The 56,919-nt window shown below is 66.8% G+C and carries 51 protein-coding genes (1 of these 51 only partly in view); 24 read left to right on the top strand and 27 right to left on the bottom strand.

Annotated features, from left to right (window positions below; genetic code table 11):
- From ccmE to BMX16_RS01125, 4 genes are all read right to left on the bottom strand, one after another.
- Nucleotides 1–4, bottom strand: the 5' end (the start) of a protein-coding gene (gene ccmE, locus BMX16_RS01110; RefSeq protein WP_089897811.1) for a cytochrome c maturation protein CcmE. The gene continues 455 nt to the left of window position 1, outside the view; only the first 4 of its 459 coding nucleotides appear in the window; it begins with the start codon at nt 2–4; its stop codon lies beyond the left edge, outside the window.
- A gap of 13 nt (nt 5–17) precedes the next feature.
- Nucleotides 18–1,046, bottom strand: a complete 1,029-nt coding sequence (gene argC, locus BMX16_RS01115; protein ID WP_089897813.1) for an N-acetyl-gamma-glutamyl-phosphate reductase — start codon at nt 1,044–1,046, stop codon at nt 18–20.
- A 64-nt stretch (nt 1,047–1,110) separates the two neighbouring features.
- Complete coding sequence (locus BMX16_RS01120; RefSeq protein WP_089897816.1) at nt 1,111–1,923, bottom strand: glutamate racemase; 813 nt, start codon at nt 1,921–1,923, stop codon at nt 1,111–1,113.
- 165 nt (nt 1,924–2,088) lie between these two features.
- Nucleotides 2,089–5,502, bottom strand: a complete 3,414-nt coding sequence (locus tag BMX16_RS01125; RefSeq protein WP_089897818.1) for an indolepyruvate ferredoxin oxidoreductase family protein — start codon at nt 5,500–5,502, stop codon at nt 2,089–2,091.
- A gap of 161 nt (nt 5,503–5,663) precedes the next feature.
- Between BMX16_RS01125 and BMX16_RS01130 the strand changes: the two genes are divergently transcribed.
- The 4 genes from BMX16_RS01130 (at nt 5,664) to grxD (ending at nt 9,785) form a co-directional block, all read left to right on the top strand.
- The gene (locus tag BMX16_RS01130) at nt 5,664–6,584 is read left to right on the top strand and encodes a LysR family transcriptional regulator (RefSeq protein ID WP_089897820.1); all 921 of its coding nucleotides are present in this window, start codon (nt 5,664–5,666) and stop codon (nt 6,582–6,584) included.
- A 312-nt stretch (nt 6,585–6,896) separates the two neighbouring features.
- A complete protein-coding gene (gene purL, locus BMX16_RS01135) occupies nt 6,897–9,056 on the top strand; it encodes a phosphoribosylformylglycinamidine synthase subunit PurL (protein ID WP_089898303.1) in 2,160 nt (719 codons plus the stop codon).
- A gap of 98 nt (nt 9,057–9,154) precedes the next feature.
- A complete protein-coding gene (locus tag BMX16_RS01140; RefSeq protein ID WP_089897822.1) occupies nt 9,155–9,391 on the top strand; it encodes a BolA/IbaG family iron-sulfur metabolism protein in 237 nt (78 codons plus the stop codon).
- Nucleotides 9,392–9,425: 34 nt separating this feature from the next.
- A complete protein-coding gene (gene grxD / locus BMX16_RS01145) occupies nt 9,426–9,785 on the top strand; it encodes a Grx4 family monothiol glutaredoxin (protein ID WP_089897824.1) in 360 nt (119 codons plus the stop codon).
- A 38-nt stretch (nt 9,786–9,823) separates the two neighbouring features.
- On the opposite strand, the gene BMX16_RS01150 is transcribed toward grxD, so the two are convergent.
- The 3 genes from BMX16_RS01150 to BMX16_RS01160 all read right to left on the bottom strand — a co-directional run bounded on the left by BMX16_RS01150 (nt 9,824) and on the right by BMX16_RS01160 (nt 11,031).
- On the bottom strand, nt 9,824–10,102 hold the full coding sequence (locus BMX16_RS01150) for an MliC family protein (RefSeq protein ID WP_245731199.1): 279 nt from the start codon (nt 10,100–10,102) through the stop codon (nt 9,824–9,826).
- 86 nt (nt 10,103–10,188) lie between these two features.
- Nucleotides 10,189–10,569 (bottom strand): cell division protein ZapA, encoded by a 381-nt coding sequence (locus BMX16_RS01155; protein WP_089897826.1) that lies wholly within the window; start codon nt 10,567–10,569, stop codon nt 10,189–10,191.
- 3 nt (nt 10,570–10,572) lie between these two features.
- Entirely contained in the window at nt 10,573–11,031 is a 459-nt protein-coding gene (locus BMX16_RS01160; protein WP_089897828.1) for a hypothetical protein, read from the bottom strand.
- A gap of 206 nt (nt 11,032–11,237) precedes the next feature.
- Here BMX16_RS01160 and tkt point away from each other — a divergent pair, with 206 nt between their 5' ends.
- Nucleotides 11,238–13,253 (top strand): transketolase, encoded by a 2,016-nt coding sequence (gene tkt, locus BMX16_RS01165; protein WP_089897830.1) that lies wholly within the window; start codon nt 11,238–11,240, stop codon nt 13,251–13,253.
- 48 nt (nt 13,254–13,301) lie between these two features.
- On the opposite strand, the gene BMX16_RS01170 is transcribed toward tkt, so the two are convergent.
- From BMX16_RS01170 to BMX16_RS01180, 3 genes are read right to left on the bottom strand one after another with little or no spacing between them, the layout of a single operon-like run.
- Nucleotides 13,302–14,087: an ion transporter gene (locus BMX16_RS01170; protein ID WP_342707791.1), complete on the bottom strand. Its 786-nt coding sequence runs from the start codon at nt 14,085–14,087 to the stop codon at nt 13,302–13,304.
- On the bottom strand, nt 14,060–14,449 hold the full coding sequence (locus BMX16_RS01175) for a DoxX family protein (RefSeq protein ID WP_089897832.1): 390 nt from the start codon (nt 14,447–14,449) through the stop codon (nt 14,060–14,062). Before BMX16_RS01175 ends, BMX16_RS01170 begins: the two co-directional genes overlap by 28 nt.
- Nucleotides 14,446–15,393, bottom strand: a complete 948-nt coding sequence (locus tag BMX16_RS01180; protein ID WP_089897835.1) for a DUF808 domain-containing protein — start codon at nt 15,391–15,393, stop codon at nt 14,446–14,448. Before BMX16_RS01180 ends, BMX16_RS01175 begins: the two co-directional genes overlap by 4 nt.
- Nucleotides 15,394–15,495: 102 nt before the next feature.
- Here BMX16_RS01180 and BMX16_RS17490 point away from each other — a divergent pair, with 102 nt between their 5' ends.
- The 4 genes from BMX16_RS17490 to BMX16_RS17495 all read left to right on the top strand — a co-directional run bounded on the left by BMX16_RS17490 (nt 15,496) and on the right by BMX16_RS17495 (nt 17,540).
- Nucleotides 15,496–15,639: a hypothetical protein gene (locus tag BMX16_RS17490; protein WP_177174534.1), complete on the top strand. Its 144-nt coding sequence runs from the start codon at nt 15,496–15,498 to the stop codon at nt 15,637–15,639.
- A gap of 89 nt (nt 15,640–15,728) precedes the next feature.
- Nucleotides 15,729–16,730 carry a type I glyceraldehyde-3-phosphate dehydrogenase gene (gene gap / locus BMX16_RS01185; RefSeq protein WP_089897837.1) on the top strand — a complete coding sequence of 334 codons (1,002 nt, stop codon included), beginning with the start codon at nt 15,729–15,731 and terminating at the stop codon, nt 16,728–16,730.
- A gap of 121 nt (nt 16,731–16,851) precedes the next feature.
- Nucleotides 16,852–17,250, top strand: coding sequence for a SpoIIAA family protein (locus BMX16_RS01190; protein WP_089897839.1), 399 nt, complete (start codon nt 16,852–16,854; stop codon nt 17,248–17,250).
- Nucleotides 17,251–17,381: 131 nt separating this feature from the next.
- Nucleotides 17,382–17,540 (top strand): hypothetical protein, encoded by a 159-nt coding sequence (locus BMX16_RS17495; protein ID WP_177174535.1) that lies wholly within the window; start codon nt 17,382–17,384, stop codon nt 17,538–17,540.
- A 32-nt stretch (nt 17,541–17,572) separates the two neighbouring features.
- Here BMX16_RS17495 and coaD read toward each other — a convergent pair whose 3' ends face one another.
- Nucleotides 17,573–18,073, bottom strand: a complete 501-nt coding sequence (gene coaD / locus BMX16_RS01195) for a pantetheine-phosphate adenylyltransferase (RefSeq protein ID WP_089897841.1) — start codon at nt 18,071–18,073, stop codon at nt 17,573–17,575.
- 100 nt (nt 18,074–18,173) lie between these two features.
- Nucleotides 18,174–18,608: a CBS domain-containing protein gene (locus tag BMX16_RS01200; RefSeq protein ID WP_089897843.1), complete on the bottom strand. Its 435-nt coding sequence runs from the start codon at nt 18,606–18,608 to the stop codon at nt 18,174–18,176.
- Between the two features lie 119 nt (nt 18,609–18,727).
- Between BMX16_RS01200 and BMX16_RS01205 the strand changes: the two genes are divergently transcribed.
- Nucleotides 18,728–19,051, top strand: a complete 324-nt coding sequence (locus BMX16_RS01205; protein WP_089897845.1) for a hypothetical protein — start codon at nt 18,728–18,730, stop codon at nt 19,049–19,051.
- On the opposite strand, the gene BMX16_RS01210 is transcribed toward BMX16_RS01205, so the two are convergent.
- The gene (locus BMX16_RS01210; RefSeq protein ID WP_089898309.1) at nt 19,008–19,922 is read right to left on the bottom strand and encodes a LysR family transcriptional regulator; all 915 of its coding nucleotides are present in this window, start codon (nt 19,920–19,922) and stop codon (nt 19,008–19,010) included. The two genes, BMX16_RS01205 and BMX16_RS01210, sit on opposite strands and share 44 nt — an antisense overlap.
- Nucleotides 19,923–20,023: 101 nt before the next feature.
- On the opposite strand from BMX16_RS01210, the gene BMX16_RS01215 reads away from it, so the two are divergent.
- The 4 genes from BMX16_RS01215 to mmsB all read left to right on the top strand — a co-directional run bounded on the left by BMX16_RS01215 (nt 20,024) and on the right by mmsB (nt 24,826).
- Nucleotides 20,024–21,523 (top strand): CoA-acylating methylmalonate-semialdehyde dehydrogenase, encoded by a 1,500-nt coding sequence (locus BMX16_RS01215; protein ID WP_089897847.1) that lies wholly within the window; start codon nt 20,024–20,026, stop codon nt 21,521–21,523.
- Nucleotides 21,524–21,777: 254 nt separating this feature from the next.
- Nucleotides 21,778–22,917 (top strand): acyl-CoA dehydrogenase family protein, encoded by a 1,140-nt coding sequence (locus tag BMX16_RS01220; protein WP_089897848.1) that lies wholly within the window; start codon nt 21,778–21,780, stop codon nt 22,915–22,917.
- On the top strand, nt 22,914–23,957 hold the full coding sequence (locus BMX16_RS01225) for an enoyl-CoA hydratase/isomerase family protein (RefSeq protein WP_089897850.1): 1,044 nt from the start codon (nt 22,914–22,916) through the stop codon (nt 23,955–23,957). The genes BMX16_RS01220 and BMX16_RS01225 overlap by 4 nt, the downstream gene beginning before the upstream one ends.
- Nucleotides 23,954–24,826, top strand: coding sequence for a 3-hydroxyisobutyrate dehydrogenase (gene mmsB, locus BMX16_RS01230; RefSeq protein WP_089897852.1), 873 nt, complete (start codon nt 23,954–23,956; stop codon nt 24,824–24,826). The genes BMX16_RS01225 and mmsB overlap by 4 nt, the downstream gene beginning before the upstream one ends.
- Nucleotides 24,827–24,898: 72 nt before the next feature.
- On the opposite strand, the gene uvrA is transcribed toward mmsB, so the two are convergent.
- Nucleotides 24,899–27,805, bottom strand: coding sequence for an excinuclease ABC subunit UvrA (uvrA, locus tag BMX16_RS01235; protein ID WP_089897854.1), 2,907 nt, complete (start codon nt 27,803–27,805; stop codon nt 24,899–24,901).
- Nucleotides 27,806–28,137: 332 nt separating this feature from the next.
- Here uvrA and BMX16_RS01240 point away from each other — a divergent pair, with 332 nt between their 5' ends.
- Nucleotides 28,138–28,617, top strand: a complete 480-nt coding sequence (locus BMX16_RS01240; RefSeq protein ID WP_089897856.1) for a hypothetical protein — start codon at nt 28,138–28,140, stop codon at nt 28,615–28,617.
- 36 nt (nt 28,618–28,653) lie between these two features.
- Here BMX16_RS01240 and lpdA read toward each other — a convergent pair whose 3' ends face one another.
- The 5 genes from lpdA to BMX16_RS01265 all read right to left on the bottom strand — a co-directional run bounded on the left by lpdA (nt 28,654) and on the right by BMX16_RS01265 (nt 36,515).
- Nucleotides 28,654–30,054: a dihydrolipoyl dehydrogenase gene (lpdA, locus tag BMX16_RS01245; protein WP_089897858.1), complete on the bottom strand. Its 1,401-nt coding sequence runs from the start codon at nt 30,052–30,054 to the stop codon at nt 28,654–28,656.
- A 90-nt stretch (nt 30,055–30,144) separates the two neighbouring features.
- Nucleotides 30,145–30,726, bottom strand: coding sequence for a DUF924 family protein (locus BMX16_RS01250; protein ID WP_089897860.1), 582 nt, complete (start codon nt 30,724–30,726; stop codon nt 30,145–30,147).
- Between the two features lie 67 nt (nt 30,727–30,793).
- On the bottom strand, nt 30,794–32,128 hold the full coding sequence (locus tag BMX16_RS01255) for an MFS transporter (protein ID WP_089897862.1): 1,335 nt from the start codon (nt 32,126–32,128) through the stop codon (nt 30,794–30,796).
- On the bottom strand, nt 32,125–33,186 hold the full coding sequence (queA, locus tag BMX16_RS01260; protein WP_089897864.1) for a tRNA preQ1(34) S-adenosylmethionine ribosyltransferase-isomerase QueA: 1,062 nt from the start codon (nt 33,184–33,186) through the stop codon (nt 32,125–32,127). The genes BMX16_RS01255 and queA overlap by 4 nt, the downstream gene beginning before the upstream one ends.
- A 17-nt stretch (nt 33,187–33,203) precedes the next feature.
- The gene (locus BMX16_RS01265) at nt 33,204–36,515 is read right to left on the bottom strand and encodes a YhdP family protein (RefSeq protein WP_177174536.1); all 3,312 of its coding nucleotides are present in this window, start codon (nt 36,513–36,515) and stop codon (nt 33,204–33,206) included.
- A gap of 92 nt (nt 36,516–36,607) precedes the next feature.
- Here BMX16_RS01265 and bcp point away from each other — a divergent pair, with 92 nt between their 5' ends.
- The 4 genes from bcp (at nt 36,608) to BMX16_RS01285 (ending at nt 40,959) form a co-directional block, all read left to right on the top strand.
- Nucleotides 36,608–37,090, top strand: a complete 483-nt coding sequence (gene bcp, locus BMX16_RS01270) for a thioredoxin-dependent thiol peroxidase (RefSeq protein ID WP_089897869.1) — start codon at nt 36,608–36,610, stop codon at nt 37,088–37,090.
- Nucleotides 37,091–37,656: 566 nt separating this feature from the next.
- Nucleotides 37,657–38,967, top strand: a complete 1,311-nt coding sequence (locus BMX16_RS01275) for a M23 family metallopeptidase (RefSeq protein ID WP_245731200.1) — start codon at nt 37,657–37,659, stop codon at nt 38,965–38,967.
- Nucleotides 38,957–39,469, top strand: coding sequence for a bactofilin family protein (locus BMX16_RS01280; RefSeq protein WP_089897873.1), 513 nt, complete (start codon nt 38,957–38,959; stop codon nt 39,467–39,469). Before BMX16_RS01275 ends, BMX16_RS01280 begins: the two co-directional genes overlap by 11 nt.
- Before the next feature lie 59 nt (nt 39,470–39,528).
- The gene (locus BMX16_RS01285) at nt 39,529–40,959 is read left to right on the top strand and encodes an MFS transporter (RefSeq protein WP_245731201.1); all 1,431 of its coding nucleotides are present in this window, start codon (nt 39,529–39,531) and stop codon (nt 40,957–40,959) included.
- 6 nt (nt 40,960–40,965) lie between these two features.
- Here BMX16_RS01285 and prfB read toward each other — a convergent pair whose 3' ends face one another.
- Entirely contained in the window at nt 40,966–42,093 is a 1,128-nt protein-coding gene (prfB, locus tag BMX16_RS01290) for a peptide chain release factor 2 (protein ID WP_089897875.1), read from the bottom strand.
- Nucleotides 42,094–42,200: 107 nt separating this feature from the next.
- On the opposite strand from prfB, the gene BMX16_RS17500 reads away from it, so the two are divergent.
- Nucleotides 42,201–42,344, top strand: coding sequence for a hypothetical protein (locus BMX16_RS17500; protein ID WP_177174537.1), 144 nt, complete (start codon nt 42,201–42,203; stop codon nt 42,342–42,344).
- Here the strand turns inward: BMX16_RS17500 and BMX16_RS01295 are convergent.
- From BMX16_RS01295 to BMX16_RS01305, 3 genes are all read right to left on the bottom strand, one after another.
- Complete coding sequence (locus tag BMX16_RS01295) at nt 42,338–44,857, bottom strand: penicillin-binding protein 1A (protein ID WP_089897877.1); 2,520 nt, start codon at nt 44,855–44,857, stop codon at nt 42,338–42,340. The genes BMX16_RS17500 and BMX16_RS01295 overlap by 7 nt on opposite strands.
- 117 nt (nt 44,858–44,974) lie before the next feature.
- Nucleotides 44,975–46,171, bottom strand: a complete 1,197-nt coding sequence (locus tag BMX16_RS01300; RefSeq protein WP_089897879.1) for an N-acetylmuramoyl-L-alanine amidase — start codon at nt 46,169–46,171, stop codon at nt 44,975–44,977.
- Complete coding sequence (locus tag BMX16_RS01305; RefSeq protein ID WP_089897881.1) at nt 46,168–47,310, bottom strand: pyridoxal phosphate-dependent aminotransferase; 1,143 nt, start codon at nt 47,308–47,310, stop codon at nt 46,168–46,170. The genes BMX16_RS01300 and BMX16_RS01305 overlap by 4 nt, the downstream gene beginning before the upstream one ends.
- A gap of 135 nt (nt 47,311–47,445) precedes the next feature.
- Here BMX16_RS01305 and BMX16_RS01310 point away from each other — a divergent pair, with 135 nt between their 5' ends.
- Complete coding sequence (locus BMX16_RS01310; RefSeq protein WP_089897882.1) at nt 47,446–48,171, top strand: DsbA family protein; 726 nt, start codon at nt 47,446–47,448, stop codon at nt 48,169–48,171.
- Nucleotides 48,172–48,187: 16 nt separating this feature from the next.
- Here BMX16_RS01310 and ispG read toward each other — a convergent pair whose 3' ends face one another.
- The 4 genes from ispG to BMX16_RS01330 form a co-directional block, all read right to left on the bottom strand.
- Nucleotides 48,188–49,324 (bottom strand): flavodoxin-dependent (E)-4-hydroxy-3-methylbut-2-enyl-diphosphate synthase, encoded by a 1,137-nt coding sequence (gene ispG, locus BMX16_RS01315; RefSeq protein ID WP_089897884.1) that lies wholly within the window; start codon nt 49,322–49,324, stop codon nt 48,188–48,190.
- 115 nt (nt 49,325–49,439) lie between these two features.
- Nucleotides 49,440–50,729 carry a helix-turn-helix domain-containing protein gene (locus tag BMX16_RS01320; protein WP_089897886.1) on the bottom strand — a complete coding sequence of 430 codons (1,290 nt, stop codon included), beginning with the start codon at nt 50,727–50,729 and terminating at the stop codon, nt 49,440–49,442.
- A 128-nt stretch (nt 50,730–50,857) separates the two neighbouring features.
- Nucleotides 50,858–52,081 (bottom strand): 5-aminolevulinate synthase, encoded by a 1,224-nt coding sequence (gene hemA, locus BMX16_RS01325; RefSeq protein ID WP_089897888.1) that lies wholly within the window; start codon nt 52,079–52,081, stop codon nt 50,858–50,860.
- Between the two features lie 106 nt (nt 52,082–52,187).
- Nucleotides 52,188–52,562, bottom strand: a complete 375-nt coding sequence (locus BMX16_RS01330; RefSeq protein ID WP_089897890.1) for a winged helix-turn-helix transcriptional regulator — start codon at nt 52,560–52,562, stop codon at nt 52,188–52,190.
- A 104-nt stretch (nt 52,563–52,666) separates the two neighbouring features.
- Here BMX16_RS01330 and BMX16_RS01335 point away from each other — a divergent pair, with 104 nt between their 5' ends.
- The 3 genes from BMX16_RS01335 to BMX16_RS01345 all read left to right on the top strand — a co-directional run bounded on the left by BMX16_RS01335 (nt 52,667) and on the right by BMX16_RS01345 (nt 56,794).
- Nucleotides 52,667–53,284, top strand: a complete 618-nt coding sequence (locus tag BMX16_RS01335; RefSeq protein ID WP_089897892.1) for an NAD(P)-dependent oxidoreductase — start codon at nt 52,667–52,669, stop codon at nt 53,282–53,284.
- A gap of 60 nt (nt 53,285–53,344) precedes the next feature.
- The gene (locus tag BMX16_RS01340; RefSeq protein WP_089897894.1) at nt 53,345–54,757 is read left to right on the top strand and encodes a M20/M25/M40 family metallo-hydrolase; all 1,413 of its coding nucleotides are present in this window, start codon (nt 53,345–53,347) and stop codon (nt 54,755–54,757) included.
- A gap of 438 nt (nt 54,758–55,195) precedes the next feature.
- On the top strand, nt 55,196–56,794 hold the full coding sequence (locus BMX16_RS01345) for an SLC13 family permease (RefSeq protein ID WP_089897896.1): 1,599 nt from the start codon (nt 55,196–55,198) through the stop codon (nt 56,792–56,794).
- Nucleotides 56,795–56,919: the final 125 nt, after the last annotated feature.

Below are 56,919 nucleotides of genomic sequence, written 5' to 3' on the forward strand. Positions count from 1 at the left end.
TCACAGCACTTCTCCACTCATGGGAACACGGGTGCCAGCATCAACCCGGCCGTTTCCGGCAGGCCCAGCATCAGGTTGGCGTTCTGGATCGCCTGACCGCTCGATCCCTTGGTCAGGTTATCAAGCGTGGCGATGATCTGACAGCGCCCCGGGATGCGGTCTTTCACCACACCGATGTGGCAGAAATTGCTGGCCCGGATGTGCTTGATCGACGGATGCTGGCCCAGCGGCAGCACCATCAGGAACGGCTCCTCCGCATAGGCGTCCGCCAGCGTGCGGTGCACCACCTCGGCCTCGCCCTTCACATAGACGGTGGCCAGGATGCCGCGGTTCGCAGGGATCAGGTGTGGCGTGAACTGCACCTGCACCGGGCGACCGGCGACAAGGCTGAACTCCTGATCGAACTCGCCCAGATGGCGGTGGGTGCCGCCGGCGGAATAGGCGTGCGCGCCTTCCGACAACTCAGCGTGCAGCAGATTTTCCTTCAACGACCGGCCCGCGCCCGACACGGCGGCCAGCAGGTCGATGATGATGTCATCAAGGTCGATCACCCCCGCCGCAATCAGCGGGCGCAGGGCATACTGCCCCGTCGCCGCGTTGCAGCCGGTGCCGGCGACCAGCCGTGCGCCCCGGATCTCGTCGCGATAGAACTCGGTCAGGCCGTAGACGGCCTCGGCCTGCAGGCCCAACGCGGCATGGGGTTTGCCGTACCACTTTTCGTAATCCGCCCCGTCGCGCAGTCGGAAATCGGCGGACAGATCGACGATCTTCAGATGCCGTGGCAGGTCCTTGATGACCGCCTGCGACGTGGCATGCGGCAGCGCGCAGAACACGAGGTCCACACCGGACAGGTCCATGTCCTCGATCGTGGTCAGGCGCGGCAGATCGAGGTGGCGCAGGTGCGGGAACACGTCCGCCATCGCCATCCCGGCCTTGGAATTGCCGGACAGGCCGGTGATCCGCAGGTCCAGGTGCGTGGCGATCAGCCGGACCAGTTCGGCCCCGGTATAGCCGGAGGCGCCGAGGATGGCGACGTTGTGGGTCATGATGGAACTCTCCCCTTGGGGCGTCATGTAGGCAGGACGTGACCGGGCGGCAACCGCCGCGCCGTCAGGCTGCCGTGAAGGTGATGGGATGCTTGAGGAATTGCGTGGCCCGCGCCGACACCTTCTTGGGATCGCCCGTGGTCAGGAACAGCGACTCAGTCCCGGTGCCCACCATCTCGGGTCGTCGTTCCAGATAATGCGCAAGGCTTTCCGCCACGAGGTTCGCCTGAGAGAACACCTTGACGCCTTCGCCCAGCGCGTCCTGAAACACGTCCGCCATCAGCGGGTAATGCGTGCAGCCCAGCATCGCCGCATCCGGGTCGGGCATCTTGCGCTTCAACGCGTCCACGTGGGACCGCACGAGCGCCTCGGCGAGGATGAAATCGCCATCCTCGATCGCATCGACGACACCGCCGCAGGCCTGCGCCTCCACGTCCACGCCGATGGCGCGGAACGCGAGTTCGCGCTGGAACGCGCGGCTGCGCACGGTGGCGGGCGTGGCGAACAGGGCCACATGCTTTACCGCGACCTCGCGCGGCGGGGAATTGTCGCCCCACTCGCGCTCGGTCAGCGCCTCGATCAGTGGCACGAAGACGCCGAGGACGCGCTTGCCCTTTGGCACCCAGCCTTCCTGCATCCGGCGCAGGGCGGCGGCGCTGGCCGTGTTGCAGGCCAGAATGACCAGATCGCAGCCCGCATCGAACAGGCGCTGCGTGGCCGCCGTCGTCAGCGCATAGATGTCGTCCGCATCGCGCACGCCGTAAGGTGCATTGGCGTTGTCGCCCAGATAGACCAGCGGCAGGTCCGGCAACCGCTTGTGGATCGCCTCATAGACCGTCAGCCCGCCAAGACCGCTATCGAATATTCCGACTGCCACGACACACCCTCATCCCTGCACCGCACGCGGTGTCTTCGCAGGCAGCATAGGTGGCGCGTCGGGAAATATCCATGCCGCTTGGATACCTCCATGCCGCTTGGATACCTCCAAGCCGCTTGGACACCGCCAAACAGCTTGGACGGCTTCGTCCAGGCAGCACCTGCCCTATTCCGCCGCCATCCGTGCCGGACCGCTGCGCAACTCCGCCAGCAACACCGCGCGGCGCGCCGCTGCCTTTTCCGCATTCGTGGCCTTCACCGGACCGAAGCCCCGGATGGTCTCCGGCAAGGCCGCCAGCGCCACGCAGGTTTCTCGGTTGGTGGGCGTCAGACGTTGCAGGACCTCGTCCATGTCGGCCTCGTATTGCGCAATCAAGGCCCGTTCCATCCGCCGCTCCTCGGTCCGGCCGAACGGGTCGAGGGGCGTGCCGCGCAGCACCTTCAAACGCGCCAGCCACGGGAACGCCCGCGCCATGCCAGCGCCGAAGGTCCGCTTCACGGGCCGTCCGTCGGGGCCGGTCCTGGTCAGCATCGGCGGGGCAAGGTGGTAGCTGATCTTGAGATCTCCGTCGAAGGCCGCCCGCGCCTGCGCCGCGCTGTCGCGCAACAGCCGCGCCACCTCGTATTCGTCCTTGTAGGCCAAGAGCTTGTGATACCCCACCGCCACCGCCGCCTTCAGCCCGGGATCGTCGCAGCGCGCGACCAGCGCCAGATAGCGGTTGGACAGGCGCTTGTTCTGATAGGTCGTCAGATGGGCGGCCCGGAACGTCACCTTCTCGGCCAGCGTCGCGGGCAGCTTGACCACGCGCGGCTTGCCCAGATCGGCGGCTGCGGCAGGGTGCAGCACCGCCCAGCGCCCCAGTTCGAACGCGCGCAGGTTGCGGTCCACCGACGCGCCGTTCAGGGTGATCGCCCGCATGATCGCCGCATGGCTCAGCGGGATCGCCCCCATCTGCCATGCGGCACCGAAGATCATCATGTTGGAATAGATGCTGTCGCCCATCGTCGCCTGCGCCAGCTCGGTCGCGTCGAACAGGTGCACCCCGTCCTGCAGACGCGCGGTCAGCGACAGCTTCAGCTCCTCCACCGGCAGGCGGAATTCGGTGTTGCGCGTGAACTCGCCGGTGATGATCTCGTGCGCGTTGACGACGCCACGGGTGCGGCCCGTCTTCATCAGGCCAAGGGTCTTGGCCCCCGCGCTGACCACCAGATCGCCGCCGATCAGGGCATCCGCCTCTCCGGTCGCCACGCGGATGGCGCTGATGTCGCCGGGCGCGTTGGCCAGACGACAGTGGATGTGCACCGCGCCGCCCTTCTGCGCGAGGCCCGCCATTTCCATCATGCCGGCGCCCTTGCCGTCCAGATGCGCCGCCATCGCCAGCACCGCGCCGATGGTGACGACGCCGGTGCCACCCACGCCGGTGATGACCACGTTGTATGTCCCGCGGATCGCGGGCAGCACCGGGTCCGGCATGTCCGGCAGGTCGACCTGTGCCGTGGCTTGCTTGCGGACCTTGGCCCCCTCGACCGTGACGAAGGACGGGCAGAACCCTTTGACGCAGGAGAAGTCCTTGTTGCACGACGACTGGTCGATGGCCCGCTTGCGGCCCAATTCCGTCTCGACCGGCACGATGCTGACACAGTTCGACTGCACCCCGCAGTCGCCGCAGCCTTCGCAGATGTCGGTGTTGATGAACACGCGCTTGTCCGGGTCGGGGAACTGCCCCCGCTTGCGCCTGCGCCGCTTTTCCGCCGCACAGGTCTGGATATAGACCAGCGCGCTGACGCCCTGCACCTTCGCCAGCTCCGCCTGCACGCGCGGCAACTCGGCCCGTTCGGCCATCGGCACGCCGGTGGGAAAACGGGCCGCTGCCACGTCCTCCTTCTCGTCATAGACGACGCGCACGTCGCGCACGCCCATCGCGAGGAGTTCACGCACGATCTGGTCCGCCGTCAGCCCGCCGTCGTTGCCCTGCCCGCCGGTCATGGCGACCGCGTCGTTGAACAGGATCTTGTAGGTGATCGTCGTCCCCGCCATCAGCGCGAACCGGATCGCCTGCACACCCGAATGATTGTAGGTGCCGTCGCCAAGGTTCTGGAACACGTGCCCCGTCTTGCTGAACGGCGCCTCGCCGACCCAGTTGGCCCCCTCGCCGCCCATCTGGGTGAAGCCGACCGTCTCGCGGTCCATCCACTGCACCATGTAGTGGCAGCCGATCCCCGCATAGGCGCGGGACCCTTCTGGCACGCGGGTCGAGGAGTTGTGCGGACAGCCCGAGCAGAAATAGGGCAACCGTGCCGCCAGTTCCGGCACGTTGTCGGCACGGCGCGCGGCGGCCAGCTCCGCCAGCCCCGCGTGCACGCCGTCCGATCCGCAGCCTTCCTCGATCAGGATGCCGCCGATCTTCTCCGCGATCCAGATCGGGTCGAGGGCGTGGCGCGTCGGAAACACCTCCTCGCGCCGCCCTGCGGTATGCTCGTCGCCCTTGTGCCAGCCATAGACGCGGGTGCGGGTGTCGTCGAACAGCGCCTCTTTGACCTGCACCTCGATCAGCTTGCGCTTCTCCTCGACCACGACAACCAGATCGAGGCCGTCAGCCCACGCGTGGAACCCCGCCATGTCCAGCGGCCAGACCTGACCCACCTTGTAGGTGGTGATCCCCAGACGCTCCGCCTCGGCCTCATCCACGCCCAGCAGAGACAGGGCATGCACCAGATCCAGCCAGTTCTTACCCGCCGCGACGAAGCCGATCTTCGCCCCTGGCTTGCCCCACTTGCGCTGGTCCATGCGGTTGGCGCGGGAAAACGCCTCGGCGGCGAAACGCTTGTGGTCGATCATCCGCGCCTCTTGTGCCAGCGGCGTGTCGACCAGACGAATGTTCAACCCACCCTCCGGCAGGGGCAGATCCGGTGTCACGAACTGCAACCTGTGCGGGTCGCCGTCCACGACGGATGTCACCTCGATCGTGTCCTTCATCGTCTTCAGGCCGACCCACACCCCCGCATAGCGCGACAGCGCCCAGGCATAGAGGCCGTAATCCAGCACCTCCTGCACGCCCGCAGGCGAAACGATCGGCATATAGGCGTCGATCATCGCCCAGTCGGACTGGTGCAGGGTCGTCGAACTCTCGCCCGTGTGGTCGTCGCCCATCGCCATGATGACCCCGCCATGGGGGCTGGTGCCGGCCATGTTGGCATGCCGCATCACGTCGCCGGACCGGTCCACGCCCGGCCCCTTGCCATACCACAGGCCGAACACACCGTCGTAACGCCCTTCGCCCCGCAGCTCCGCCTGCTGGCTGCCCCACAGGGCTGTCGCGGCCAGATCCTCGTTCAGGCCGGGCTGGAACGTGACCTGCGCCGCCGTCAGCACCGATGCGGCCTTCGTCATCTGCTGGTCCACCGCCCCCAGCGGCGATCCGCGATAGCCGGTGACGTAGCCTGCGGTATTCAGCCCCACCTGCGCATCGCGGGCGCGCTGCATCAGCATCAGGCGCACCAGCGCCTGCGTGCCGTTCAAAAGCACCACCGAGCAGTCCAGATCAAAGCGGTCGTTGAGGGAAATCTCGTCCCGGCCCATCGTGCACCTCCCATGCGCAATTTGCGGTCATGGGTCAGCATAGGTCACGTTTCCTGACCTACAAAGCGTTTATTCCGCCCGCGACTTCATTGATTTGTGACCACACCATGCCCTAATGGAGGTTAAGTCGCACGACAGACATGCGGCACCGGGGGACGGGGATGGACTGGGACAAGCTGAGGATCTTTCACGCGGTCGCCGACGCGGGGTCGCTGACCCATGCGGGCGACGTGCTGCACCTGTCGCAATCCGCCGTCAGCCGACAGATCCGCGCATTGGAAGAGACGCTGAACACCACCCTGTTCCACCGCCATGCCCGCGGCTTGATCCTGACCGAACAGGGCGAGCTGCTGTTCGACGCGACCAAGTCGATGAACCGCCGCCTCGACGCCGCCAGCGCCCGCATCCGGGACAGCGAGGAGGAGGTGTTCGGCGAGCTCCGCGTCACCACCACCACCGGTTTCGGCACCCTCTGGCTCGCCCCGCGGCTGCCGAAGCTCTACGAGAAATACCCCGACATCAAGATCGACCTCATGCTGGAGGAGCGTGTCCTCGATCTGCCGATGCGCGAGGCGGACGTGGCGATCCGCATGAAGGAACCGTCGCAGGCTGACCTGATCCGCAAGCGCCTGATGAACATCCGCATGCGCCTCTATGCGACGCAGGCCTATCTGGACGCCCGCCCGCCCCTGACCAAGGTCGAGGAGCTGTCGGGCCACCGCCTGATCTGTCAGGCCCTGTCGTCCACGCAGGTCAGCGCCGGATCGACCCTGACGCATCACTTGCTGAGCCACGAGCTGCAGTCGATCTTCACCGTCAACAACTACTTCGGCGTGCTGCAGGGCGTGATCAACAACCTCGGCGTCGGCGTGCTGCCCGATTACGTGATCGAGGATTTCCCCCATCTGGTGCGTTGCCTGCCCGAACTCGAAAGCGGCGAGGTGCCGGTCTTCCTCGCCTACCCCGAGGAATTGCGCCAGTCGCGTCGCATCATGGCGTTCCGCGACTTCGTGCAAGACGAAATCTTTGCGCATCGCAAATCGGTGCGTGACACGATCGCGGCGTTTCCCCAGCGCGGCTAGGCGCCACACTCTGTTGCCATGCAACCGCTGCATGGCGGGCTTGCAAACTCTTTCGGGCATTTTTCTTGATCGCCCAAATAGCAGGCTCTATCTCCAAACCTGAAGCGGCGTGGCGATTGTCTCCCGCTTCACCTCCCTGTTGGACTGCGCCGGGCCTTTGTGCCCGGCTTTTTTTTGGGCGCGGGCGATCTGCGACGCCCCCGCGCGACGCCCCCCATCCCGGCCCTTCCCCTCTGCCCCCGCGTCACCTAAAAGCGGGGCCAGCAGCAGCGCCGGGGGCCCGCCATGACCGACAAGACGACAAACGACCAGATGGGCGATCCGATCATCACGCCCGATCTGATCGCGGCCCACGGCCTGAGCGCCCCCGAATACGACCGCATCCTGCAGATCATCGGCCGCGAGCCGACGTTCACCGAACTCGGCATCTTTTCGGCCATGTGGAACGAACACTGTTCCTACAAGTCGTCCAAGAAATGGCTGCGCACGCTGCACACCACCGGTCCGCAAGTGATCTGCGGTCCGGGCGAGAACGCGGGCGTCGTGGACATTGGCGACGGTCAGGCGGTGGTGTTCAAGATGGAAAGCCACAATCACCCCTCCTACATCGAACCCTATCAGGGGGCCGCGACGGGCGTGGGCGGCATCCTGCGCGACGTGTTCACCATGGGCGCCCGCCCCATCGCCGCGATGAACGCCCTGTCCTTCGGCACCGCCGACCACCCCAAGACGCGCCAGCTCGTCAACGGCGTCGTGGCCGGTGTCGGCGGCTACGGCAACGCCTTCGGCGTCCCCACGGTCGGCGGCGAAGTGCGCTTTCACGCGGCCTACAACGGCAACTGCCTCGTCAATGCCTTTGCGGCGGGCCTCGCGGATGCGGACAAGATCTTCTATTCCACCGCGTCGGGCATCGGGATGCCCGTGGTCTATCTGGGTGCCAAGACGGGGCGCGACGGCGTTGGCGGCGCAACCATGGCCAGCGCGGAGTTCGACGACACGATCGAGGACAAGCGCCCCACCGTGCAGGTCGGCGATCCCTTCACCGAAAAACGTCTGATGGAGGCGACGCTGGAGCTGATGGCGACCGGTGCCGTCATCTCGATCCAGGACATGGGGGCCGCCGGCCTGACCTGTTCTGCGGTGGAAATGGGCGACAAGGGACGCTTGGGCATCCGCCTCGACCTCGACGCGGTGCCGCAGCGAGAGTCGCACATGACGGCGTATGAGATGATGTTGTCGGAAAGTCAGGAACGCATGTTGATGGTCCTGCGGCCAGAGCTGGAGGAGGCCGCCCGCGCCGTCTTCGTGAAATGGGACCTCGACTTCGCCATCGTGGGCGAGACGATCGCCGAGGACCGCTTCGTGATCCATCACGCGGGCCGCATCATGGCGGATCTGCCGCTGTCCACCCTCGCCTCCTCCGCCCCCGAATACGACCGCCCGTGGGAGGAGACGCCCGCCCCCGCCCCGATGGCCGCCGTCCCTGCCATCGACCCCATCGCAGGCCTGCGGTCGCTGATCGGCAGCCCGAACTATGCCAGCAAGGCGTGGGTGCACGAGCAATACGACGCACAGGTGATGGGCGACACGCTGCGCATCCCCGGGGCCGGTGCGGGCATCGTCCGGGTCCATGGCACGCAAAAGGCGCTGGCCTTCACCTCCGACGTGACCCCGCGCTACGTGTTCGCCAACCCCGTCGAGGGCGGCAAGCAGGCGGTGGCCGAAGCCTATCGCAACCTGACCGCCGTGGGCGCGAAGCCCCTTGCGACCACCGACAACATTAACTTCGGCAACCCCGAAAAGCCACGCATCATGGGCCAGTTCGTCGGCGCCATTCAAGGCATCTCGGCGGCGGTCAAGGCGCTCGACATGCCCATCGTGTCCGGCAACGTGTCGCTCTACAACGAAACCGACGGGACCGCCATCCTGCCCACGCCCACCATCGGCGCCGTGGGCCTGATCGCCGACATCGCCCAGATCATCGGCGGCATGCCTGCCGCTGGCCACGTCCTGCTGCAACTCGGCACCACCCACGGCCACATGGGCCAGACGGCCGTGCTGGCCGAACACCTGCACCGTGCCGACGGCGACGCTCCGCCGGTGGACCTTGCGGCAGAGGCCGCGCACGGCGACTTCATCCGCGCGAACGCCGCCCGGATCACTGCCTGCACCGACCTCGCCGATGGCGGCCTCGCACTCGCCGCGTTCGAGATGGCGGCGACCGCGCACCTCGGCCTCACCCTCGACACCGACGACACCGCCCAGCTTTTTGCCGAGGATCAGGCCCGCTACCTCATCGCCGCCACCTTCGATCAGGCCGAGGCGCTCTTCGCCGCCGCCGCACAGGCGGGCCTGCCGCTGGCGCGCGTGGGGCAACTCGGTGGCGAAGCGCTCAGCCTTGGGGCCTCAACCACGCCGCTTGCCCCCCTTGTCGCGCTCTACCGCAGCGCCTTCGCCGATGCGGTGGCCTGACCCATCATCGTGCGCCAAATACTCCCCCCGGAGGGTCCCCCCTTGCCCCTCCGGCACACCGCCCATACCTTGACACCATCCCAGACCGCAGGACCGCCATGCCCATCACCGCCCACGAGATCAAGAGCCTGCTGCGCGAGGCTTTCCCATCCGCGCAGATCACCGTGCAGGGCGACGACGGATCGCACTTCGCAGCCGAGGTCATCGACGCGAGCTTTGCGGGCCAGAACCGCGTGCAGCAGCAGCGCGCCGTCTATGCTGCGCTGAAGGGCAAGATGGACGGCAGCCACGGCGACCTGCATGCGCTGGCGCTGACGACACGCGCGCCGGACTGACCCCATTCCGATCTTACACAACAGGACCAGACTCATGACCGCTTCCGACCAGATCAAGGATACCGTGACCAGCCACGACGTCGTGCTGTTCATGAAGGGCACCAAGACCATGCCGCAGTGCGGCTTCTCCTCCCGCGTGGCGGGTGTGCTGAACTTCATGGGCGTGGACTACACGGACGTGAACGTGCTGGCCGACGACCAGGTCCGTCAGGGGATCAAGGAATTCTCCGACTGGCCGACGATCCCGCAACTCTACGTCAAGGGCGAGTTCGTGGGCGGCTGCGACATCGTCACGGAAATGACCCTGTCGGGCGAGCTGGACACCCTGCTGTCCCAGCACGGCATCGGCTTTGATCAGGCGGCCGCCGACAAGATCCGCGAAGCCAACAGCTGATCACCATGTCGCCCCCGCCGCAGGCGGGGGCGAGATATTCACGCCGGCGCGCAGCCGGTGTAGATCGCCGTTTCCTCGGAGGTCGCACCGTCGCGCCAATACAGCGACGCCTCGCCCTGATGGGTCCACCAGACATAACCAGACCCGTCGTTGGGAAAGCGGTAGCGGACGCCCGATGCGGCCTCGCCCGTGGCCTGCAGGTTGATCATCCGGCCTTCGACCATCAGCACGACGATGGAAAAGTCCGTCCCGTCCTCGGCGTTCACATAGACGACCGGAACGTCCACGCCGCGGTCGCAAGTATAGGTCTGCGCCACGACCACGCCGGCCAGCGCGGGGCCTGATGCCCAGGTCAGGGCCGTGCAGGTGGCAAGACCCGCGACGATGCCGCGACACCCGCGCGTCAGGACCGGCCCTCCAACTGATCTGCCAGCCCTTCGGCCCGCTGTGCGATGTCGGCGAGCGTATCCTGCAACCCTGCCGGCATCACCGGCACCTCGACTCGCTGCGGCACACGCTGGTCGGCGGCATTCAGGGCGGCCTGCAGGCTGGCGATGTCCTGCGCAGCACGGCGCAGCTGATCCTCCAGCCCCGCCGTGCGGTCCGCCAGCATCAGACCCGCCATCAGCAGCATCCGCGCCTCGGTCATGCGGCCGATCTGCGCCGACAAATGCGCCGCCTCCGCATCCAGCGTGGCGGCTGCGGCATGCAGATAAGGCTCTTCGCCCGTCTCGCAGGCCACCTCGAAGGTGCGCCCGCCGATGGTGATGTCGACCTGCGGCATGTCTCAGCCCTCCTTGCGCAACAGGGGTTTCAGATCCGACAGGATCGCCGCGACCTCGGCAGCCTCCGACGACCGCTGCACGGTCAGCCCGTCCACCTCGGCCATCAGGGCGCGGTTCACCAGCGTGGCGTCCGCCACACCGTCCATCGCCGCACGGCGCAGCTCGCCGCACACCACCGTCAGATCGGCATTGGACCCGCGGACCTGCTGCAACTCTGCATCGAGGCTGGCCAGCTGCGCCGCCTGATCCGCGACCCGGGCCTGCAAGGCCGCGATCTGGTCGTCCTGCCGCGCCTTCAGCGTGACGACCCGGTCGGTCAGCGCCGCGTGGGCGTCGCGTTCCGCCTGCAGTTCGGCGGCCAGCGCCTGCGGGTCCGGTGCCCGCGCCTGCTGGTCCAGACCATAGGCGATCCTGTCCAGCGCCGCGGTGATCCGCCCTTCCAGTGTCCTGATCGCGTCCATCCGCCCTGCCCCGCTTCTGTGTCCGTCGCTTGCGCGATGCCGCAAGCCTTGCACGAATCGTAAACCGTTGCGTCACGTTAGGCCATCCGGTCCCACCATTCAAACCGCGGCCCCCGCCTTTGGCCTCCGGCAGCACGCTTGAACTCCGGTCCTGCCCTGTTATGAACCTGCAAACGCTGCCACACGCCGATAGAGGACGCTGCCCCATGGATCTTGCTGCCCTGCGCACCGCGCACCCCGACCACTGGATGATGGCCTCCGCCATCCGCGCGCTGACGCTGGATGCGGTCGCAGCCGCGAATTCGGGCCATTCGGGGATGCCGATGGGCATGGCCGACGTGGCGACCGTCCTGTTCACCAACCACCTGAACTTCGACCCCGCAGCCCCGCACTGGCCCGACCGGGACCGCTTCATCCTGTCGGCGGGTCACGGGTCCATGCTGCTCTATGCGCTGCTGCACCTGACCGGGTACGAGGATTTTCCGATCCAGCAGATCCGCGATTTCCGCCAGTGGGGCGCGCGCACCGCGGGCCACCCGGAATACGGTCACGGCCGCGGGATCGAGGTCACGACCGGCCCGCTCGGTCAGGGGATCGCCAACTCCGTCGGCTTCGCCATCGCCGAAGAGATCCAGCGCGCAACGTGGGGCGACAAGATCGTCAACCACCACACCTACGTCATGGCCGGTGACGGCTGCCTGATGGAGGGGATCAGCCAGGAGGCGATCGGCCTTGCGGGCATGCAGGAGCTGTCGCACCTGATCGTCTTCTTCGACGACAACGACATCACCATCGACGGCCGCGTCAGCATCGCCGACCGCACCGATCAGGTGGCGCGCTTCGCCGCATCCGGCTGGCATGTGCAGGCCATCGACGGCCACGATCCCGAGGCGATCGACGCGGCCATCGTGGCGGCCAAGGCCGATCCCCGCCCGTCGATGATCGCCTGCAAGACCCACATCGCATTGGGTCACGCCGCACAGGACACGTCCAAGGGCCACGGCGCCCTGACCGACGCCGCCCAGATGCAGGCCGCCAAGGACGCCTACGGCTGGACCGCAGGCCCCTTCGACGTACCCACCGAGATCAAGGCCCAGTGGGAAGCGACCGCCACGCGCGGCAAGGCGGCCCATGCCGCCTGGGCCGAACGCTTCGCCAAGCTGTCGGCCAACAAGCAGGCCGAGTTCCAGCGCGCCTACGATCTGGACGCGCCGAAGAAACTCTCCGCCACCATCCGCGCCTTCAAGAAGCAGGCGAGCGAGGCGGGCAAATCGGTGGCCACCCGCAAGTCGAGCGAGAACGTGCTCGAGGTCATCAATCCCATCATGCCGGAGACCATCGGCGGCTCCGCCGACCTGACCGGATCGAACAACACCAAGACCGCCGACATGGGCACCTTCACCCCGGACGCCCGCACGGGCCGTTACATCCACTATGGCATCCGCGAACACGGCATGGCGGCTGCGATGAATGGCATGGTCCTGCACGGCGGCGCGCGGCCCTATGGCGGCACGTTCATGTGCTTTACCGACTATGCGCGCGGTGCGATGCGCCTGTCCGCGCTGATGCGGGTGCCCGTCGTCTACGTGATGACCCATGACAGCATCGGTCTGGGCGAAGACGGCCCCACCCACCAGCCGGTCGAGCATCTGTCGATGCTGCGCGCCACGCCCAACACCCACGTCTTCCGCCCCGCTGATTCAGTGGAAACGGCAGAGGCATGGGAACTGGCCCTGACGTCGACGGAAACGCCGTCGGTGCTGGCCCTGTCGCGACAGAACCTGCCCACCGTGCGGACCACGCACACCAACCGCAACCTGACCGCGCAGGGCGGCTACGTACTGGCCGAGGCGGAGGGCAAGCGTCAGGTCATCCTGATCGCGACGGGGTCCGAGGTCGAACTGGCGCTGGCCGCCCGCGACGCCCTGCAGGCCGACGGCATCGGCACACGTGTGGTATCCATGCCCTGCATGGAGCTGTTCATGCAGCAGGACGAGGCCACCCGCCGCAAGGTCCTGCCCGCAGGCCCCGTCCGCGTCGCGGTCGAGGCGGGCGTGCGCCAGTCCTGGGACATGATCCTGATGGGCGAGCGTGGCAGTGCCAAGAAGTCCGCCTTCGTCGGCATGGACGGCTTCGGCGCCTCCGCCCCGGCAGAAGTGCTCTATGAAAAGTTCGGCATCACCGCCGCCAAGGTCGCCGAGGCTGCCAAGGCGCTGCTGTAAGCCGACCTGTCCGGGCGCGCCTGCCTGCGCCCGGACACGCCCCCATGGTCAGATCGCGCCTTCGGTGTCGATGTGCATGGGGCCACCGCAATGCTTGCAGTGCACCGCGTCGCTGTCGTGCAGCTGCAACCCGCAGGTCGGGCATTCCTGCCGCACCTTGGGTGGGCGGAACAGCACCTTGAGCAGGTTCAGGAACAGCGACACGCCGACGATCATCACCACGACCGACAGCATCCGCCCACCCGTCGTATCCAGCGTGATGTCGCCGAATCCGGTCGTCGTCAGCGTGGCGACGGTAAAATACAGCGCATCGGCATAGTTGCGGATCTCGGGGTTGATGCGGACCTGCGTGGCATAGATCAGGCCCGTCATGATGAACAGGAACACCATCAGGTTCGTGACGGCAAGGATCAGATCCTCGCGCGCGCGAAACCACGGAAAATCGATGCGCAACCGGCTGAGCAATTCGTAGCTGCGCAGCAGCCTCAGGGTCCGCAGCACCCGCAGGAACCCCAGCGAATACCCCAGCAACGGCGCGAGGAACGAGATTGTCGCCACGATGTCGGCCCATGTGCCGGGCCGTCGCAGCCAGCTGCGCTTGTTCTGCTCCAACACGAAACGGATCGTGAAGTCGATCAGGATGACCAGGCCGATCACCAGATCGACGGCGATGATCGTAGTGCTCAGTGCGAAGAAGGACGTGGCGATGACGAAAACGATCGTCACCAGATCAAAGATCAGCAGGCCATAGCGGAACGCCACCGCCCTATCGGATGGCCCGTGATACAGCTCTCTCAGTCCCGCCATCACGGCCGGTCGGGCCGTACCGCCCACGGCCCGGATCCCGCCACGGCCAGTGCCAGGCATCCCCCAGCAATGGCCCAGTTCTTGCCGAAGATCGTCATCTGCCAGCTGTCGCCGGTGGTCAGGAACACGTCGAGATGGAAGAAGCTGGTGACCGCGCAATAGACCGACGCCGTCACCGCCACGGGCCGCACAGCGATCCCTAGCCACAGCGCCAGCCCCGCCGCCGCATCATAGATCAGCGCGGGCCAGACCAGCGCATAGGGCAGCCCCATGCCTGTCAGCAGGCCGCCCGCATCGTCGGGGCTGAGCGTCTTCTGCATCGCCCCCCCGACCATTAGCGCCCCGATCAGCAGCCGCGCCGTGAGCAGCGCCGCAGCAGCGCCCCTCATGCGGGCCGCACGGCGCTGATGACGGGTTTCAGCACATGCGACACCAGCGGGATGATCAGCAGCCCGAGCGCCAGCCCCAGCACGCCGTCGCAGGCGGCGGTGACGATCCATTGCACAGCACCCGCATAGCCCGCAGGCGCACCAGACGCCGCCGCGACCGCCCAGCCGCGGATCAGATCCTCCGGTCCGTGAAAGCCCAACTGCCCCAGACCGTGCACCACGATCTGCCCGCCGACCCACAGCATCGCCGCCGTGCCGACCCATGTCAGGACGAACAGAAACGTTGGCATCCCCTTGACGATGCCGCGCCCCAGTGTGCGGGTCAGGCCGAGACGACCCTTGTCGGCCATCAGCAGGCCCACATCGTCGGCCTTCACGATCAGGGCGACGGCGCCGTAGACGGCGACGGTGATCGCGATACCCACCACGGCCAGCACGACGGCTTCCAGCCAGATGGTGTCGACGGTGATCGCAGCCAGAGAGATCGCCATGATCTCGGCGGACAGGATGAAGTCGGTCTTCACCGCGCCCTTGATCCGCTGCTCCTCCAGCAGGACGGCGTCGCCCACGACCGTCACGGCGGCGGGTTCGGGGTGGAAGATGTGCAGGATCTTCTCGGCCCCCTCGTAACACAGATAGGCACCGCCGATCATCAGCAGCGGCGGGATCGCCCACGGCGCGAAGGCTGACAGCAGCAGCGCCACCGGCAACAGGATCACCAGCTTGTTGAAGATCGAGCCCCTCGCGATCTTCCACACGATGGGCAGTTCGCGGTCGGCGGCGAAGCCCTGCATGTATTTCGGCGTCACGGCGGCGTCGTCGATCACGGCGCCTGCGGCCTTGGCGCCCGCCTTGGTCGCCTGACCGATCACGTCGTCCACGCTGGCCGCCGCCACCTTGGCAATCGCCGCCACATCGTCCAGCAGTGCCAGCAGTCCGCTCATGCGCGTCATCCCTGTAATCTGTGCGACAATCTAGCTTCTTGCCGCCCCGCAGCAAGGCCACCCGGTCTAGGCAGCAGGCCGCATCCGCACTAGACAGAGCCCATGTCGAACACCGTCGCCCTTGGTCTGATCCTGTGCATCGCAGCCTTCCTTGCGCTCGATCACTATGTCCTGCAGCTGGGTGCGCCACTGTTTCTGGCGCGCAAGTTCACGGACCTGCTGGAATGGGTCGCGTTCTGGCGCTGACACGGCCCACTTGACGTTTGGCCCAAATTGGCAAAGGTCGCGGCGCAAGCGGCCACCGTGCCGCACCACCCGGCACAAGGAATGTCATCATGGCCGTCAAAGTCGCAATCAACGGATTCGGACGCATCGGACGCAACGTGTTGCGCGCGATCATCGAATCGGGCCGCACCGACATCGAGGTCGTGGCCATCAACGACCTCGGCCCGGTGGAAACCAACGCCCACCTTCTGCGCTTCGACAGCGTGCATGGCCGCTTTCCAGGCACCGTGACCACGACACAGGATACGATCGACGCCGGCCGCGGCCCGATCCGCGTGACGGCGATGCGCAACCCCGCCGACCTGCCGTGGGGCGACGTGGACATCGTGATGGAATGCACCGGCATCTTCACCAGCAAGGACGCCTGCCAGGCGCACCTGCAGAACGGATCGAAGCGGGTGCTGATTTCCGCCCCCGGCACCAATGCCGACAAGACCATCGTCTACGGTGTGAACCACGACACGCTGACGGCGGACGATATCATCGTGTCGAACGCATCCTGCACGACGAACTGCCTGTCGCCGGTGGCAAAGGTGCTGCACGACGCGGTCGGCATCACCAAGGGCTTCATGACCACCATCCACAGCTATACCGGCGACCAGCCGACGCTGGACACGATGCACAAGGACCTTTACCGCGCCCGCGCCGCGGCCCTGTCGATGATCCCGACCAGCACAGGTGCCGCCAAGGCCGTGGGCCTCGTGCTGCCCGAACTCGACGGCAAGCTGGACGGCGTGGCGATCCGCGTGCCGACGCCTAACGTCAGCGTCGTCGATCTGGTGTTCGAGGCCAGCCGCGAGACTACCGTTCAAGAGATCAACGACTCGATCCGCGCCGCAGCCGACGGCCCGATGAAGGGTGTCCTCGCCTATACCGACCTGCCGATGGTCAGCACCGACTTCAACCACGACCCGGCCTCGTCCACCTTCCACATGGACCAGACCAAGGTTCTATCCGGCAACATGGTGCGCATCCTGACGTGGTACGACAACGAATGGGGCTTCTCCAACCGCATGAGCGACGTGGCCGTGGCGATGGGCAAGCTGATCTGATCGCCGTCAGGCAGTGACGCATGGGGGGCCGGTCCTGCACAGGGGCCGGCCCCTTTTCATATCCGGGAACCGCTTGATCGGGCGGCGCGTTTTGCGCCATGCATCCTTGAGAGGGCTTCCCATGACATCGCAGCACGGCATCACACCGATCCCCACAGACTTTCCCCACGTCTATGCGTTCGAGATCACCGACAAACTGGACGCGGAAGGCATGCGCCAGATGGGCGACATCCTGAATGCGGCCTTCGACCGCCATCCGGGCAAGATCAACATCCTGCTGCGCTTCAAGGATTTCGAGGCGTCCGATGCCGCCGTGGGTACCAACCTGTCAGCGATGAAAGCGCAATTCGGCAGCCTGACTAACGTCAACCGCTATGCCACCGTGGGCGCGCCCCCCGCCGCCGAAACCATGATCGAGGTGATGAACCACGTCATTCCGGTCGATGCAAAAACCTTTTCGTCCGAGGAGGAACGCGACGCCTGGGCCTTCGTGAACGTGGGGCAAGATCAGGCAACCTGAGGCGCATCCGCCAGCGGCCCTTGCGTCACACGCAAGGGTCCCATTCCAAATGCAGTGGTTGTGCTGCAGTGCAGCATCGCTATCTTCCGTGGGTAAGAGGAGCATTCCAGCCCCCGAAAGGAGCAGAGACCATGACACTGATCGACACCATCCGCCGGACCATCGCGAAACGCGCCCACTACAGCCGGACAAAGCGGGAAATCCGCGCCATGCCCCTCGACGTGGCGCTGGACCTGAACATCGACCGCGCCGACGCGCGACTGATCGCCCGTCAGGCCGTGTACGGCTAATCCAAACCGGTCTGGCGCCGCCGCGTGCGGCGTCAGGCCTTCGGCGCCAGTTTCGACAGCAGCGCCGCTTCGACCACCGGTGTCACGAACTTCGACACGTCGCCGCCCAGCCGCGCGATTTCCTTCACCAGCTTGCTGGCGATCGCCTGATTTTTCGCATCCGCCATCAGGAATACCGTCTCGACCGAGTTGTCGAGGCTGCGGTTCATGCCGACCATCTGGAATTCGTATTCGAAATCCGCCACGGCCCGCAGGCCGCGGATGATGACGCCAGCGCCCACGTCGCGGGCGCAGTGAATCAGCAGATTCTCGAACGGATGCACGATGATCTGCGTGCCCAGCGGTTCGCCCAGCGGCACGACCTCCGACCGGACCATCTCGACCCGTTCGGCCAGATCGAACAACGGCCCCTTGTCGCGATTGATCGCGACGCCGATCACCAGCGTGTCGACCAGCGAACAGGCCCGGCGCACGATGTCGATATGCCCGTGTGTCACGGGATCGAAGGTGCCGGGATAGAGCCCTACGCGCATGGTCGCCTCGCAACAATCTTTCGTCAGCCAAGGCAAAGCCTATTTTGCAGGCGACCGCAAGACCTGCATCCCACGGCATACTGGAAGCGGGCGAAACCCCTCAATGGCCCATGATCATGCCTTCCAGCGCCGATTTCTCCATCGACAGTTCCGACAGGCGCGCCTTTACCACGTCACCGATGGAAATGAGGCCGATCATCGTCCCGTCCTGCAACACCGGCAGGTGGCGAAAGCGCCCTTCGGTCATCATCTCCAGCACGCGATCTGCACTGTCGGTGGGGGTGCATGTCGTCAGGTGCGACGTCATCAGCCGATCCGCCGTCCAGTCGAGACAGGCCGCCCCCGCACGCCCCACCTCGCGCACGATGTCGCGTTCCGACAGGATACCGGCCAAAGCCACGCCGTCGGCGCTGACGATCACCGTGCCGATCCGGTTTTCAGACATCAGACGAGCGGCAGCGGACACGGTGTCCGTCGGCCTGACCCAGACCACGTCCTGTGTGACCTTCGATTTCAAGATCTGTCGAACAAGCATGACACCCTCCCGATTGACAACATTCCCAGCGTTTCAGATGATCTGCTCCACTGTCAATTGTCTTGGCGATGTTGGCAAAGTCGGCATCTGGTCTGCCCCCCATATTGCAGGAGAATGCGATGGCACCTGAAACCACCGTCGTGCTGATCGTGATTGCCTTTGTTGTTTTTGCATATGTGTTCGCCTATCCGATTTTGCGCGTGCGCACGGCCAGCCGGTTGGCGGCATACGACGCCGTTTTGACGCTGGCGCAGATTGGTGTGGTGGGCGCGCTGTTCTGGGGCAGCGGCGTCCGGTTCGACGCGCTCTTGTTTGAAACCAACTGGTTCTGGTTCGCCCTGATCTTGTCGCTCTTGATCGAGGGACCCGTGGCCTATTGGTACAAGCGTCGTCACAACATCAGCTTGTCAGTTGATCTGCCACTGAAGCAGCGCAAAGACTAGCTTCCAGCCGCGCCACCTCGTCCCGCAGCCCCGCCATCAGCGCATCGGCGAACCGCCGTAGACGGTCGGACCGCCTGTCGGCCGTATGCCGCACGAGGTAGAAGGACCGCACCAGCGACAACTGGTCCACCAGCACGCGCCGCACCCCCGGTGCGAACGGCAGCGCAAAGTCATGCGCCACGCCGATCCCCGCCCCCGCCCGCAGCATCTGCAACTGGACGCTGACCGAATTGCTGGCCATCTGCACCCCGTCCGCCGCCAGCGGACCGAGGTAATCGAGGGCGCTGTCGAAGATCATGTCGGGGATGTAGCCCACCACCGCCCGCCCCTTCAGGTCCGCCAGCGACGCAGGTGTGGGCAGGGCTTCGGCCTGCGCCAGATGCAGGCGGTAGTCGGTGATCTTCTGCACGGTCAGGCGCCCGGTCTGCGGCGGGCTGACGGTCACGGCCATGTCCGCTTCGCGCCGCGACAGGTTGACGACGCGCGGCAGCGCGAGGATCTGCACCTCCAGATCCGGGTTCGCGGCCTGGATCGCCGCGCACACCTGCGGCAGCAGGAAGTTCGCGCAGCCATCCGGTGCCCCGATGCGGATCTGCCCATTGATGCCGCTGCTCGGGCTTTGCCCCACATCGGCGGCGCGGGTCAGTGCGGTTTCCGCCTGTGCGGCCTGATCCATCATCCGTCCACCCAGATCGGTCAGTGCATAGCCCTGCGGCGATTTCACGAACAGTGCGGCCCCCACTGCCGCCTCCAGCCGCGCGATGCGCCGCGACAGGGTGGCGGGGTCCAGCTTCAGCACCGGGGCCGCCGCCGACAGGCTTTCGGCACGGGCCACGGCCAAAAACACCCGCATGTCGTCCCAGTTCTGCACCACACCCTATCCTTGCATTATTGCAAAATGACTTTGGGATATTGGCGCTGTTACCACGAAAAACGCAAGGCTATGGTGTGCCCAACCCAGTGGAGGATGCCATGCAAGACCTGACCCATTACATCAACGGCGAACACGTCACCGGAACCTCCGGCCGGTTCGCCGACGTCTACAACCCCGCCACCGGGGAGGTGCAGGCCCGCGTGCCGCTGGCCAACGCCGCCGATCTGGATACCGCCGTGCGCGCCGCCGTGGCCGCACAGCCGAAATGGGCCGCCACCAACCCGCAGCGCCGCGCCCGCGTCATGATGCGCTTCGTCGACCTGCTGAACCGCGACATGGACAAACTGTCAGAGGCGCTGAGCCGCGAACACGGCAAGACCCTGCCCGACGCCGCAGGCGACGTGCAGCGCGGGCTGGAGGTCGTTGAATACTGCATCGGCGCGCCGCAACTGCTGAAGGGCGAGTTCACCGACGGCGCAGGTCCGGGCATCGACATGTATTCGATGCGCCAGCCGCTGGGTGTGTCCGCCGGCATCACGCCGTTCAACTTCCCCGCCATGATCCCCATGTGGATGTTCGCGCCCGCAATCGCCTGCGGCAATGCCTTCATCCTGAAGCCGTCAGAGCGTGATCCGTCCGTGCCGCTGATGCTGGCCGAACTGATGGAAGAAGCGGGCCTGCCCAAGGGCATCCTGCAGGTCGTGAACGGCGACAAGGAAGCGGTGGATGCGATCCTCGACCACGAGGTGATCCAGTCCGTAGGCTTCGTCGGATCGACCCCCATCGCGGAATACATCTACGGACGCGGCTGTTCAAACGGCAAGCGGGTCCAGTGCTTTGGCGGCGCCAAGAACCACATGATCATCATGCCGGACGCCGACCTGGACCAAGCCGCAGACGCGCTGATCGGTGCGGGCTACGGTGCGGCTGGCGAACGCTGCATGGCGATCTCGGTCGCCGTCCCCGTGGGTGAAGAGACCGCCAACAAGCTGATCGAAAAGCTGAAGCCCCGCATCGACGCGCTGAAGGTCGGCCCCTACACCGCCGGCCGCGACGTGGACTACGGCCCCGTCGTGACCGCCGCGGCCAAGGCCAACATCATGAAGCTGATCGAGAGCGGCGTGGCGCAGGGCGCCGAGCTGGTCGTCGATGGCCGCGACTTCAGCCTGCAGGGCTACGAGGACGGCTTCTTCGTCGGCCCGCACCTGTTCGACCACGTGACCACCGACATGGACATCTACCAGAAGGAAATCTTCGGCCCGGTCCTCAGCGTCGTGCGCGCCAGCGACTACGAAGAGGCGCTCGGTCTGGCAATGGATCACGAGATGGGCAACGGCACCGCGATCTTCACCCGCGACGGCGATGCGGCGCGCGATTTCGCCAGCCGCGTGAACGTCGGCATGATCGGCATCAATGTGCCGATCCCCGTGCCGCTGGCCTATCACACCTTCGGCGGGTGGAAGAAATCCGTGTTCGGCGACCTGAACCAGCACGGTCCCGACGCGTTCAAATTCTACACCCGGACCAAGACCGTGACCGCCCGCTGGCCGTCGGGGATCAAGGACGGTGCAGCCCTGAATTTCAAGCCGATGGACTGACATGCGTTCGGCGCGGCCCGCGTGTGGTTGCGCCAAATTCGCGGTCAATCTGTCTGACCGCCTGAAACTTTGGCGCAACCGACGCCGTGATTGTGTCAACCAGTCACCCGTGTCGGTTGCCCCCAATGCAGCCGGGGGGCTTGGTCGCCCGCATCCGGCTCCAGACCGGATGCGGGCGTTTCGTTTTGACAATCCCGCACCCGACGGCCATCGTTTAATGAACACCCGTTCATTTCCTTGGGAGGGGGACTGACATGGATTTCGCGCTCAGCGACGAACAGACCGCCATCTTCGACATGGCGCAGGCCTGTGGGGCCGAACACATCGCCCCCTTCGCCCGCCAGTGGGAAAGGGACGGCACCATCCCCAAGGACCTGTGGCCGAAACTGGCCGACCTCGGCTTCGGTGGCCTCTATGTCTCCGAGGACGCGGGCGGCACGGCATTGACCCGCCTCGACGCCACGCTGGTGTTCGAGGCGCTGTCGATGGCCTGCCCGTCCGTCGCGGCCTTTTTGTCGATCCACAACATGTGCGCGCGGATGATCGACCAGTTCGGGTCCGACGCGATGAAGGACCGTCTGCTGCCAGACGCCATCGCGATGCACACCGTCCTGTCCTATTGCCTGACGGAACCCGCAAGCGGGTCCGACGCCGCGGCGTTGAAGACGCGCGCCGTGCGCAGCAACGCGGGCTACGCGCTGACCGGGACCAAGGCCTTCATCTCGGGCGGTGGCTATTCCGACGCCTACATCGTCATGGCCCGCACCAGCGAGGATGGGGCGCGCGGCATCAGCGCCTTCGTCGTGGCGGACGGCACGCCGGGGCTCAGCTTTGGCGGGCTGGAGGACAAGATGGGCTGGCGCAGCCAGCCGACCCGTCAGGTGCAGTTGGACGATTGCAACATTGCAGGTGCCGATCTGCTGGGTGAGGAAGGCAAGGGTTTCACTTATGCGATGAAGGGGCTGGACGGGGGGCGGCTCAACATCGCCGCCTGCTCCTTGGGGGCGGCACAGGCGGCGCTCGACCAGACCCGCAGCTATATGGCAGAGCGAAAGGCCTTCGGGCGGTCCATCGACCAGTTCCAGGCACTGCAGTTCCGGCTTGCCGACATGGAGATCGCCTTGCAATCCGCCCGCACCTTCTTGCGGCAGGCGGCGTGGAAGCTCGACACCGGCGCGCCAGACGCAACCCGCTTTTGCGCGATGGCGAAGAAACTGGTGACCGAAACCGGGTCGGAAGTCGCCGATCAGTGCCTGCAACTGCACGGCGGCTACGGGTATCTTGCCGATTACGGGATCGAGAAGATCGTCCGCGACCTGCGCGTGCACCAGATCCTCGAAGGCACGAACGAGATCATGCGCCTCATCGTTGCCCGCGACCTGATCGCATCATGACCGAGCACCTTCACGTCCGGCAGGACGGCCACGCGGGCCGCATCACGCTGACCCGTGAAGCGGCGCTGAACGCCCTGACCCCCGCCATGGTCCACGGGATCGAGGATGCGCTGACCCGCTGGCGCCATGACCCGGCGGTGGCGCTGGTCATCATCGACGCGGCGGGCCCGAAGGCTTTCTGCGCCGGTGGCGACGTGGCCGCCCTGCACGCAGCGGGGATGGCTGGCGACTACGGCGATGCGCGCCGGTTCTGGCGCGACGAATACCGCGTGAATGCGATGATCGCGGGTTACGGCAAACCCGTCGTCACGCTGATGCAGGGCTTCGTCATGGGCGGCGGCGTAGGACTAGGCTGCCACGCCAGCCACCGCATCGTGGGCGAGACCAGCCGCATTGCCCTGCCCGAATGCGGCATCGGTCTGGTGCCGGACGTGGGATCGACCCTGCTGCTGGCCCGTGCGCCGGGACGGTTGGGCGAATACCTTGGCCTGACCGGCGACCGGATGGATGCGGGCGATGCGATCCACGCGGGCTTTGCCGACAGCTTCGTGCCGCAGGACCGCTGGGCGGGGCTGGTGGACGCGCTGTGCGCGCACGGCGATGTCGGCATGATCGCCACCACGACCCTGCCCGCCCCGCCGTCTAAACTGGCGGCGTGGCAGGCCGAGATCGACACGGCCTTCGCCGCCCCCGACCTCTCTGCCATCGGCGACCGTCCCGACGCAGTGCCACCCGCCCCCATCGCCCACGCCCTCGACCTGATGGGACGCAACGCGCCGCTGTCGATGGCCTGCACGCTGGCCATCGTGCGGGCGGTCCGCGACGACCCCTCGATCCGCACCGCACTGGGACTGGAGTTCCGCTTCACCCACCGGGCGATGGCGGACGCGGATTTCCTCGAAGGGGTCCGCGCCCTGCTGATCGACCGCGACCGCACACCCCGCTGGCGGCACACCGACTGGCAGGTGCCCGCGGCCGAGGTCGCGGCCCTTCTTGCACCACTCGGGCCAGAGGCCCTTCATCCTGAGGATCATCCATGAACATCGCCTTCATCGGGCTGGGCAACATGGGCGCGCCCATGGCCGCCAATCTGGCCCGTGCCGGTCACGCCGTCACCGGCTTTGACACCCACGCCCGGCCCGACGGCCTGACCATGGCCGACAGCGCCGCCGCCGCCGTGGCGGATGCCGACGTGGTCATCACCATGCTGCCCAACGGCGCGATCCTGCGCAGCGTCGCCGCCGACATCCATGCCGCCATGCGCACCGGCGCGGTGCACCTCGACTGTTCCACCGTGGATGTGGAGGCCGCCCGCGCCGTGGCGGAGGCGGCACACGCTGCGGGCCTGACGGCCATCGACGCGCCGGTGTCCGGCGGCATCGGCGGCGCCACCAACGGCACGCTGACGTTCATGGCGGGCGGTCCGGTGGCGGCGTTCGAGACGTGCCGCCCCCTGTTCGAGGTCATGGGACAAAAGGTCGTGCATTGCGGTGACGCTGGCAACGGTCAGGCGGCCAAGATCTGCAACAACATGATCCTCGGCGTCACGATGATCGCCACCTGCGAGGCGTTCAACCTGGCCGACCGGCTGGGGCTGGACCGTCAGGCGATGTTCGACGTGGTCAGCACGTCCTCCGGGTCGAGCTGGTCGATGAACGCCTATTGCCCCGCCCCCGGCGTCGGCCCCACGTCCCCCGCCGACAACGGCTACAAACCCGGTTTCGCCGCCGACCTGATGCTGAAGGACCTCACATTGGCGCAGCAAGCGGCCAAGGCCGCCGATGCGGACACGCCCTTGGGCGAGGCGGCGCGTGCGCTCTATGACCAGTTCGTCAACCGCGAGGATGGTGCCGGGCGCGACTTTTCGGCGATGCTGCCGCGGTTCTCGGAACGGTCGCGCAGAGGGTGAGGCCGGAGGGGGGCCAGCCCCCCGGCTGCGCCGCCCCCCGGGATATTTTCGACCAGAAGAAGGGACTGGCCGCTATTCGGCGGCCACATTGCGTTTGGGTTTCAGCATCGGTTTCAGGTAGCGGCCAGTGTGGCTCGCCTCGACCTCGGCCACCTGCTCCGGCGTGCCTTCGGCCACGATGCGACCACCGCCGTCGCCGCCTTCGGGTCCGATGTCGATCAGGTGGTCGGCAGTCTTGATGACGTCGAGGTTGTGTTCGATCACGACCACCGAGTTGCCTTGATCCACCAGCTCGTGCAGCACCTCAAGCAGTTTGCGCACATCCTCGAAATGCAGGCCCGTCGTGGGTTCGTCGAGGATGTAGAGCGTGCGGCCCGTAGACTGGCGCGCCAGTTCCTTGGACAGTTTCACGCGCTGCGCCTCGCCACCCGACAGGGTCGTGGCCTGCTGGCCGACCTTGATGTAACCCAGACCGACGCGCACCAGCGCGTCCATCTTGGTGCGGATCGACGGGACGGCGGTGAAGAAGGCCTGCGCATCCTCGACCGTCATATCGAGCACGTCGGCGATACTCTTGTTCTTGAACTTCACCTCCAGCGTTTCGCGGTTGTAACGCGCGCCCTTGCAGGTTTCGCACGTCACATAGACGTCCGGCAGGAAGTGCATCTCGATCTTGATGACGCCGTCGCCCTGACACGCCTCGCACCGCCCGCCCTTGACGTTGAACGAAAAGCGGCCGGGCTTGTAACCGCGGGTCTTCGCCTCTGGCAAGCCTGCGAACCAGTCGCGGATCGGTGTGAAGGCACCGGTATAGGTCGCGGGGTTCGACCGGGGCGTGCGCCCAATGGCGCGCTGGTCGATATCGATGACCTTGTCGAGATGCTCGAACCCCTTGATCGTCTCGCAGGGCGCAGGCGCCTGCCGCGCGCCGTTCAGCTTCATCGCCGCGTTCTTGAACAACGTCTCGATGGTCAGTGTGGATTTGCCGCCGCCAGACACGCCGGTGACGCAGACGAACTGGCCCAGCGGGAAATCCGCCGTGACCTCGTGCAGGTTGTTGCCCGTGGCCTTCACCACGGTCAGCTTCTTGCCGTTGCCCTTGCGGCGGGTGACGGGAACCGCGATCTCGCGCTTGCCGGTCAGGTACATGCCGGTGATGGAATTCGGGTCGGCCATGATCTCGGCCGGGGTACCCTTGGCCACGACCTGACCGCCGTGGATGCCCGCACCGGGGCCGATGTCGAAGACGTAGTCGGCCTCACGGATCGCCTCTTCGTCGTGTTCCACGACGATGACCGTATTGCCCTGATCGCGCAGATTTTTCAGCGTCGTGAGCAGGCGGTCGTTGTCGCGCTGGTGCAGGCCGATGCTGGGTTCGTCCAGTACATAGAGCACGCCTGTCAGGCCCGACCCGATCTGGCTGGCGAGCCTGATCCGCTGGGACTCGCCCCCCGACAGGGTGCCCGCATTGCGCGCCATAGTAAGGTAATTCAGGCCCACGTTGTTCAGGAACCCCAGACGTTCGCGGATTTCCTTGAGGATGGCCTTCGCGATCTCGTTCTTCTGCTTGCTCAACTGGTCCGGCACCGCAAGGCACCAGTCATAGGCTTCGGCGATGCTCATCTGCACGATCTGGCCGACGTGCAGGCGTTCGCTGGCGAGGCCGTTCACAGGGCCGATCTTGATCGCCAGCGCCTCTGGCCGCAGGCGATAGCCGCCACAGGTGCCGCAGGGACGGTTGTTCTGATACTGCTCGAACTCTTCGCGGACCCACGCGCTGTCCGTCTCGCGGAAGCGGCGTTCCATGTTGGGAATCACGCCCTCGAACGGGCGCGACACGGTATAGACGCGGCCGCCTTCGTCGTAGCGGAACTTGATTTCCTCGGTGCCAGAGCCGCGCAGGAAAACCTCCTGGAACTTCGGGTCGAGGTCCTTCCAGCGGGCGTTCTTGGGAAAGCCGTAATGCTTGGCGATCGCCTCGATCGTCTGCAGGAAATACGGTGATTTGCCCTTGCGCCACGGCGCCAGCGCACCGTCGGCAATCTTCAGCGTCACGTCCGGCACCACGAGCTGTTCGTCGAAGAATAGTTCCACCCCCAACCCGTCGCAGGATGGGCAGGCACCGACGGGGGCGTTGAAGGAAAACAGGCGCGGTTCGATTTCGGGAATGGTGAAGCCAGAGACCGGGCAGGCAAACTTCTCGGAAAACGTGATCCGCTCCGGCTCCGGCACGTCGCTGCCATCCTCGGGGGTGGAGACCGCCAATTCGAGAATCGTGATTCCATCCGCCAGATCGAGCGCGGTGCGGAAGCTGTCGGCGAGGCGCGTCTCCAGCCCCTCGCGTACGACGATCCGGTCCACCACCACGTCGATGTCGTGGCGGAACTTCTTGTCCAGCACAGGTGGTGTATCGAGTTCATAGAACTCGCCGTCGACCTTGACCCGCTGGAACCCCTGCTTGCGCAGGTCGAGGAATTCCTTGCGGTATTCACCCTTGCGGTCGCGGATGATGGGCGCGAGCAGATAGCCCCGCGTCCCTTCCGGCATCGCCATGACGCGGTCGACCATGTCCTGCACCTGCTGCGCCTCGATCGGAAGTCCCGTAGCGGGGGAATAGGGCGTGCCCGCGCGGGCGAACAACAGGCGCAGGTAGTCGTAGATTTCCGTGATCGTACCGACGGTGGACCGGGGGTTCTTCGATGTGGTCTTCTGCTCGATCGAAATGGCGGGCGACAGGCCGCTGATGTGGTCCACATCGGGCTTTTCCATCATGTCGAGGAACTGACGCGCATAGGCGCTCAGGCTTTCGACGTAGCGCCGCTGCCCTTCCGCATAGATCGTGTCGAAGGCGAGGCTCGACTTGCCGGACCCGGACAGCCCGGTGATGACGACCAGCTGGTCGCGCGGAATGTCCACGTCGATGTTCTTGAGGTTGTGTTCGCGCGCACCGCGCACCTCGATGTTCTTCAGCTCGGCCATGGTGCCCCCTCGGACGTGTCGGTGTTAGACATAGCGATGTGCCGCAGGTCTGCCAGTGGCGATACTGAACGAAGTGTGAACATGCGTCAATTTACCCGGTGACACGGGCAGGATACACCCTCGTCATCCAACCGATCCGACCGACTCTTCCGCCGGTCAGAGGTCAGAAAAGGTTTTGCGCAGCCGGGCTTACGTGCCATGCTTGGCAAAATTGACCGCACCTGATCAGACAAGACTGATTTTCGTAGCAGATGCCTTTCTTGCATGCATCTGCAGCGCGTCCGTGCAGGTTGTCGTTAATCATGAAGTCTGTTTCCGATCGAAGTGTTCCCATGACCGACCTCGACCAGAATTCTCTGTTCCCATACCGCGAGATCGTGCAGTCGATCATCGACCGGATGTCGACCGCACTTCTGAATGACGATGCGGTGCAGTTCGCGTCATGCTTTTCGATGCCCGTCGTGATCCAGACCTTCGACGATCAGCGCGTGATCTCGGGGCTGGAGGAACTGCGCCGCATGTTCGACGACATCCGACTGGTGCTGACGAATTTCGCGGTCACGACCATCGTCCAGCGCTGCAGCGATGCGGCATTGATCGGCAGCACCCGGATCAGCGCCTGTGGCGAAGGGCACATCCTGTCGGATGCCCAAGTTATCCTGCCGCCGTTTCCGATCCTGCTGGGGCTGCACGCCGTCGACGGGATCTGGCGGGTGGATACCGGACAATTCGCGATCATCAGGGGCAAGTGGCTGACGGCCGCCCTAATGGGCACCGTCTCGCTCGACCGGGAACCGCCGGTCGCCCCATAGGACGGCGGCACGCCAGGCCGGGCAGATGCCACCCAATTACATGTGGACGACGCGGCCATAGGCGTCGAGAACGCTTTCGTGCATCATTTCCGACAGGGTTGGGTGCGGGAAGACCGTGTTCATCAAATCCTCTTCCGTCGTCTCCAGCTGACGGCCGATGACATAGCCCTGAATCAGTTCGGTCACTTCTGCGCCCACCATGTGCGCGCCCAGCAGCTCTCCAGTCGCCGCATCGAACACGGTCTTGACGAAGCCTTCCGCCTCTCCCAGCGCGATGGCCTTGCCGTTGCCGATGAACGGGAACTTGCCGACCTTCACGTCATAGCCCAGCTCCTTGGCCTTCGCCTCGGTGTAGCCGACGGACGCGATCTGCGGCGTGCAATAGGTGCAGCCGGCGATGCTTTCGGGTTTCACGGGATGCGGATGCAGGCCCGCGATCAGTTCCGCGACCATGACACCTTCGTGGCTCGCCTTGTGCGCCAGCCACGGTGCGCCCGCGATGTCGCCGATGGCGTAGACCCCGTCGGCACCCGTGCGGCAGTATTCGTCGGTGACGACATGGGTGCGGTCGATCTTCACGCCCAGCTCTTCTAGCCCCAGATCCTCCACGTTGCCGACGATGCCGACCGCGCTGATGACCGTGTCGAAGACGTGCTTCTCGACGCGGCCAGCCACCTCGATATGGGCGGTGACGCGGCCGGCCTTGGGGTCGCGGTCCAGCTGCTTGACCACGGCCTTTTCCATGATCGTCATGCCCTGCTTGACGAACTGCTTGCGGGCAAAGGCCGACACCTCCGCATCCTCGACGGGCAGGATGCGGTCCATCACCTCGACCACGGTGGTCTTGGCACCCATTGTGTTGAAGAAGCTGGCGAATTCGATACCGATGGCACCGGACCCGATGACCAGCAGATCCTTTGGCATCCGTTTGGCGACCAGCGCATCACGATACGCCCAGACCAGATCGCCGTCCGATTCGAGGCCCGGCAGGTTGCGGGCGCGGGCACCGGTGGCAAGGATGATGTTCTTGGCCGTCAACTCCTGCGTGTCCTTGGCGGTCTTGACGCTCACCTGCCCCTTGGCGGTGATCCGGGCGGTGCCCATGATCGTTGTGATCTTGTTCTTCTTCATCAGGTGGCCGATGCCGCTGGACAGCTGGTTGGCCACCCCGCGCGAGCGCTTGATGACGGCGGCCAGATCGAAGGACGGCTTTTCGACCGACAGACCGAACTCCTTCGCGCGGTGCATCAGGTGAAACACTTCGGACGACCGCAGCAGCGCCTTGGTCGGGATGCAGCCCCAGTTCAGGCAGATCCCGCCGAGGTTCTCGCGTTCCACGATCACGACCTTCTGGCCCAACTGGGCGGCGCGGATCGCCGCGACATAGCCGCCGGGACCGGCACCGATCACGATCACGTCGAAGTTCTGTGCGGCCATGGGTCTATCCTGCGCTGGTCGTTGGAAACTGGTTCAATGCTAAACCATCTCCCGCGTGCTGGAAAGACCCCGCCCCCCGGGTGCGTCGGTTCAGGCGTTCGCCGCCATCACCTGCCGCAGCATCGCACCATAACCGCCGTCGCGCAGGAACGACGCCTCTGCCGCGGTCGTCGGCCGGTCGAGGGCATCGTTGCGATAGGGGAAACGGCCAAAGCTGCGGATGATCGCCCGGTGCGCGCGTGCGTGGTCCAGATTGGCGGCCCCCGCATCGGGCATCCGCGTGTGGAACAGCCGCACGGCGCGGTCCTGATCGGCGAGGTTCTCCGAATGCATCAGCGGCAGGTAGAAGAACTGCCGCCCCGGCGCATCGATCCGCAGGTCCCAGTCCCGGTCGATCGCCATCTTGGCCGCCGCCAGCGCCAGCGCATCGGTCGAGAACGCCTCGCCGCTGGCGCGGAACATGTTGCGCGGAAACTGGTCGGTCAGGATGATATAGGCCAGCGTCTCGCTCGGGCAGGTCAGCCACAGGCCCAGATGACCGTCGGCGGCACGCTGCCAGGTGGACAGGAACCGCTCGCGGATCGTGGCGTCGATGGCGTCGTCCTGACGATACCAGTCCGCCTCATTCACCTCGTCGAGCCAGTATCCCAGTACGTCCTCCGCGGTCTGCATGTTGCGCCCTCTCCCCTGCCGACATTGATCTGGCGCAGAAAAGCAGAGCGAATCACTCCTGACAAGGCTAATCGGTGCCCTTCGGCGGGTCCGTGTCGCGGCGTGTCCCGGCGGTCGGACCGCTGCCGTCCGGTCCCGTCCCCGGACCCTCCTGCGCCACGCCCTGCACCACGTCCTGCACCACGTCCTGGGCCATGCGCGCGGCGACGCCCGTCGTCGTCAGCGGCAGGCTGGCAAAGCTGGTCTGGTCGGATGCGATATCGGCCCGGCTGCGCCGCGTCATGCGCCAGATGCCATAGACGGCCACCGCCAGCATCAGCACGGCGATGAACACCCAATAGCCGCGCGGCCCCATGCCATCCAGCATGTAACCCAGCGTGATCGGCCCCAGAATGGCACCCACGCCGTTGACGAACAGCAGCGCCCCAGACGCCGCCGCCATGTCCTCCTTCTCCAGATAATCGTTGGTATAGGCGATCAGCAGCGCATAAAGCGGGTTCGACGTGCCGCCCACGATGGCCCCCGACAGCAGCGCCAACCCATAGGACGCCGGGAACAGCCCCGCCACGATGCTGCCCGCCCCGCCCACCAGTGCGACGATGATGATGACGATACGCCGGTCAAGCCGGTCCGATACCCAGCCGATGGGAAACTGCGCCACCAGTGCCGCCATGTAGATCGCCGACACGAACAGCGAGATTTGCCCGACGCTGAACCCCGCCCGCGCGCCGTAGACCGCCGACATCCCGAACTGCGCGGAAAAAACGCCGCCCAGCAGGAACATGCCGACGGCCGCCAGCGGCGACGTGCGGATCAGCCGCGTCACTTTCATCGGCTGGATGCGTCCGAACGCGGGCACCGGCTTGATCGACAGCAGGATCGGCGCGAAGGCCATCGACACGAGGATCGACGGCACGATGAACAGCACGAAGCCGCCCACGTCGCCGCGCGTGATGATCCACTGCGCGGTGACGATGCCCGCCATCTGCACGATCATGTAGATCGACAGCGCCTGCCCCCGCGTCTCGTTGCTGGATGCGTCGTTCAGCCAGCTTTCCGCGGTGATGTAGACCCCGCAGAAGCAGAACCCGATCACCACGCGGCCCAGCGTCCATGCGATGGGATCGGTCAGCACCGGATACATGATCAGCACGGCCGAGATCGTGGACCCCAGCGCCGCGAAGACACGGACGTGCCCGACGCGGCGGATCATCTCGGGCGCCATCTTGGACGCGAACAGGAAGCCTGCGAAATAGCCCGACATGACGATGGACAGCTCCAGCGTCGAGAATCCTTCCAGCTCTCCGCGCAGGCCCAGCAGGGTGCCCTGCAGGCCGTTGCCGATCATCAGCATGAACATGCCAAGGAACAGCGCCCAGCTGCCGCCCAGCACCTGCCTCATGACGCGTCGCGGTGCGGCAGCAGAAGGGAGGCGTCGCCGTAGGAGAAGAAGCGATACCGTTCCGCGATGGCGTGGTCATAGACGGCGCGGATGCGGTCCTGCCCCATCAGCGCCGAGACGAGCATCATCAGCGTCGACTTCGGCAGATGGAAGTTCGTCATCAGCGCGTCCGCCACGCGGAACCGGAATCCCGGCGTGATGAAGATGTCGGTCGGCCCTTCCCACGCGGCGATGGTGCCAGAGCGCGCCGCCGTCTCGATCAGGCGCAGGGCGGTGGTGCCGACGGGGATGATGCGGCCACCGGCGGCCTTGGTCGCCGCAATCTCGGCGGCCGCCTGCGGCGTGACCTGCCCCCATTCGCTGTGCATCTTGTGCTGCGTGACATCATCGACCTTGACCGGCAGGAAGGTGCCCGCGCCGACATGCAGCGTGACGTGGGTGAAGGTCACACCGCTGCCGGCCAGCGCGGCCAGCAGGTCCGCGTCGAAGTGCAACGACGCGGTGGGTGCCGCGACCGCCCCCGGCGTCCGAGCCCACGCGGTCTGGTAATCGTCGCGGTCCGCATCGTCGGCAGGCCGGAGTGCGGCGATGTAGGGTGGCAGCGGCATCGCACCCACCTGCGCGAGGGCCGCATCGAACGCATCCCCGGTCAGATCGAACGCCAGCTCCGCCTGCCCGTCCGCACGCCCCACGACCCGCGCGCTCAAGGCATCGCCGAACACGATCTCCTCGCCGTCGCGGACCTTCTTCAACGGCTTGACCAGCGCCATCCAGTGACCCGCCGGTGTCGGTTCCAGCAGCGTGACCTCGATCCGGGCCACGGTGTCGCCCGCCTCGCCGCTGCGGTGGCGCACACCGTCAAGGCGCGCGGGGATCACCTTGGTGTCGTTCAGCACCAGCCGGTCGCCCGGGCGCAGCCACAGACCCAGATCGGCGACAGTGGCATCCGTCAGCGTGTCGGGCGTCGCCACCAGCAGCCGTGCGGCGGTGCGGGGCCGTGCGGGGCGGGTGGCGATCAGGCCATCCGGCAGGTCGAAGTCGAAATCGGACAGCTTCATGGCAGCCTCGTCGTGGTTCAGTTGGCCAACACCGGCGGCGGGCGGCGGAAGATATCCCGGAACAGGCCCGGCGTCAGGACCGAGAAGGGGTTGACCCCGACCTGCGGTGCGGCTGGCGTGCCGCCCAGGGTGAAGTTGATCCCGATCAGCCCCTCGCCGGGGCGGGTCAGGACGCTGCCGATCGCGTTCACGAAGTAGAACGGCGACACGACCCCCTGCAGGTCGAACGTCCGGCTGGCCAGCGTGTAGAGGCCATCCACCGAAATGCCAAGGCCCGGCCCCACGGCGCTCGCCTGCGTCACCACGATCCGGTCCGGCGTCAGGCGGAACTGCGCGTCCACCGTGTCGAACGCCAACCCCTGCCCGTCCAGCTGTTGCAACAACCCGATCACGCTGATCGCATCCAGCAGCGCCGCGATGGCCGGCACGTCGCGCACCCGCAACTGCCGCACCGCCACCGTCCCGTCGAAGCTGCCCGCGTCAGGCGCGGGCCTCAGGGTCAGGTCCAGCGTACCGCCGGTGGCACCGGGCAGAAAGTTTCCGGCCCGCAGGACCGCGCCCGCATCGTCGGCCACCACGCGCACGGCGCTGCGGCCATTCACGGGCGACACCGCGCCGCGCACCGGTGCGGCCCCATTGAACAGGCCCTGAAAATCGCCTGCGAAGCCGCCGGTGGTATCGAACGCCCCCTTGAACTGGGTCAGGCGCAGATCGCCTGCGATGCGCAACTCGTCCAGCTGCACGCTGATCGGGATGCCCGCGCCGCCACCGCCCCCGGCCCCGCCCAGATCGGCACGGCTCAGATCGAAGGTGCCGCCGCGCACGATTACCCCCACGCCCTGCCCCGGCCCGCGCCCCTGCAAGGTCACCGGCCCCGCGAACCAGTCGCCCACGGTCACGCTGTCGAACGTCGCGGCCGCCAGCCCGCCACCCGCTGCCAGATCGACGCGACCGCTGGCCGCCAGTCCCGGCGCGCGCAGGCGCAGCCGGTCCACGACCGGGCGCGGGCCAAGGCTGCCCGACACCTCCAGCGCGCCGGTGGCCCCCCGCCCCTTGGCATAGCCGATGGCGGGCACGGACAGGCCAAGCCCGCCCAGATCGCTGGTCAGCGAAAATGTGGGCGGCGCACCGCGCGGCAGGGTCACGGTCAGATCGCCGCCGCCCGCCCCCGACACGGTGCCGGGTGGCAGGGCGATGCCGAACGTGTCCAGCGCCTCTGGCGTCAGGGCGACGCGGCCCGTGACCTGCGGCGGGGCCGCACCGGGGCGGAACCCCTGGGTGAAGGTGCCGGTGACCGGCACGCCGTCCAGCGTGGCATCGCCGCCGACCGACAGCCCTTCGCGGTCCACGGTCACCGCCAGATCGCTACCCGCCAGCGTGCGGCCCGCCACCAGCGTCTCGGACCGCAGGCGGGTCAGCTGCGCGGTGGCGGAAAAGTCCACGTCGTCCGGCGTCATTCGCTGTTTCAGCGGCAGCACGACGCGCGCACTGACCGCCGCGCGTCCGTCCGCCAGCGTCACGGGCAGGTTCGCGCGGCGGAGATAGCCGAAGGGCGGCTGATCCAGCAGCGACAGGGTGGCCGTGATACTGCCCGTGGTCGCCAGATCCAGTTCCAGCGGCGCATTGCGCATCGTCACGTCGGGGATCTGCAGCACCGACCCCGCCACGTCCAGCGCCCCGCCCTGCGGGGCGATCACCTGCCCCGCGTCCAGACGCAGCGCGAAGGCGCCGTCGGCCAGCGTGGCATAACCCGCGCCATCGGTGATGAGGGGCAGGTTGCGCAGATACCGCACCGTCGCCGCCTCATAGGCGAAGCCCGCGGCGATGCGGGCGGGCTGACCGGGGCGCAGCCGCCAGCCCGCCGTCACGGCGCTCAGATCGCCGGCCAGCAGGTTGTTGGCGAACCATGCCCGCGTGCCCGGCCGCAGCCGTTCCGGCCACAGGCGCAGCAAACCGGCGGGGGTCAGCGCGGGACTGGTCAGATCCACGCCCGCATCCCAGCCGTCCGGCGTGGCGGTCAGATGCCCCTTGGCCGCCAGACGCAGCGCCGGGTCGGTCAACGTCACCTGCCCCACGTCCAGACGGAACGGATCCAGCGTCAACCGCAGGTCGATGTCCGCCTGTTCCAGCGTCAGCGGTTCCGGATAGAGGTCGCCGGGCGACAGCGCCACATCGGTCAGCCGGAACTGCCCGACCAGCGCGGTCGGCAAACCTCGCACGAAATCCTGCGCAATGGCCTGACCCTGCGCTACCACACCCCCGGCGGGCGCGCGGATCGCCACGCGCCGGAACGTCAGCCGCTGCCCCACGGGGTCATAGCGCAGGGCCGCATCCACAGCGTCGAACGGCAGCGGCGGCGTGCCCGCCTGCGGCTGCACCGCCCCCGCGCCGATCTGCAGGGTCACATCCAGAGGACCCAGCCGGCCATCCGCATCCAGACCCGTGGCCAGCGTCGCCGACAGCGGCGCGTCGAGAGCGTCCAGAAACCAAAGTGCCGCCGACTGGCTGGCCAGATCGCGCGCCGGCGCATCGTTCACGCGCACCCGCAATTGCGCCGCCTGAGTGGCGCGGTCCGTCGTCAGCGACAGACCCAGCCGCGTCGCCCCGTCGTCGCCCATGACGCGCAACTGCGCCTCTGCCGTCACCGCAGCCCGCGTCAGGGCAAGCGTGAACGCCCCGTCGCCGGTGGTCCAGACCCGCCCTGCGAGGTCGTCGCGAAACGTCAGGTCCAGCCCCGCCAGCGATACCCTCTCCAGCGCGGACAGGGCAGTGCGGTCGCGCAACCCGTTCAACTGCGCCACCAGACCGCCCAGCCCCTCGGCCAGCAGCGCGCCGCCGCCGGTCTCCGGCAGATCGAAGGCCAGCCTGATCCGCCCCTGCACGTCCCGCGTCAGCGCGATGGCGCTGCCACGCAATGCGACCTCCTGCACAAGGGCCGACTGGTCGAACAGCAGGCCGCGCGGACTGATCGTCGCATCCACCTCCGCCACGCGGGCCAGCGGCGCACCATCCGCGTCGCGCAGCAGCGTGTCGGACAGCCTGATGCGCGGGTGCAGGTCTGCCCCGATCCGCAGCGTGATTTCGCCAAAACTGACCCGACCGCCACCCAGCATGGCGCTGGCGCGGCTGGCGACCTCGCGCGTCATCCAGCCCGGGGCGGTGATGTCGCGGTCGAACAGGGCGACGAGGACGATCAGCGCAAAGATCAGCGGCATGCTGAGCAGAGCCGCCAACACGCGCGCCACCTGCCACGTGGGACCCCTTGGCGCGCCCCTGCGGCGGCGGGTGCGGGCGGGCCGTGCGGCAGGCGCTGGGTCAGTCTCGGTCATGCACGGCCCTTGCCTGTCGGATGCGATCATGACCTGTTGCGGGCACGAACGAAACCGCTGTTTCAGCCACACCCCCAGACCGGAGGATCACCATGCCGTCAGACGCCGCCCCCACCCTGCAGCCCGGCGATGCCGCCCCCGACTTTGCCCTGCCCCGCGATGGCGGCGGCACCGTCAGCCTTGGCGATCATGCGGGTCGCAAGGTCGTGCTCTACTTCTATCCCAAGGACGACACCCCCGGCTGCACGATCGAGGCGCTGGATTTCACCGCCGCCGCCGCCGACTTCGACGCGGCAGGCGCAGTCGTTCTGGGCGTGTCCAAGGATACCGTCGCCAAGCACGACAAGTTCACCGCCAAGCACACGCTGGGCATCGCCCTGTTGTCGGATGCGGAGGGCGACGTGTGCGAACGCTATGGCGTCTGGGGTGAAAAGCAGATGTACGGCAAGACGTACCACGGGATCGAGCGGACGACCGTGCTGATCGGACCCGATGGCCGGATCCAGCGCATCTGGCGCAAGGTCAAGGTGCCGGGCCACGTGGCCGAGGTGCTGGAGGCCGTCCGCGCAGGCTGACGCGCGGCCGCGGCATGTCAGCCGTGCGGCGGGGGACGAAACCGGGCCCGCCGCCGCTGAGGCACCGTCAGCATGCATGCGGCGGCGCGGCACCCACTTTCGTGCAGTCATGCGGGCAGGTGTCCGATTCGCCTGCCGTTGCAAACGGATGCAGGCGGGCCGCGGCGAAGGCCCGTTGAACGGCGGTCGGCACGCGTGACCGGGCGCGGTGCCGCCTGACCGATGGGACAGCCCGCTACGGCGGGTGCCGTCCCGATCCGGCGGCATGGCAACAGCCCTTGTTTTCATTGCGCGCCGCCGATGTGCCAGCGATCTGGGCGCAGCATCCGGTGTGGCGCGTGTATGCCAACGGTTGGCCGGTCGCAGGGGATCAGGTGCCCCCGCCGTGTGGAATCAGCAGACCGACCTCGGCATGATCCCGCCCAAACCCCGTCGATATCTCCACAATTTTTCAAAATCGTTGCACCGCTGCGTCAGGCTGGCTAGACGACAGCAAGCGTGCGGCGAGACAAAAGGGTGTGGGACCCTGCCAAACGCAACCGGGACGGACATCAGGGGCACCATCTGTGACATCACGACTGACGCTGGCCATACACACGCGCCTTGAAAAACGATTCCCCGAAAAGCGCCTCTTCATCCGCTCCGACATGGAAACCCGCTTTATCCGCCTGCGGCCGTCGCATCAGCTGCTCGGGTGGACCGCCGCCACCGCCGTCGTCGGCTGGACCATCATCTCCAGCGCAATCCTGATGATGGACAGCATCGGTGCCGGGAACTTCCGCGCACAGGCGCAACGCGACCAGATGATCTACGAGGCCCGCCTGAACGCCCTGTCAGCGGAACGCGACGCCCGCGCCGCCGAGGCGATCGCAGCCCAGAACCGCTTCAGCGCCGCGCTGGCACAGATTTCGACCATGCAGACGAACCTGCTGACCACCGAGGATCAGCGCCGCGAGCTGGAGACGGGCCTTGAGGTCGTGCAGGCGACGCTGCGCGACACCATGCAGGACCGCAAGATCGCGGAAACCGAACTGGCCGCATTGACCACCGACGCCGACGACGGCGCCATGCCCGCCGGGCAGAGTGCCGTGCAGGACGGCACCGTCGACCTGCTGGCGACGGCCCTGGCCGAAACTGCGGCGGAACGCGACCAGATCGCACAGGACGCGCAATTCGCGCTGGACCATGCGACGGAAACCGAAAACGAACTGCGCCAGATCCAAGACCGCAACGACGACATCTTCCGCCAGCTCGAAGATGCGATCACCGTGTCGGTCGAACCGCTGGAAAAGATGTTCCGCGACGCGGGCATGGACCCCGACAACATGGTCAGCCAGGTGCGCCGCGGCTATTCCGGCACCGGCGGGCCGCTGACGCCGCTGTCGTTCTCCTCGATGGGGGGCGGACCCGACCCGGACACGGCCCGCGCCAACGGCATCCTGAACAAGCTGGACGAGATCAACCTGTACCGGATCGCCGCCGATGCAGCACCCTTCGACATGCCGATCAAGGCCAACTTCCGCTTCTCCTCGGGGTTCGGATCGCGCTGGGGCCGCATGCACGAAGGTACCGACTTCTCCGCCCCCATCGGCACACCGGTCTATGCACCTGCCGACGGCGTGGTCATCTACTCCGGCTGGCTGTCCAGCTATGGCCGCCTGATCAAGATCCAGCACGAGTTCGGGATCGAAACGCGCTACGGTCACCTCAACGCTCTCAACGTGAATGTGGGCGATAGGGTATCGCGCGGCGACCATATCGGTGATACGGGAAACTCCGGACGCTCGACCGGACCGCACCTGCACTATGAAGTCCGGGTCGGTGGAAAAGCTGTCAATCCGATGATTTACATACAGGCGGGACAAGATGTTTTCTAAATCCAAGATCAACGAACCCGGCCCCAAGGCCACCGAACCGACACAGGCGCCCGCCCCCATGTCTACCCCCGTGACGGGCGGCGACTACAAGCCGACGACGCCCAAAGCCAAGCCGCCTGCGTCGATCCTGTCCGCCGACCTGCTGGTGACGGGCAACATGAAGACGACGGGCGACATCCAGATCGAAGGCCAGGTCGACGGCGACATCCGCGCCCACCTGCTGACCATCGGCGAAGGCGCCACCGTCAAGGGCGAGGTGATGGCCGACGACGTGGTGATCCACGGTCGCATCATCGGTCGCGTGCGTGGCCTGAAGGTGCGCCTGACCTCGACCGCGCGCGTCGAAGGCGACATCATCCACAAGACGATCGCCATCGAATCGGGCGCCCACTTCGAAGGCTCCGTGCAGCGTCAGGACGATCCGTTGTCCGCATCCGGCGGTCGCGCCAAGATGCCGACCAGCAGCGGCGTGACCCCCGGCACCGAGACACCCAAGAGCTAAGGTTGCACGAGCCGCAACCCAGTCAACGGGCCCCGTCCGATGGGACGCGGCCCGTTTGCGTGCAGGCGTTCTGCACGGACCGGCAGCGCCCGCTGGTGCTGGTGGCGGCCGTGCTCGCCTCCTCGATGGGGTTCATCGACGGCACCGTGGTCAGCATCGCCATCCCCGCCATCCGCGCGTCGCTCGGCGCTAGCCTCGATCAGGCGGCGTGGATCAACAACGCCTATATGGTCACGCTGTCGGCGCTGATCCTGACCGGTGGCGCATTCGGCGACCGGTTCGGTCTGGCCAAGATATTCAGCCTTGGCGTGACGCTGTTCCTGCTGACCTCGCTGGCCTGCGCGCTGGCCCCCACGCCTGATCTGCTCATCGTGGCACGCCTTGCGCAGGGCGCCGGTGCGGCACTGATGATCCCCGGCGCGCTGGCCATGATATCGCGCGCCTATCCACCCGAGATCCGGGGCCGCGCCATCGGGATCTGGGCCGCCGCATCCGGCCTGACCACGGCGGCAGGTCCCATCGTGGGCGGTCTGCTGCTGTCGTCGGGCGACGCCGAGGCGTGGCGGTGGATCTTCGGCATCAACCTGCCGCTGGGGCTGATCGCGCTGGTGATGATCCGCCGCGCCGTCAGCCACGACACCCGCCGTCACGGCGATCCCATCGACGTGGTGGGGGCGCTGCTGGGTGTCACCGGGCTGGGCCTGCTGGCGTGGATGCTGACGCATCTGGAAGCGGCGTCCAACGATCTGCGCATCACGCTGGCCACGGGCGTGGGTGGCGTCGTGGTGCTGACACTGTTCCTGCTGCACGAATGGCGCACGCCGCATGCGATGATGCCGCTGCGCCTGTTCGCCAGTGCCACGTTTTCGGCCGCCAACCTCGCGACGTTCCTGTTGTATTTCGGGATGTCGGCGATCCTGTTCTTTCTGCCCATGCTGACCGTCGCCGGTTGGGGCATGAGCGAGTTCCAGACCATCTTCGCCTTTGCGCCCCTGTCGGGATTCATCGCGCTGCTGTCCACACGTTTCGGCCGGTTGGCCGACCGGCGCGGCTCCGGCCCGGTCGTCGCCGTGGGGGCTGCGGTCGTCACGCTGGGTTACGTCGTGCTGGCACTGGTCGTGGGATCGTCGCAGAACTTCTGGCTGGGCGTACTGCCGGCCATGTCCATCGTCGGCTTCGGCATGAGCATGGTGGTGGCGCCTTTGTCCACCGCCGTGATGGTCGCGGCGGGCGACGGACAGGCCGGTATCGCATCGGGCGTGAACAATGCCATCAGCCGCATCGGCGGCCTGATCGCCGTCGCCGCGATGAGCTCGCTTGCGACCATCGCCTATACGCGGGCGGGCGGCACCGCGACGTTCGGTGAACGCGCAGCAGGCACGGCACATGTGCTGGCAATGGGCGACGCCTTCGCCCTCGTGGCGTGGGTGGCTGCTGGACTGGCCGCCGTGGCGGCCATCGCTGCGGCGCTGGGGATTAGGCGACCCTGACGGGCCTCAATCCTCCAGGTTGGCTTCGGCCCGGCTCTTGCCGCTCACGTCCATCGCCAGCGTGGCCGCCATGAACGCATCCAGATCGCCGTCCAGCACACCGGAGGTGTCGGACGTCTCGTGCCGGGTGCGCAGATCCTTCACCATCTGATAGGGTTGCAGGACGTAGGAGCGGATCTGGTTGCCCCAGCCCGCGTCACCCTTGTTGTCGTGCGCCTCGTTGATGGCGGCGTTCCGGCGGTCCAGCTCCATCTGATACAGGCGCGACTTCAGCGCCTTCATGCAGATGTCGCGGTTCTGGTGCTGCGATTTTTCTGAACTCGTGACCACGATGCCGGTCGGGAAGTGGGTGATCCGCACGGCGGAGTCGGTGGTGTTCACGTGCTGGCCACCGGCACCGGACGACCGGTAGGTGTCGATGCGAATGTCCTTGTCCTGCACGTCGATCTCGATGTTGTCGTCCACCACCGGATAGACCCAGACCGAGCTGAACGACGTGTGCCGCTTGGCCGCCGAATCGTAGGGGCTGATCCGCACGAGGCGGTGCACGCCGGACTCGGATTTCAGCCAGCCGTAGGCGTTGGGGCCGGTGATCTTGTAGGACGCCGACTTGATGCCGACCTCTTCGCCCGCGCTCTCGGACTGCAACTCGACCTTGTAGCCCTTCTTCTCGGCCCAGCGGACATACATGCGTGCCAGCATGTTGGCCCAGTCGCAGGACTCGGTGCCGCCAGCCCCTGCGTTGATCTCCAGGAAGGTGTCGTTGCCGTCCGCCTCGCCGTTCAACAGCGCTTCCAGCTCCTTCTCGGCGGCGCGCGCCTTCAGCGCGGTCAATGCCGCCTCGGCGTCGGCGACGATCTCGGCGTCGCCTTCGGTCTCACCCATCTCGATCAGTTCGACGTTGTCGGCCAGATCCTGACGGATGCCTTCATAGCTCGCCATCGCATCGACCAGCACCTGCCGTTCGCGCATCAGCTTCTGCGCATGAGCGGGATCGTTCCACAGGGTCGGGTCCTCGACGCGGGCGTTGAACTCCTCCAGCCGGTGCGGCGCCGTGGCATAGTCCAGCCGCTGCGCCAGCAGGGACAGAGACTTGCGGACAGCCTCGATGGTGGTCTGGGTCTCGGCGCGCATGGCAATTCCGTTCTGGCTGGGGCGGTCTAGGGTATCGATGTCCAGATAGACCGCCCCTGCCCCGGCTGCAAGATCGCCGGGCAGAGGCCGCAGGCCGGAGGCGTGCCATGTTCGGAGCGGCGATCGGCGCGGATGCCGTGATCGGCATGGTCGCGGGTCTGATCACGGGCGAGACCGGCACCGCGATGATCCCGGGTGCTGGCGTCGGCGGCGGGCTGGCCGCCGGCGCTGGCCCGGGTCGCCCTCAGTAGAGGCCGCCCGACGACAGCGCACCAAAGCTCGCCTTGGGTCCGACCGTGGCCGTGCCCCCGGTCGAGGTTTGGACCTGCACCGCCTGACGCGGCACCTCGTCCACCAGCGGCAGGTCGGCGGCCATCGCGAATCCACCGTCGAAGGTGATGCCGAAGATCGGCTCTTCGCCCGGACGGAAGCATTCGGCGATCACGTTCTCGCCGCCGGCACCGTCGGGCAGGCGTGCACCGGTGAAGCGGTCGATGTTGATGAACTGGCAGTCCGCAGGCACCTTGAACGCACCGCCACCATAGGTCTCGATGGCCTTGGACATGAAGGCATTGAACACCGGCGCGCAGATGCCGCCGCCGGACGCGCTGCGGCCCATGGGCTGCGGGTTGTCAAAGCCGATGTAGCAACCCGCCACGATGTTGGAGGAGAAGCCGACGAACCACGCGTCCTTTTCGTCGTTGGTGGTGCCGGTCTTGCCGGCGATCGGCACGGGCAGGTTGATCGCATTCTCGGCGGTGCCGCGGATCACCACGCCTTCCATCATCGAGGTCAGCTGATAGGCCGTGATCTCGTTCATCACGCGCTGGCGGTTCGACGTGATGGTGGGCGCCTCGCCGCTGGGCAGGCTGGGCAGACTGCAATCCTCGCAGACGCGCTGGTCGTGGCGATAGACGGTGTTGCCGTAGCGGTCCTGCACCCGGTCCACCAGCGTCGGTTCCACCCGCTCGCCGCCGTTGGCGAACATGGCATAGGCGGCGACCATCTTGAACAGCGTCGTCTCGTCCGAGCCAAGCGAGGTCGCCAGCACCCGGTTCATCCGGTCGTAGACGCCGAAGCGTTCGGCATAGTCGGCCACCGTGTCGATGCCGACCTCCTGTGCCAGACGGACGGTCATCAGGTTGCGCGACTGTTCGATGCCCGTGCGCAGCGGTGTGGGGCCATAGAACTTGTTGGAATAGTTCTGCGGCCGCCAGATGCCCTGCGGCGTCTCGATCTCGATCGGCGCATCGACGACGATGGTGGCGGGGGAATAGCCGCTGTCGAGGGCGGCCGCAAAGACGAAGGGTTTGAACGACGATCCGGGCTGGCGCATCGCCTGCGTGGCGCGGTTGAACACCGACGCCTGATAGGAGAAGCCGCCCTGCATCGCCAGCACGCGGCCGGTGTTCACGTCCATCGCCATGAACGCGCCCTGCACCTGCGGCACCTGCCGCAGGGTCCAGCGCAGGAACGCGCCGCTGTCGTCGTCGGTCATGCGACGCACCAGCACCACGTCGCCCGGGGCGAAGTTGTCGGCAAAGCTGCCAGCCATCCACGCGATGTCGTCGCGCGGCACGACGAAGGGCTCGGCATCCGTCTCCTGCACGTTCTCGATGCCGACGCGCATCTGGGATTCGCCGACCTCCAGCACCACGGCGGGGTGCCACGGGTTTTCCAGCGTGATGTCGCGGGGCACCTCGGCGGCACCCAGCGCCGCGCGCCACGCGGCTTCGTTGTCCAGGGTGCCTGCGTCGATGGCCTTGCCGGTTCCGCGCCACTGACCGAGGCCACGGTCGTAGGTTTCCAACGCCCGCTGCAGGGCATGGGCCGCCTCGACCTGCAGGTTCGCGTCCACAGTGGCGCGGATCGCCAGACCGCCCGAGAAGAATTCATCCTCGCCGAAGTTCTGTGACAACTGGCGGCGAATCTCGTCGGTGAAATAGTCGCGGGGCGGCAGTTCGCTGCGGAAGCTGTCGTAGTCGCCGGACTGCACGGTGCGCAGCGGGGTGGCGATTGCAACGTCGTAGGCCGCCTCGTCCAGATAGCCGTTCTGGAACATCTCGCGCAGGACATAGTTGCGGCGCGCCACGGACCGGTCGTACTGACGGACAGGGTCGTAATCCGACGGCGCCTTGGGCAGGACCGCCAGATAGGCGGCCTCCTCGACCGTCAGATCGGGCAGCGCCTTGTTGAAATAGGTCAGCGACGCCGCGGTGACGCCGTAGCTGTTCTTGCCCAGAAAGATCTCGTTCAGGTAAAGTTCGAGGATCTTTTCCTTGGGCATCGCGCCCTCGATCCGGGTGGCAAGGATGATTTCCTTGATCTTGCGTTCCACGCTGCGGCTGCCGTCGAGCAGGAAGTTCTTCATCACCTGCTGCGTGATCGTGGATGCACCGCGCACCTCCTCGCCACGGGTGCGCACGGCGTCATAGACGGCGGACGCGATGCCGCCCGCGTCGAAACCGCCGTGAGTGTAGAAGTTCTTGTCCTCAGCTGAAATGAAGGCCTGCTTCACCAGATCGGGAATATCCTCGGCCGGGGTGAACAGGCGGCGCTCCACGGCGAATTCGTCGATGATCTGCCCTTCGCCCGAATAGATGCGGCTGATCGTCTTGGGCGTGTATTGCGCCAATGTGTCGTAGGTCGGCAGATCGCGCCCGTACATGTAAAACACGGCACCCAGCGTCAGCCCCAGCATCGCAAGGCCAAGGCACAGCATCGAGAAGATGCCGCCAAAGAATGACATGATGAAACGCAGCATGGGCAGAGCCTTCGGTCCGGGAATTGGGCCGCTTATAGGGCGCACCCCCCCTTTCGTCAAAAGCTGATGCGCAGATCTGACGCACCGTGTCGCGGCACCCGGTCACGGTTGCGACAGCTACTGGCGTTTCAGTCCCGCAAGGGCCGCTTCTGTCGCGGCCCAGTCCTGCAGCGCAGTCGTCAGACCCGCCACGATGGGTGCGCGGCCGTCCGCAGTGGACAGGGTGGTGCGGTCGGTGGCGTTGGACAGAAACCCCACCTCCAGCAGGATGGACGGGAAGTCGGCGGCGTTCAGCACCGCCAGCCGCCCTTCGCGCCGGGGACGGCTGTTGACCGCCGCATTCGTGCTGCGCAACCCGTCGATCACCGCGTCGGCCAGCCGGGCCGACGCCGGGGCCGTGTCAGCCCGCGCCATGCCCATCAGCACGCTTGCCACACGGTCGTCCTGCCCGGTCAGGTCGAGGCCGGTCAGCAGGTCGCCGCGTTCGTGCCGTTCGGCCATGCGCTGTGCGGCGCGGTCGACCCCTTCCGCGTTCAGGGTATAGGCAGAGGCACCGCGCGTCACCGTGTCGTCGAGGGCATCGGCGTGGAGCGAGATCAGCGCCCCCGCCCCCGCCGCCCGCGCGATGGTCATGCGATCCTCGAGCGAGACAAACACGTCCGCCTCGCGCGTCAGGACGGCCCGCAAGGTGCCGCTGCGGTTGATCGCCTCGGCCAGCTCGATGGACAGGCGCAGCATCAGGTCCGCTTCGACCACGTCGCCGCGCAAAGCACCGGGATCGACACCGCCGTGACCGGGGTCGATGGCGATCACCAGTGGTCCATCGCGCGGCACAGGTGCACTCAGCGTGGGGTCTGGCCGCACCGGATCGTCCGGCGCACCCGCAAGAGCGGCGAAACGGTCAGGCGCGACTGGGTTCAGTTGCAGCGTCAGCCGCGCCGTGCCCGTCCCCTCGTCCACCGCCAGCCCCGCCTGCGTCACCGCCAGCGAATCCGCCAGCGTCGCCTCCAGCCGCGACCAGCCGGGGCGCGGCGTGGCAAAGGTCAGATCGGTGATGCGCCCGGTCCGCAGCAGGTCGGCGGCGATCAGGCCGGTGAAATCGACCTCTCGGAACTCGATCACCAGCCGCATCGGATCAATGAGGGTGAAGAGGCGGTAGGGGACGGGCTGCGACAGTGCCAGATCGACACTGACCCCTTCTCCCGCATCCGCGATGCCGCTGGCCGCAGGGTCGATCCGCGCAAGTCCCGCAAAGCCCTGCGCCGCCAGCGGGCCCGCCAGCAGCAGCCAAAGTGCCAGTGCGGCGCGGATCATCCGCGCGCCGCCATGTAGCGGCGCAGGCGCGCCAAGCCTTCGACCATGTCGGAGGTCGCGCCCGCATAGGACAGGCGCAGCCAGCGGTGGCCGTCCACCGGGTCGAAGTCGAGGCCCGGCGTCACCGCCACCCCTGCGCGTGCGAGGATGTCGGCGGCAAAGGCGCGGCTGTCGTCCGTGTGGGCCGACACGTCGGCATAGATGTAGAACGCCCCGTCCGGTGGGGCCATCGTGGTGAACCCCGCCTGTGCCAGACCGTCCAGCAGCAGCGTGCGGTTCGCCTGATAGACGGCGAGGTTCGCGTCCAGTTCCGGACGGCAGTCCATCGCGTGCAGCGCCAGACGCTGACTGGCGTGGGGCGCGCAGATGAACAGGTTCTGCGCCAGCCGTTCCACCTGTCGGACGTGATCGGCGGGGACGACCATCCAGCCCACGCGCCAGCCGGTCATGCTGAAATACTTGGAAAAGCTGTTGATGACGTAGCAGTCCTGCGTCACCTCCAGCGCGCTGACGGCGCGGGTGCCATAGGAGATGCCGTGATAGATCTCGTCCGAGATCAGGGCCACGTCGCGCGCCGCACAGGCCTGCGCCAGCGCGTCCAGTTCGGGCGCGTTCAGCATTGTCCCGGTGGGATTGGCGGGCGATGCCACGATCAGACCGGCCAGATCGTTGGTCGCCACGTCGTCGGGTTGCGGCTGATAGCGGCCCTGCGCGGTCGTCGCAATCTCGACGGGGCGCAGTCCCATCGCCTTCAGGATCTGGCGATAGCTGGGATAGCAGGGCAGCCCCAACCCCACGCGGGCGTCGTTGTCGAAGAGCGCCGAGAACGCCAGCACGAAGGCCCCAGACGCGCCCGCCGTCACCACGACCCGCGCGGGATCCAGGTCCACGTCGTGCACTTCACCGTAATGCTGTGCGATGCGGGCCCGCAGGGCGGGCAGGCCCAGCCCGACGGTATAGCCCAAAGGTTGTGCCAGATCGGCGGTCAGCGCGGTTAGCGCGCCCTGCGGCGCGCCTGTGCCGGGCTGGCCCACCTCCATGTGGATGATCGACCGTCCCGCGTCCTCGGCGGCGCGGGCGGCCTCCATCACGTCCATCACGATAAAGGGATCGACGTCCCCGCGGCTGGATGTGCGCATGCTCTGCCCCTGTTCTTGTTGGTGCCGTTGTGCCCCCCGGCCCCCCGGCCCGTCAACCGTTCCCGGCCGCGCACCTTGGCAGGCGGGCCGGGATCTGCGCATAGTGTCGGGCGAATGAACCCGAGAGTGCCCCAGATGACCCGTGCCCTGTTGACCGCCACCGCCCTGACGCTGACCCTTGGCCTGCCTGCCGCCGCACAGGATGACGATGCCGCCTTCGGCGAGCGCGTCCGCGCCTATCTGCTGGAAAACCCGCAGGTCATCATGGAAGCCGTCGGCATCCTGCAGGCGCAGGAGGCCGAGATGGCCGCACTGGCCGATCAGGACATGGTCGCGGCCCAGTCGGAGGCGCTGCTGAACGACGGCTATTCATGGGTCGGCGGCAATCCGGACGGCGACATCACCGTGGTCGAGTTCATGGATTACCGTTGCGGCTATTGCAAACGCGCCTTCCCCGAGATCGAGAGCCTGCTGCAGGCCGACGGCAACATCCGCTTCATCGTCAAGGAATTCCCGATTCTTGGCGAACAGTCGGTGCTGGCGTCGCAGTTCGCCATGGCCGCGCAGATCGTCGCGGGCGAGGACGCCTACAAGGCGGTCCACGAGACGCTGATGAGCTTCAACGGCGAGATCACGGAAGACAGCCTGCTGGCGCTGGCGGACAGCCTCGATCTGGACGGGGCGGCGATCATGGCGGGCACCGCAGACCCGGAGGTGGAGCGCCGCATCGCCGCCAACCGCGCGCTTGGCGAGAGTCTGGCGATCAGCGGGACGCCGACGTTCGTGGTGCAGGACCAGATGGTGCGCGGCTATGTGCCCGCCGCCGACCTGCAGCGGCTGGTGGACGATCTGCGCGGCTGAGGCCGCGCAGAGCAGCTTATTCCGCCGCCGTCTCTGCCTGCGCCGCTTCTGCGTCCAGCACGGCGGCGCGCTGTTCGACCTGTTCGACGATGTGGTCGATCATCGCATCGTTGCTCAGCTTGTGGCTTTGCTTGCCCGCCAGATAGACCATGCCCGACCCGTTGCCGCCGCCGGTGAAGCCCACGTCGGTCATCAGCGCCTCGCCCGGGCCGTTGACGACGCAGCCGATGATCGACAGGCTCATCGGGGTCTTGATGTGTTCCAGACGCTTTTCCAGCGCCTCGACGGTACGGATCACGTCGAACCCCTGCCGCGCGCAGGACGGGCAGGAGATGATGTTCACGCCACGGTGCCGCAGGCCCAGCGATTTCAGGATCTCGAACCCCATCTTGACCTCTTCCACCGGGTCGGCGGACAGGCTGACGCGGATCGTGTCGCCGATCCCGGCCCACAGCAGGCTGCCCATGCCGATCGCGGACTTCACGGTGCCCGACATCAGGCCGCCCGCTTCGGTGATGCCGAGGTGGATGGGAGCGTCCGTCAGTTCGGCCAGCTTCTGATAGGCGGCGGCGGCCATGAACACGTCGGACGCCTTGCAGCTGATCTTGAACTCGTGAAAGTCGTTGTCCTGCAGGATCTTGATGTGATCCATGCCGCTTTCGACCATCGCGTCGGGGGTCGGTTCGCCGTATTTGTCCAGCAGGTGCCGTTCCAGCGATCCGGCGTTCACGCCGATGCGGATGGAACAGTTGTGGTCGCGGGCGGCCTTGATGACCTCCTTCACCCGGGTCTCGTCACCGATGTTGCCGGGGTTGATCCGCAGGCAGGCGGCGCCCGCCTCGGCGGCCTCGATCCCGCGTTTGTAGTGAAAATGGATATCCGCCACGATCGGCACGCTGACCTCGGGCACGATCAGGCGCAGGGCGCGGCTGCTCGCCTCGTCCGGGACCGAGACGCGGACAATGTCTGCGCCCGCATCCGCCGCCGCCTGGATCTGGGCGATGGTCGCCTTGACGTCGGTGGTCAGGGTGTTGGTCATCGTCTGCACGGTGATCGGGGCATCGCCGCCCACGGGCACGTTGCCCACCATGATCCGACGGCTCTTGCGACGGTCGATCTGGCGCCAGGGACGGATGGAATGCAGGGATGACATAGGACTGACTTCTCATCGGGGCTGTTGGCCGCAACCTATGCCCTTGGTCGCCAACCAGCAACCACAAGCGCCGCGATTGTGATGGGCTGCAGACGCCGCAGCAGTGTGCCGCGGCTCAGTCGGCCAGCGGCACCTGCGGGGCTGCGCCGCCGGGCACCGTCTGTGCCGGCACGGCCACCTCGGCCACATTCACGATGGCGGCCAGGTCGCCATCGCGGCCCAGATCGGCGACCTGATAGGTCGTCGTCAGGTTGTCGGCGGACAGCGCCAGATTGGACGTGACCTGCCCGCTGGGACCGGCCGGCCCATAATGCTGACCGTTGACGGCGAAATACACGGCGCCACTTTCGCCCACGCGCAGGGTCGCGGGCTCTTCGGTCGCGGGCAGGGCAAAGGTGTCGCCGGCGTTCATGATCCCCTCAAAAATCACCGACTCGTCGGCGGCGCGCACGCGCACCCAGGCGGGGCGCACGGCGACCAGTTGCACCTCGGGCACCGGGCCTTCGCTGACGCGGATCGTGCCGGGGGCCACGGTGCCATCCGCCCCGGGGGTGTCGATCACCAGACCCTGTGCGGCGATCACCGCATCCTCGACCGCCTGCGCCAGACCGCTGTCCACGCCCGCCAGACCCAGCGCGCTGGGCGCATCGGCCATCAGGGTCGAGATCGGGGCGTCCCGCGCGACCAGCACCGGCACGTCCAGCGCCTGCGGACGATAGAGGCGATCCAGCGCCTCCGGCGTGGGCGGGGTATAGCCGGGCCCGGTCTGCTGGGCCGCGTCCGCCATCTGCGCCATGCCGCCACCCGCCAGCGGGTCAAGGTTGCTCAGCACCACGGGCGTCTGGTCCACGGGGGCCAGACGGACCTTCTGCACCTCTTGCAGGACGGACCAGCCGCCATAGCCAAGACCGCCGATCAGTGCGACCAGCACGAGGATGGAGCCGATGGCACCCGGCTCGATCCCGGAGAACAGCCGTTCGCCGCGCGGCACGAAGGGGGTGGCCGACGCCGAGAAGATGTCCTTGCCAAGACCTGCCTGCGGGACGTCCGCACGCGGCGCGCGGGTCGAGGAGGCGGCCGCCGACATGCCGTGCGCCGTCGAGAACCCGCTTTCGCGGCAGAACGTTTCGAACGCGACATCCGGGTCCATCTGCAGGTAGCGGGCATAGGACCGCACGTAGCCTGCGATGAAGCCAGGGGTGTCGAAGGCTGCGGGGTCTGCATTCTCGATCGCGGCAATGTAGGCGGCCTTGATCTTCAACTCGCGCTGCACGTCCAGCAGGCTCTTGCCCATGGTGGCACGTTCGCCGCGCATCATGTCGCCAAGACGCATGTCGAATGCGTCGAAACCTTTGGTTTCGGTGTCTTCAGCCGCCTTGGCGCGCCGAAAGCTCTTTACGATCATTGCCGTTCCGCCGTGTGCCTGCCCCAGTTCAACCTACAACACCGGTCTGACTCTGTCGAATCATCTGTGTTAAGGTTGCTTGACAGCCCGTCTAGCACACGACGGCGTGTTGCACAGATGCAGAACCATCAACCGGCCATTTCGGCGCGATTCAGCGCACAATGTGCCCACAGATTGTCCAGTGCGGCCACCAGACGGTCCATCTCGCGCGGGCCGTGCACCGGCGACGGCGTGAAGCGCAGGCGCTCGGTGCCGCGCGGGACGGTGGGAAAGTTGATCGGCTGCACGTAGATGCCGAACTGCTCCAGCAGCATGTCGGACATCATCTTGGTGTGCTTGGGGTCGCCCACCATCAGCGGCACGATGTGGCTGCCGTGGTCGATGATCGGCAGGCCCAGCCCCTTGAGCCGCAGTTTCAGGATCTTGGCCTGCGTTTGCTGACTGTCGCGCAGCGCCTGATCGGTCTTCAGGTGCCGCACGCTGGCCGCAGCCCCCGCCGCGATGGCGGGTGGCAAGGAGGTGGTGAAGATGAAGCCGGGCGCATAGGACCGCACTGCGTCGCACATCCGGTCCGAAGCGGCGATGTAGCCACCCATCACGCCGTACGCCTTGGCCAGCGTGCCGTTGATGATGTCGATGCGCCCCATCAGCCCGTCACGTTCGGCGACACCGGCCCCGCGCGGGCCGTACATGCCGACCGCGTGCACCTCGTCGATATAGGTGAGGGCGTTGAATTCCAGCGCCAGATCGCAGAACGCCTCGATCGGACCGAAGTCGCCGTCCATCGAATAGATCGACTCGAAGGCGATCAGCTTGGGCGCGTCGGCGTCGTCCGCCTCCAGCAGCTCGCGCAGGTGTGCGACGTCGTTGTGGCGGAAGATGCGCTTCTGCCCGCCGTTGCGGCGCACCCCCTCGATCATCGAGGCGTGGTTCAGGGCGTCGGAATAGATGATGAGGCCCGGAAACAACTTCGGCAGCGTGGACAGCGTGGCATCGTTGGCGATGTAGGCGCTGGTGAACAGAAGCGCCGCTTCCTTGCGGTGCAGGTCGGCCAGTTCAGCCTCCAGTGCCTTGTGATAGACCGTGGTGCCCGAAATGTTGCGCGTGCCCCCAGACCCGGCGCCGGTGGCATCCAGCGCCTCGTGCATCGCGTTCAGCACGACCGGGTGTTGGCCCATGCCGAGGTAGTCGTTGCCGCACCAGACCGTCACCGGGGCCTTGCCGCCGTCGGGGCGGTTCCAGACCGCGTCGGGGAACTGGCCACGGGTGCGTTCGATGTCGATGAATGTCCGGTAGCGACCCTCGTCATGCAGGCGTTGGATCGCGGTCGACAGGGCTGCCTCGTAATTCACCGAATGTCCTTTCGTGGGATGGCGCGTCCGGCGATGACATATCGGGCGCATCCGTTGATGGGCTGCATATAGGGCGCGTCCCCGTGGGGCAACACGCGACCTTGTGTCACCGCGCCGGTCGGGCCACCGCATCGTCGAACCGGCGGCGCGATTGGTTGATGTCGGGCTGATGCGCCGCGGCCCAGTCCACCAGCCCGCCCAGCGCCGCGTGCAGCGATGCCCCGCGTGCAGTTATCGCGTATTCCACCTGCGGCGGCTTGCAGTCCAGCACCCTGCGCGTGACCAGCCCGTCGCGTTCCAGATGCCGCAGGGTCGCGGCCAGCATCCGGGGGCTGATCCCGTCCACCACGCGGCCCAGCGCGTTGAACCGGCACGGCCCCGTCTGCAGTTCCGTCAACACCAGCACGGTCCACGCATCGCCCACGCGGTCCAGCACGTCGCGGATCGGACAGGCGTGGGCTGCGGCATGGCGGGCTGGCATGGGGCGCTTCCTTCGGTGTTAGCATCTGCAAGGGGTGTGCCCCTTCCGTGCGTGCTACACACTCCGTATGTGATACGCAATGAATAGCATACTGGAGCACCCCCATGAAGATCCTGATCCTTGGCGCCACCGGCATGATCGGCAGCGCGATCACCGCCGAGGCCGCATCGCGCGGCCACCACGTCACCGCCGCATCGCGCAGCGGCACGGCCACCGCCAGCGCCACGGTGATGCCCCTGGCGCTGGACCTGCACGACGTGCCTGCATTGCAGGACGCGGTGCAGGGCCAAGATGTGGTCATCGCCACCGCGTCCGCCCGCAAGACCGACGATCCGTTCAGCGAAACGGCGGCCTATGCGCAGGCGCTTGTGGACGGTGTGGGGGACACCCGCCTCATCATGGTGGGCGGCGCGGGGTCGCTGAACCTGCCCGACGGCACCGCCATAGCCGACACCCTGCCCGACGCCTACCGGGCCGAGGCGCAGGCGATGCGCCGCGCGCATGAGACGATCCTCGCGCCCTCTGTCCTGAACCTGACCTTTGCCACGCCGCCGTTCATGATCCAGCCCGGCCCCCGCACCGGCCACTACCGCGTCAGCGACCGGACCGTGCCGGACGCTCCCTACGAGATTTCGGCCGAGGATTATGCCGTGGCCCTGATCGACGAGACTGAGCGCGCCGCGCATCCGGGCCAGATCATCGGGATCTTCCCCGCCGCTTGACCTCTGCGCCAAAGGGGCAGAGCCTTGGGTCAACCCCTCCCAACCCAAGGCTCTGCCCCGATGAAAGACCATGACACTGCCGACGCCACCCTCGATCCCGTGCTGGCCCCCGTACTGGCAGCGATCGACGATCAGCTCGACGCCGCGACCGACCGCCTGCTGGACCTTCTGCGCATCCCGTCGATCTCGACCGATCCCGCTTACAAAAGCGATTGCGACCGTGCCGCCGACTGGCTGGTGGCGGACCTGACCGCGCTGGGGTTCGATGCAAGGAAGCACGCGACCCCCGGCCATCCGATGGTGGTGGCGCGTTCGGGGGGCACCGACGGGCCGAACATCCTGTTCTACGGTCACTACGACGTGCAGCCCGTCGATCCCCTGCACCTGTGGGACCGCGATCCGTTCGATCCAGCGGTAGAGGAGACGGCGAAGGGCCGCGTGATCCGCGGACGCGGCGCGTCCGACGACAAGGGCCAGCTCATGACATTCCTCGAGGCGTGCCGCGCGTGGAAGGCAATCCACGGCGCCCTGCCCGCCAACATCACCATCTTCTGCGAGGGCGAGGAGGAGTCGGGATCGCCGTCACTCATCCCGTTCCTGCAGGACAACGCCGACCTGTTGCGCGCGGACATCGCGCTGATCTGCGACACCGGACTTTACGGCGACGACACGCCGGCGATCATCACGCAACTACGCGGCCTGCTGGGCGAGGAGGTGACGATCCACGGCCCCGACAAGGACCTGCATTCTGGCATGTACGGCGGTCTGGCGGTGAACCCCGCCCGCGTGCTGGCCCGTGTCATCGCGTCCCTGCACGACGACACGGGCCGCATCACCGTCCCCGGCTTCTATGACGGCGTGCCGGAGTTGTCGAACGAGCTGGCCGCCGCCTGGGACGACCTGAAGTTCGACGAATCCGCCTTCCTCGGTGCCGTCGGTCTGCGGCTGCCCGCCGGCGAACAGGGCCGCCGCCCGCTCGAGATGATCTGGTCGCGCCCGACGTGCGAGGTCAACGGCATGACCGCAGGCTACACCGGCGACGGGTTCAAGACGGTCCTGCCCGCCGAGGCCCGCGCCAAGATCAGCTTTCGCCTTGTGGGAACGCAGGACCCGCACGCCATCCGCGAGAGTTTCCGCGCCATGGTGCGGGACATGATCCCCGCCGACTGCCGGGTGGAGTTTCACGGCCACGGCGCCTCTGCCGCGGGCCAGATGACCACGACCCATCCCGCCTTCGATCAGGCGCGCCGCGCGCTGTCCGACGAATGGCCCAACGCCGCGGCCTATGTCGGCTGCGGCGGGTCCATCCCCATCGCCGCCTATTTCAAGCAATACCTGAACATGGACGCGATGCTGATCGGCTTCGGCAAGGACGATGACCAGATCCACTCGCCGAACGAGAAATACGACCTGTCGTCATTCCACAAGGGCACGCGCAGCTGGGCCCGCATCCTGCATGCCATGACGCGCTGAGGCCGTGGGGCTGCGGCGGCACCCCGACCGCCGCCGCCCCCACCACCACGGCCCGCTGACCGGCCCCGGATGCACGCCGGTCCACGCCCCCCCTGCCCGGACGTGCCACAGACACGCGGGCCCTGTGGCCGCATCCGCCCCACACGGCGGGCCTGCGTCCTGACCGGGATGCAGCCCCCGGCACCCCGCCGTGTCCCCATGCCGCCAAACGCCACCCGCGCAGCCGACCCGGTGCAACCACCTCCCGTCGCCACCGCGTATCGCTGCTCAACCGCAGCGCACGCGTGCGACGGCACCGCGAACCGGTGTCGTTCCATCGCTTTTCATCGTTCCCGCGTGGCACGCGCGCCATCGCACCCGTCGATCCCGTGCTCCGGACCTTGCATCTCGAGGCCAGAGCCGACACCCTGCCGGTCCGACATCACCGGAGGGAGCGCGATGACAGGGCCGATCAGGGAACAGGGCGAATACGACGACCGCGCCACCGGGATGCCGCCGGACACGGGCGGCACCTTCTTGTGGGGGGCGCGCATCGGCGGTGTGCTGGCCGCCATCGCGGTCTGGCTCGCCATGGGCAACGCAGAGGCGCTGCCCGCCGACGCCCGCATGGTGGCCAGCATCGGCACACTCATGGCGATCTGGTGGATGACAGAGGCGGTGCCGCTGTCCGCCACCTCGCTGCTGCCCATCGTCCTGATTCCGGCCCTGACCGAACGCACGGTGGCCGAAGCGACGTCGCCCTATGCCAGTTCCATCGTGTTCTTGTTCCTCGGCGGTTTCCTCATCGCGATCGCGATGGAAAAGTGGAACCTGCACCGCCGCATCGCCCTGCTGACACTGGCCAAGGTGGGGGTGGAGCCGCGCCGCATCATCCTCGGCATGATGCTGGCGACCGGCTTTCTGTCGATGTGGGTGTCCAACACGGCCACCACCCTGATGATGCTGCCCATCGGCCTGTCGATCCTGACCCTCGTGGTGGACCGTTCGCGCGGCGCGCAGACCGCCGAGGTGGGCGAGGCGCTGGCCGCCGGTGGCCGCGTGTCGGACGTGGTGAACGATCCGCAGATCCGCATGTTCGGCGTGTGCCTCGTGCTCGCCATCGCGTGGTCGGCCACCATGGGCGGGCTCGGCACGCTGCTGGGCAGCCCGCCCAACGCCATCGTCGCGGGCTATGCGGCGGACGAGCTGGGGCGCGACATCGGCTTCCTGCAGTGGATGATGATCGGCTTTCCCCTGGCGCTGACCTTTATCCTGATCGGCTGGGTGCTGATGACGCGGGTCCTCTACCGCTTCGATCTGGCCGAGATTCCCGGCGGTCGCCAGATGATCGCCGACCAGATCGCCGATCTCGGCCCCGTCAGCCGGGGCGAGCGCATGGTGATGGCCGTGTTCGGCGGCGCCGCCTTCCTCTGGGTCGTGCCGGGGCTTCTCTCCAGCCTGCCGGGCATGACCGATGCGCTGGGCCCCTTGGACGATCTCGACGACACGGCCATCGCCATCGGGGCGGGCATCCTGCTGTTCATCCTGCCCGCGCAGGGGCGCACCACCATGGTCCTCGACTGGCGCGACGCCGAGGAAGGCCTGCCGTGGGGCGTGCTGCTGCTGTTCGGGGGTGGTCTTTCGCTGGCCGGTGCGGTGGCCTCCACGGGCCTCGACGAATGGTTCGGCGCGCAGGTCGGCGGCCTCGGTGCGCTGACGCCCGTGCTGCTGGTGGTGGCCGTGACCACCATCGTGCTGTTCCTGACCGAGATCACGTCGAACACCGCGACCGCCGCCACCTTTATCCCGATCCTCGGCGGTGTGGCGGTGGGCATCGGGGCAGACCCGATGGGCCTGCTTATTCCCGCCGCACTGGCGGCCACCTGCGCCTTCATGCTCCCCGTCGGCACGCCACCCAACGCCATCGTCTTCGGCTCGGGCGCCGTCAGCATCAAGGAGATGGTCCGCGGTGGCGTCGTGCTGAACCTCGTGGGCATCGCGCTGATCACCGGCGCATGCTTCCTGATCGGCGGCGTGGCCCTCGGGCTCGAATACTGACGGTCACACCTGCCGGGCGACCGCACTTGCGGGTCGCCCGGCAGGTTCATGGATCCTTAAAGATCCAAAGAAACCCGCACGATCAGGCAGACCGGTCCCCGGCTTCTTCTGGTCGGAAATATCCC

The sequence above is a fragment of the Loktanella fryxellensis genome (assembly GCF_900110065.1).
Taxonomy (GTDB): domain Bacteria; phylum Pseudomonadota; class Alphaproteobacteria; order Rhodobacterales; family Rhodobacteraceae; genus Loktanella; species Loktanella fryxellensis.

Excerpts from the sequence above, each read along its gene's own strand:
- BMX16_RS01255 (WP_089897862.1), bottom strand. The coding sequence starts at position 32,128 with ATGAGGCAGGTGCTGGGCGGCAGCTGGGCGCTGTTCCTTGGCATGTTC.
- tkt (WP_089897830.1), top strand. The coding sequence starts at position 11,238 with ATGGATCTTGCTGCCCTGCGCACCGCGCACCCCGACCACTGGATGATG.
- gap (WP_089897837.1), top strand. The coding sequence starts at position 15,729 with ATGGCCGTCAAAGTCGCAATCAACGGATTCGGACGCATCGGACGCAAC.
- BMX16_RS01240 (WP_089897856.1), top strand. The coding sequence starts at position 28,138 with ATGACCGACCTCGACCAGAATTCTCTGTTCCCATACCGCGAGATCGTG.
- mmsB (WP_089897852.1), top strand. The coding sequence starts at position 23,954 with ATGAACATCGCCTTCATCGGGCTGGGCAACATGGGCGCGCCCATGGCC.
- BMX16_RS01310 (WP_089897882.1), top strand. The coding sequence starts at position 47,446 with ATGACCCGTGCCCTGTTGACCGCCACCGCCCTGACGCTGACCCTTGGC.
- uvrA (WP_089897854.1), bottom strand. The coding sequence starts at position 27,805 with ATGGCCGAGCTGAAGAACATCGAGGTGCGCGGTGCGCGCGAACACAAC.
- BMX16_RS01180 (WP_089897835.1), bottom strand. The coding sequence starts at position 15,393 with ATGAGCGGACTGCTGGCACTGCTGGACGATGTGGCGGCGATTGCCAAG.
- BMX16_RS01190 (WP_089897839.1), top strand. The coding sequence starts at position 16,852 with ATGACATCGCAGCACGGCATCACACCGATCCCCACAGACTTTCCCCAC.
- BMX16_RS17495 (WP_177174535.1), top strand. The coding sequence starts at position 17,382 with ATGACACTGATCGACACCATCCGCCGGACCATCGCGAAACGCGCCCAC.
- queA (WP_089897864.1), bottom strand. The coding sequence starts at position 33,186 with ATGAAGCTGTCCGATTTCGACTTCGACCTGCCGGATGGCCTGATCGCC.
- BMX16_RS01335 (WP_089897892.1), top strand. The coding sequence starts at position 52,667 with ATGAAGATCCTGATCCTTGGCGCCACCGGCATGATCGGCAGCGCGATC.
- BMX16_RS17490 (WP_177174534.1), top strand. The coding sequence starts at position 15,496 with ATGTCGAACACCGTCGCCCTTGGTCTGATCCTGTGCATCGCAGCCTTC.
- bcp (WP_089897869.1), top strand. The coding sequence starts at position 36,608 with ATGCCGTCAGACGCCGCCCCCACCCTGCAGCCCGGCGATGCCGCCCCC.
- BMX16_RS01305 (WP_089897881.1), bottom strand. The coding sequence starts at position 47,310 with ATGCGCACATCCAGCCGCGGGGACGTCGATCCCTTTATCGTGATGGAC.
- prfB (WP_089897875.1), bottom strand. The coding sequence starts at position 42,093 with ATGCGCGCCGAGACCCAGACCACCATCGAGGCTGTCCGCAAGTCTCTG.
- BMX16_RS01320 (WP_089897886.1), bottom strand. The coding sequence starts at position 50,729 with ATGATCGTAAAGAGCTTTCGGCGCGCCAAGGCGGCTGAAGACACCGAA.
- BMX16_RS01220 (WP_089897848.1), top strand. The coding sequence starts at position 21,778 with ATGGATTTCGCGCTCAGCGACGAACAGACCGCCATCTTCGACATGGCG.
- BMX16_RS01130 (WP_089897820.1), top strand. The coding sequence starts at position 5,664 with ATGGACTGGGACAAGCTGAGGATCTTTCACGCGGTCGCCGACGCGGGG.
- argC (WP_089897813.1), bottom strand. The coding sequence starts at position 1,046 with ATGACCCACAACGTCGCCATCCTCGGCGCCTCCGGCTATACCGGGGCC.
- BMX16_RS01205 (WP_089897845.1), top strand. The coding sequence starts at position 18,728 with ATGGCACCTGAAACCACCGTCGTGCTGATCGTGATTGCCTTTGTTGTT.
- BMX16_RS01345 (WP_089897896.1), top strand. The coding sequence starts at position 55,196 with ATGACAGGGCCGATCAGGGAACAGGGCGAATACGACGACCGCGCCACC.
- BMX16_RS01295 (WP_089897877.1), bottom strand. The coding sequence starts at position 44,857 with ATGCTGCGTTTCATCATGTCATTCTTTGGCGGCATCTTCTCGATGCTG.
- BMX16_RS01140 (WP_089897822.1), top strand. The coding sequence starts at position 9,155 with ATGCCCATCACCGCCCACGAGATCAAGAGCCTGCTGCGCGAGGCTTTC.
- coaD (WP_089897841.1), bottom strand. The coding sequence starts at position 18,073 with ATGCGCGTAGGGCTCTATCCCGGCACCTTCGATCCCGTGACACACGGG.
- BMX16_RS01340 (WP_089897894.1), top strand. The coding sequence starts at position 53,345 with ATGAAAGACCATGACACTGCCGACGCCACCCTCGATCCCGTGCTGGCC.
- BMX16_RS01125 (WP_089897818.1), bottom strand. The coding sequence starts at position 5,502 with ATGGGCCGGGACGAGATTTCCCTCAACGACCGCTTTGATCTGGACTGC.
- BMX16_RS01330 (WP_089897890.1), bottom strand. The coding sequence starts at position 52,562 with ATGCCAGCCCGCCATGCCGCAGCCCACGCCTGTCCGATCCGCGACGTG.
- ispG (WP_089897884.1), bottom strand. The coding sequence starts at position 49,324 with ATGTCATCCCTGCATTCCATCCGTCCCTGGCGCCAGATCGACCGTCGC.
- BMX16_RS01155 (WP_089897826.1), bottom strand. The coding sequence starts at position 10,569 with ATGCCGCAGGTCGACATCACCATCGGCGGGCGCACCTTCGAGGTGGCC.
- BMX16_RS01200 (WP_089897843.1), bottom strand. The coding sequence starts at position 18,608 with ATGCTTGTTCGACAGATCTTGAAATCGAAGGTCACACAGGACGTGGTC.
- BMX16_RS01160 (WP_089897828.1), bottom strand. The coding sequence starts at position 11,031 with ATGGACGCGATCAGGACACTGGAAGGGCGGATCACCGCGGCGCTGGAC.
- BMX16_RS01300 (WP_089897879.1), bottom strand. The coding sequence starts at position 46,171 with ATGATCCGCGCCGCACTGGCACTTTGGCTGCTGCTGGCGGGCCCGCTG.
- BMX16_RS01225 (WP_089897850.1), top strand. The coding sequence starts at position 22,914 with ATGACCGAGCACCTTCACGTCCGGCAGGACGGCCACGCGGGCCGCATC.
- purL (WP_089898303.1), top strand. The coding sequence starts at position 6,897 with ATGGGCGATCCGATCATCACGCCCGATCTGATCGCGGCCCACGGCCTG.
- BMX16_RS01215 (WP_089897847.1), top strand. The coding sequence starts at position 20,024 with ATGCAAGACCTGACCCATTACATCAACGGCGAACACGTCACCGGAACC.
- BMX16_RS01175 (WP_089897832.1), bottom strand. The coding sequence starts at position 14,449 with ATGAGGGGCGCTGCTGCGGCGCTGCTCACGGCGCGGCTGCTGATCGGG.
- grxD (WP_089897824.1), top strand. The coding sequence starts at position 9,426 with ATGACCGCTTCCGACCAGATCAAGGATACCGTGACCAGCCACGACGTC.
- lpdA (WP_089897858.1), bottom strand. The coding sequence starts at position 30,054 with ATGGCCGCACAGAACTTCGACGTGATCGTGATCGGTGCCGGTCCCGGC.
- BMX16_RS01265 (WP_177174536.1), bottom strand. The coding sequence starts at position 36,515 with ATGACCGAGACTGACCCAGCGCCTGCCGCACGGCCCGCCCGCACCCGC.
- BMX16_RS01280 (WP_089897873.1), top strand. The coding sequence starts at position 38,957 with ATGTTTTCTAAATCCAAGATCAACGAACCCGGCCCCAAGGCCACCGAA.
- BMX16_RS17500 (WP_177174537.1), top strand. The coding sequence starts at position 42,201 with ATGTTCGGAGCGGCGATCGGCGCGGATGCCGTGATCGGCATGGTCGCG.
- BMX16_RS01250 (WP_089897860.1), bottom strand. The coding sequence starts at position 30,726 with ATGCAGACCGCGGAGGACGTACTGGGATACTGGCTCGACGAGGTGAAT.